This is a genomic window from Ligilactobacillus sp. MP3, from assembly GCF_024436335.1.
Classification (GTDB): Bacteria; Bacillota; Bacilli; order Lactobacillales; family Lactobacillaceae; genus Ligilactobacillus; species Ligilactobacillus salivarius.
Genome location: NZ_JANFQI010000010.1, coordinates 1 through 57,671, shown reverse-complemented (window position 1 = coordinate 57,671; position 57,671 = coordinate 1). Strand labels below are relative to the sequence as shown.

The following is a 57,671-nucleotide window of genomic DNA, read 5'->3' as shown; positions in this document are numbered from 1 at the left end:
TGCTTTGACGATTCTGTCCGAAACATCATTCCCAGCATTATTTCCATGATGAGTTCCACCTTGCCAAGCAGCAACGTTAGTAACATCATAAACAACACCATCAACTGCAATATATGCTTTGCGACCTTCCTTACCATCATAATTCTTTAACTCGTCTAAAGTGAAAATTTTTTCTGTCATGTTAAACGCTTCCTTCCTTTATATTTCTATGTTTATATTATCATAGATATGATTTTTAGTATTAAAAAAAGTCTAAGATTTTTCTCTTATATACTATATTTTTCCTAGTCCGATTAAATTTTTTACTATATAATAACGATATGTGTGTTTGGAGGAAAATATGGTCGAAAAAAAATATTTCTTTATTATTAATCCCATTGCTGGTAATGGTCGTGGACTAGCTGCATGGAAAAAAATAAGGAATACATTACAAGAACAAAATATTTCTTATATCCATAAATACACTTTTCCAGATCAAAAATCAAATCAAGAAATGATTTTAAACACTGTTGATGAAAATCATATAATTGTTGTACTTGGTGGAGATGGAACAATCAATGAAATTCTAAATATTTTAATTGATTGTCATTTAAAAAATCCTATAAGTTATATTGCTTGTGGATCAGGAAATGATTTTGCTAGAGCAATTTCACTTCCTTCCAATCCTCTCAAAGCTTGGGAATATATTCACCATCAAGCCACTATTAAAAATATTTGTGTTGGAAAAGTTAAAATAAACGATATAGAACGCTACTTTTTAAATAATGTTGGCATTGGCTTTGATGCTAGAATTGTTTATTCCGCTAATCATTCTAAATTAAAAATGTTGTTGAATAAAATCCATTTAGGAGCTTTAGTATATGCATCCTTTTTCTTAAAAGCACTTATTATTCAAAAATTTTTTCCTACATTGTTTAAAAATGATGGAACCTCTGTCCAGAAATATAAAAAAACTTTTTTATGCACGATAACTAATCACCCTTTCTTTGGCGGTGGAGTTAAATTAGTTCCTGAAGCTAGTGTTTTTAACCAAAGTATCGATGCAATTATTTTAGAGAAAAGTACTAAACTAGGATTTTTAATTAATTTTCTTCATACAATATTACCGTTTAAAAATCCTAGTAGTAAAAATTGGCATCATCAATATGGTAAAGAGTTTAAAATAACTATCAACTCTCATCAGCCTATTCATATTGACGGTGAAGCAAGTATTATCGACTTAGATACTGTTTCTTTTGATACAATTACTTTTCCATTCCTAGCTTAAAATCCCTTATATCATGGTAGTTTTTTCTCCATAATATAAGGGATTTTATTATTTAGCTAAATAAACTTGATCTTTAATAAAATCAAATGGCTTATGATGTTGATTCAAGTTAACAGGTCTTTCAAGATGAGCCTCTTTCCAAAAAGCTTTCGAGTTTGTAGCACCCTGTTTTTCTCCAAGTACTATCAAATTTCCCTTCCATTTTTTCTGACGTAGATAATGCAATACTTTGATATCTGTATCAGTACTATCTGGACACCATTCTATAATGATATTAGACACATTATTTAAATACTTTTTTACTGCTTCTAAGGCATCCAACTGCTCTACATCTGTCCAAGGATTAGGACGTTCGTTGTCTTGATGACGCCAATCTAAATTGTCAGTACAAATAATATTTTTCAAAAACTTCCCTAACACTGCATTTCCAGCCATAATCATTAACGTTTGTTCATCCGCCAAAAAAGATTTTAAATCTTGTAACCACTCTTGCGAATATATATGCCAGATTCCATATTCTTCAATTATATATTCTCTAAAATCTAGTAAATGACTCTCTAGTTCCATAATATTTGGGAATTCTGTTAAATGTTCTAAAATCTCTGTTTTCGTAAATTCTAAATTAGGCAACGATTTAGTTGGAATATTACCTTTCTTATAACAGTTATCCGCTTCAAGTAAAGTAGTTATTTTCTTTTTAGCTATTGGTAATTTATCGAATTCCACCAAATAGTTTTTTAAATTTTGAATATATTCTTCTTTCATATAGATCTAACCTCTTGAAATATATCGTCTATTTTTCTTTAACCACTATAACCCAACTTTTGCTATAATAAAATAGAAATACGCTAGAAATGGGGTTTACTCATGATAAGAGATATAAATCACGATGTTAAAATTCTTTCTAAAAAAAGTACACCTGCTTCAAAAAATGATATAGCAATCGTTCAAGATTTAGTTGATACTTTAACCTATCATCGTGATCATTGTGTTGGCATGGCCGCTAACATGATTGGTAAAAATAAATGTATTATTGCGTGTCAGTTCGGTCCTTTAATTGTTGCTATGATTAATCCAGTAATAACTAAAAAATCTCAAAAATATTCTACTTCTGAGGGTTGTCTTTCTTTAACTGGTGAGCGTGAAACCACCCGTTTTAATAAGATTGAAGTTAGCTACTTAAACCAATCTTTTCAAAAAGTTCATGCTACTTTTGAAGGCTTTAATGCACAGATTATCCAACACGAAATAGATCACTGTAATGGTATCTTAATTTAGGGGGAGACTTACTTTGGTAAACAAACAACATATTAAAATTTTTTCTCATAATGATTTAGATGGTTTTGGTGCTCCAGTTTTACTTAAAACACTTCAACCATACTTATTTAAAAATGCTACCTTTGACCTAACTACTTGTTCAGCTGGAAATTTAGATAGAGAGTTATCTTACTGGTTTCGTCAACCTTCATTACACCAATATACCGATGTTTTCATCGCTGACATAACACCTGATAGTGACTACTCATTCCAACAACTTGAACAACATTTTCCAAATCATTGGTTAATTTTTGATCACCATGAGAGTGAAGAAAAACTTCGCCAAAAATATCGTCAAAACTGTATTATACCTACTAATACAGATATTAATCCTAGTGCAACAAGTTTAGTCTGGGATTGGGTAAGTCAAAATGTTAATTTCAGTAATATTCCTAGTAAACGTCAAAATGACTTACATTACTTAGTAGAACTTATCCGCGCTTATGATACATGGGATTGGAAAAATGATCCTAACATGGACAGTGCTACACGTTTAGCTGCTGATGAATTAAACCAATTATTCTGGTTCTATCCATTAAGTCGTTCAGAAATGTTTGTCACTGAAGTCTTTGGGACTAGTTGGGAACAATACCGTCAAAACAACAGTCTTTTGATTAATACCTTAAATGGTAGAAGACAACGTTATTTAGATAAACACCTCAAAAGTGTGCTTACCTTTGAACTTGATGGCCACAGTTTTGGAATTGTTTATGCTAGTGATTATAAGTCTGAAATTGCTCATGCTTTATTAAAGAATCATCCAGTCGATGCCGCACTAGTAATAGACAATCGCAGTATTTCCTTACGTAGTAACGGTAAGTTAGATGTTGCTTCCTTCTCTGAAAAATATTTTAATGGTGGTGGCCACTCAGATTCAGCTGGTGGCACTTTAGAATTCAATCCTGTTGAAACGGGAGAACAAGCTGTAATTGATGCTCTAAAACACCAATTTGAAATCAATAAAAAACTAGAGAAGCAAGAAAAAGAAGAAAGTAGCAGTACTTTCGCTGATAATCTTGATCCTGAAATGGCTGCTAAATTGGCTAGTCTATTTAATAATAATTAAGTAAAGAATGTGATTATTTGATAACATTAGGTCTAACAACTTGGAATGAACATCCTGCTTTGATTCACAATGAAGATCGTCCGGTTACACTTTCCGAATATTCTGCTTACTTTCCAACAGTAGAATTAGATACATTTTTCTATGGCATTCCTAGAATTTCCACTGTTGAAAATTGGCAGGCTCAAGTTCCTGAATCTTTTCAATTTGTTATCAAAGCTAACAAAGTTCTAACCTTACATGAACAAAGTGATATTCAGCACATTAATTTAACTTTTCATAATTTTCTGGAAAGTTTACAACCTTTAATAGACAAAAATCAATTAAAAACTGTACTATTTCAATTTCCGCCGTACTTTACTTTAAACAAGAAAAGTACTAATTATTTACGTTATTTAAGGCAGAAATTGCCAAATATTTCTATTTCTCTGGAATTTAGACATAAAAGTTGGTATAACGATACTAAAAAATTAGTTAATTTTTGTCGAGAATTAGGTTTTACTTTAGTTATTGCTGATGAACCATCTCGTCTAGACTCTTCGGTTCCTTTTCTCCCAGTTATAACTAATCCTGATCTAACATTTTTCAGATTACATGGGCGTAACATTGAAGGTTGGGAAAATCCCGGAAAAAATTGGCGTGCCAAACGTACATTGTATCGCTATTCTGATGATGAGTTGTTGGAACTTAAACAAGTAATTCAAAAATTACAGAGCGATACTAAAGAAATTTGTGTAATCTTTAATAATAATTCTGGTAAAGATGCTGCTCCTAATGCCTTAAAATTACAAGAATTTCTAAATATTACTTTTGATAATTTAGGACCAAAACCACCTGAACAACTTAATTTCTTTTAAAACAAATAAGAGGATGATTAACCATAAAAGATTAATCATCCTCATTTTTTATGTATAGAGGCCAACCCCACACTGATTTTCAGTGCGTTATTGACTCTCTGCATTAATTTTTCATCTATATGTGTTACTTTATCTTTTAATCTTTGCTTATCAATCGTTCGTAACTGTTCTAGTAATACTACTGAATCTTTTTCCAAACCAACCTCTTTAGCAACTAATCCTATATGTGTAGGCATTTTTGGCTTTGAGATTTTTGAAGTTATTGCAGCAATTATTACTGTAGGACTAAATTTATTACCAATATTATTTTGAATAATTAATACTGGCCTAACTCCCCCTTGTTCCGAACCAACTACAGGTGATAAATCAGCAAAAAAGATATCCCCACGTTTCACCTCAAAATCACTCATATCATCGACTCCACTCTATTCTTTTAACTCATCTGCATGATCTGAAGAACACTCACAATTCCAAAATTCACCACAAATTTCTTGATTTAAAGCTCCCATTTCCATATAACCAGCTATCAGTTGTTCCAAGCTAGTCTGGTTTTCTTGGATGTGATTCATCAAACTATCATCATTTACAACTTCATTGCTGTCAACAGAATAAAAACTACAATATTCTACAAAATTCTTATCTTTAATAATAGCTTTTACACTTTTCTTAATCATAAAAATTACCTCGCCTTACATTATAATTAAGATATTCCTTTACCTACTACTTGTAAATTCTTGGAACTCTCTCCGTTATATTACACATAATTTCATAATGAATTGTATCGGCATAGTTAGCCACATCTTGAGCTGTAATAACTTTACCATTATTTTCTCCAATTAAAGTTACTTTTGTACCAAGATCATACTTTTTAGGTAGTCTAACCATAAATTGATCCATACAAACTCTACCGACAATTTCACAATATTGACCATCAATCAAAACTTTAAAACCTTGCATTCTTCTTAACCAACCATCAGCATAGCCAATTGGCACAGTTCCAATCCATTCTGATTGAGAACTAGTATAGGTAGCACCATAACCAATGGATGAACCAGCTTCTACTTCTTTAACTGCTACTAATTCACTTTCCAAACTTAATGCTGGCTCTAAATTCCAAGTTTCATCAATCACATCGCCAGAAGGATTTAATCCATACATTGAAATTCCCATTCTTACTAGATTTCCTTCAAAATTTGGATGCCATAGAGCTGTAGCTGAGTTAGCTTGATGAATATATTTTGGTTTCTTTTTCAATACTCCCACTAACTTATCAAACTTTTGAGATTGCTTTTCAAAATATGCTGGGTCCTTACTATCAGCAGTTGAAAAATGTGTAAATACTCCTTCACACTTTAATTGATCAGAATGTTTTTCAATAAAATCAACAGCTTCTTTCAAATCTTCAGTATTTCTAAAGCCAATTCTTCCCATACCTGTGTCTAATGCTAGGTGGATCTTTAAGCTTTGTTTTTCTTCTTGAAGTAGCTTTTGAGCTTCAGTCAAAAATTCTAAAGTCCCTACAGCCACAGACAAATCATGTTTAGCCATACAAACTGCTTCACTCGCTGGATTTACACCTAAGATCAAAATCGGATCTTTTATTCCACTTTCTCGTAAAGCTATTCCCTCATCAATAATAGCCACACAAAAGCCGTTAGCTCCTGCTTCTTTAGCAGCTTTGGCTACAGGAATCATTCCGTGCCCATAAGCATTTGCTTTAACTACTGCAAATAAAGATTGACCATCCTTTAATTTTGAAATTTGGGTTGCTACATTATGCTTAATTGCTTCTAGGCTAATTATAGCACGCGTATTACGATGTTTTCCAATTACCATTCCTTACACTTCTTCTCTCTTACTTTTGCTTAATTAAGAATTTTTTCATCTTAGTCTGCCATGTTAATTTTTCTAATATCACTTCTGTAACTACATATTCACCAGAGTGAGAAATCGAAATCTTGGCCTGCAATTTATTATCTCCAGGGAATTTTACAATTTCTGGTCTTCCAGTCTGACTATCATTTAAAATCTCAATATCTTGAAAGCCAACCTTTTTTCCAATTCCAGTACCATACGCCTTACTAAATGCTTCTTTAGCAGAAAAACGACCAGCTAAAAATTCATACTTTCGATTTCCTTTATATTTTTCAAATATAGCTAACTCATTTACAGTTAGTATACGTTTAGCAAAACTCTCACGCTTCTCTTGCGCTTTTTGAATTTTCCTTATTTCTTGTATATCTATCCCATTTCCATAAATCATAATTACTATTAACTCCCTTAGAATATCACAATCATTTTACCAAATCATCTAGGAAGTTTCATCAATTACTACAAATAAAAACTGACATATACTTTTTACTAGTATACATCAGTTTTCAAACTTAATTAAGCTTTCTTTGTTCTAATAGTAAATCTATTTTTTTTGCCACTTCTGCGCTTATTATCACGATTATTTCTATCGTGCTTATTAAATCTCTTACTACGCTTAAAGTTATCATTACCGCGACGATAATTTCCGTTACGACGACCTTTTTTACGGCGAGGTAGTGGTTTTTCTGGTGTAATCTTAACAGGAACGTCAGAAGCATCCTTCTTAGTCATATTATTCAAAAAGGCTGCTACTACTTCAACTGCATCATATTGTTCCAATAGTGCTTGTGCTTGTGCTTCATAGCGTTCTGTATCTGTATCAGCTATTAAATCTTTAATATCATCTAAAGCACTTGAAACTTGTCCAATAAATGCTTCATCTTGAGTTGGTGGCTTCAATGGATCCATGCGTTTCTTAGTTAATTTCTCGATAACACGTAGGTAATCCATTTCGTTAGGTGTAACAAATGTTACGGAAGTTCCATGGTGTCCTGCACGACCAGTTCTACCAATACGGTGAACATAACTTTCCGGATCTTGTGGAATATCATAGTTATAAACATGAGTAACTCCTGAGATGTCTAAACCACGGGCTGCGACATCAGTTGCTACTAAGATATCCAAATCTCCATTTTTAAACTTACGTAATACGTTCATACGACGTTGTTGAGTCAAATCACCATGAATGCCAGCTGCATTGTAACCACGTGCTTCTAAACCTCGAGAAAGTTCATCAACACGACGCTTAGTTCTACCAAAAACGATTGTTAATTCAGGAGCTTGAACATCAATCAATCTAGTCATAATATCGAATTTTTCAAATTCTTTTGTCTTCACAAAATATTGATCAACTAAATCTGTTGTTAACTCTTTAGCTTTGATTTTTACAATTTGTGGATTAACCATAAATTTTTCGCCAATCTTCAAGATTTCTTTAGGCATAGTTGCTGAGAATAATAAAGTTTGACGTTCAGCTGGTACTGCTTGGATAATCTTTTCAATATCATCCAAGAATCCCATGTCTAGCATTTCATCAGCTTCATCTAAAATCAAATGTTTAACATGAGCCAAGTTAATTGTTCCTCTTTGAATATGATCAAGTAATCGTCCTGGTGTTCCTACTAAAATATGTGGTGTGTGTTGTTCAAGTTGCTTAATTTGACGTCTAATGTCAGCTCCGCCATACACAACTTGGACCTTAGCTCTTTTTTCTTTTCCTAAATGAAAAAGTTCTTCTTGTGTTTGAATTGCTAATTCACGAGTTGGTGAGATTATTACTGCTTGAATTTGTCTCAAATCCAAATCTAACTGTTGTAATACTGGCAAACCAAAGGCTGCAGTTTTACCGGTACCTGTCTGTGCTTGTCCAATTACATCATTACCAGCTAAAACAAGTGGTATTGTTTCTGCTTGAATAGGAGTAGCTTCTTCAAAACCACTTCTCTTTACAGCCTTTAACAAACTTTTATCTAATCCTAATTCGCCAAATTTCAAAATTCTTCCTCCTAAAAACAATAGAAACCGAAATGGTCTTGTGCGTCATAACCATTCATTCGGCTTCTATTAACGTTCAGCCATTATTAAGGCTTCTTTCTCATCATAAATTTACTCTAGATTGGCATTCAATGCTTAAATTAATTCACTTACAACGTTTTCCAAATGAATTCCGTGACTAGCTTTTAATAAAACAATATCATCAGGCATTAATTCATTTTTTAAATCAGAAGTTAAAGTTAGTAAATCATCTTTTTGATAGTGATGAATTTGAGTTGCATCAAATTTCTCTCTTAATTTTTCAGCTAAATACCCCATAAGTTCTCCACATAGATAGACACTGTCTATTCTATCAGGATTAATAGCTTGGGCTAAATCACTGTGCATTTCAGCAGCTTTCTCACCTAATTCAAGCATGTCACCTAGAACAATAATTCTCTTTCCTTCAGTTGGAACTTGTTCAAAAGCGTATAAAACTTCTTTAACTGCTGTTGGATTTGAATTATATACATCGCTCAAAATCTTTGCACCATTTTTAGCTTCTAACCATTCTGTTCGATTGGCTGTTAAATCAAATGATGCTAAAGCTTTTTGCATCTTATCTACTGGTATATGATAAATATTACCCACACTTAAAGCTGCTAAAGCATTGAAAACATTATATGCACCAATCATATTGATCGTGAAATCTACTTCCGGCCAAGTTGCTACTTTAAAACTTGTCTTAGTAGCATCACTAACAATATCCATTGCACGCATATCATTATTATCAAGGCTACCAAAGGTTAGTACTTCTTGACTAACTTCTTTAGCTTTCGTAGTCAATAATGGTTCGTCACCATTAATTACCAATTCTCCATCTTCTTTTAAACCATGTGTAATTTCCATCTTAGCGTCAGCAATATGATCTCTTGTTCCAAAGAATTCTATATGTGCTTCACCAATCATAGTAATTACTGCAACATCAGGTTCAGCTAATTTACTCAAAAAATCCAATTGACCATAACGATCCATACCCATTTCTACTACTAGAACTTCTGTATTAGGTTCCATACTTAAGATTGTCATAGGTACTCCAATTTCATTATTGAAATTAGCAAAAGTCTTATGAACATTGAACTGTGTAGCCAACACTGCTGCTGTCATATCTTTTGTTGTAGTTTTTCCGTTACTTCCTGTAATAGCTACTACTTTAGGATTAATTTTCATTAAATAATGCTTACCTAATTGTTGTAGAGCAACTAAAGTATCAGAAACAGGTAATACTGCAATACTATCTGGGATATTTTCAGAATGATCTTCTTGCCATAGTGTAGCAACTGCCCCACCATTGATTGCAGCTTCTACATACTTATGACCATCATTTTCAGCCACCAAAGGAATAAACAAAGCACCAGACTCGATTTTACGGCTATCGAAGCAAACACTTGTAATTGAAATATCTTCCCATTCTTCTTTAGCTTCGATATTGAGTGCTCGTGCTACTTCGGCTAATTGCATTTTCATGCTCAAACCTCTCCCTTTCAATATTATCAATTTGCAGGTATATTTAACCTCTTAATCATTATAATTATAGTAATCTACCAATTTAGAGTTCTAAATCATTGTAACATATTAACCAGAGTAATGCTTTAGATTTATCATCAATCTTTCAAAGTATTTTCAAAAATTTTCAAAACTTGTGGATTTTTCATAATATCAAAATATATTTCTTCAAATACGCCCTTGAACTCTGATCTATCTAGGACTTGCTTAAATATTTTTGCTACCATCTGTGGATCGTTTCCAAATGCACCACAACCAAAAGCACCTAATATTAAAACTTTAGTTTCATGATTTTTGAAAACACGCAAAGTTGCTAAAACTTTATTATATATATCTTCAGCAATCTTTTCTGCCGGTAAAACTTTATTATTTTCTCGCATTGAAGTTACATCAGGTGCTGCCACAGATACAACATCAGCAAACTTTCCTTTCAAGATTTGGTCTTCTTTTTCATCGCGAATAAATTTAATATCACTAGCATAAATTAAATATGGACTAAATAAAAAATCATTGGGGTTTTGAATATTATGATAATAATATGTCCTGCGGTACTTCTTTAACTCTGGGTATAGAAAACTATTTCGGCAAATTGTTTGTTCTTGCGCATTTACACCGTATTGAAAATTTCCGCCAATTGAAATTGGACTTGCAAAACTCATTACTCCTAGTTTCTTATCTTCAGGAACCTTAAAAATTCTATAAAGTAAATTTTCATCCTTTACCACTATCTTAGTTTCATATTGATTTAATGTTTCCGTTTCTACAGGTAATTCTGTAATTAATTCCGAAGATTGTGGTAGTTGTCGCATTTCTACTTGATATAAATTCATAGTTTTATGAGCTAATAATTGTAATCTCTCTTTATTCATCATTTCACCCCTCTATTTTTTAATCTAATTTTAATTTTATCATATAAAAAATAAAACTCAAATTTCTTATCTTAGTATCAAAAAAACAGCATTAACAAGATTATTCATCAAGTTAATGCTGCTTTTTAATATTCATTTAAATTAATTATTCGCCTGTTTGCAAAATCCATAAGAAGATTAAAAATACGAAGAATAATACATACATCAAAGGTGGAACTTCTTTACCACGTTTTGCAGTAATCATTGTGATTGGGTAGAAGATAACACCTAATGCAATACCGTCAGCGATACTATATGTCAATGGCATAGTTGCAAGAATAACGAATGATGGAATAGCAATTTCCAACTTATCCCAGCTAATACGTGCCATGTTACCTGCCATTAAAACACCTACCATAATCAAAGCTGGTGCTGTAACGTATGATGTAACTACTGTTAACAATGGTGAGAAGAACATACCTAAGATGAACAATACACCAGTTGTAACAGCTGTTAAACCCGTACGTCCCCCTACCGCAATACCAGCAGATGATTCAACATAAGCACCAATTGGAGATGTACCTAAAACAGAACCCACTAACATAGCACTAGAATCAGATAGTAAAGCCTTACCTACACGAGGCATCTTGTTATCCTTCATGAAACCAGCTTGTTGTGCTAAACCAACTAATGTACCAGCCGTATCGAAGAATGTTACCAATAAGAAAGTAATTACAACTACGACTAATTGCATTGTATTAATATCTGTAACATGCTTGATTGCTTGACCAAATGTTGGTGCTAAACTTGGAGCAGATGAGATGAATTGATCTGGTGCTGGAATTAAACCTGTTACCATACCAATGATTGCAGCTACAAGCATAGCGATAAAGATTGCACCTGGAACGTTTAATAACATTAATACTGCCATTAAAACAAAACCAATAATTGATAACCATGTTTGACCTTGGAATGTTCCTAAACCAACTAATGTAGATTTGTTAGCAACGATAATGCCTGCACTCTTCATACCGATAAAAGCAATGAATAAACCAATACCAGCAGAGATAGCATATTTCAAGTCTTGCGGAATAGAGTCAATGATCATTTCACGCAATTTAAATACTGTAATTAATAAGAAAATAATGGCTGCAACGAATACGCCAGCTAATGCTGTTTGCCATGGAATACCCATACCAATAACAACTGAATAAGCGAAGAATGCATTAACACCCAATCCTGGAGCTGTTGCAATAGGATACTTAGCATAGAGCCCCATCATTAAACATCCAAAGGCACTAGCTAATGCCGTAGCTGTAAATACGGCCCCCTTATCCATATGAGCAGCACCTAAAACTGTTGGGTTAACAAATAAAATATAGGCCATTGAAATAAATGTAGTGAAGCCGGCTAAAATTTCACGTTTGATAGTAGAACCGTGCTTATCAATGCCAAAGTATGAAATAACTTTATCTTTCAAAATAATTCTCCTCTTTCGGTTTTAATAAGAAATAAGTACATTCAACTTAACTTACAATGTAAATATACACTAAAAACCGAATATTGTAAATAGTATTTAGCAAAACATTCTAAAAAAAATAATGGAAACTCTTTTTTCATTGAGTTTCCATTATTCTTCATGATTAATTCGATGCCATGATCGGCGTCTCAGGTGAGAGATTCCAATTAATATCCTCTGTAAAATTAGTTCTAGGGGTTAAAGGATTGTGATACCCCCTAAAACTTACTTTAGCATTTAATGGTAAATCCACTAGACCGTGCTTAGATATACTTGCAACTTCTATCGGTGTAGCTGATAAGTTCTTACCTAAAATATTCAATTGTCCATTTATTTTAGTAATACTATTATCATCATTTTCCTTAATGCTAGATGTAACTTTCCATGTACTTTTACTTGTATCTGGAATGGACAAAGAAAGCTTATCACTATCCTTTGTCAGTGATTCAAAACTTCCACCATTATATATATTCTTTACTGAGATAGTACCAAAATCTATTTTATCAGGTACTTTTAAAGTTGGAACTTGAATTTGAACTAAGATAGGATTGGTTAATGTACTTAGTTTCCCATCTACATATACTTTCATCATTAAATATATCTTCTTGCCTGTGAGCGCCTGCTTCTCTAAATATTGTGTAAAGTCATCTTTAGCAGATAATGTCATCCAATCTGTTCCTAAAGTTCCATCAGCTTTCCGATCTTTATTATTCGTAAATTCTGTAGAAACTTTCTTTAAGTCATTAATATTGTCACTCGTTGAATAGAACCAACTATAAGTCAATGTGTGGCCTGTTCCTAAATCACCGGTAACTTTATCAACAAATGATGACTCTAAATAATCTTTTGTATTAATTGAAGCATTATCCAAAGCTTCAGCTGATAATGATATTGCCTTTAATCCCCCATAAGACAATGGAATTTTCAAATTATCTGAAGGAATTTCATAAGTCAACACTGTATCTAAACCATATTTATTTGTATCAGAAGAAACTAATCCATCAACTATACCGCCTAACTTAGTGACATCGGTTGTTATTTCATAAGTTGTCCTAATTTCATTATTAACAACATTTTGCCCGAAAAAGTGACTTTCGCCAGCATTATTTAAGATTGAATTGTCAAACTTTCCAACATTACTATCTTGAAGTTTAGGTGCATTCATGGTTAATGTAGTATTTCTTCCAACATAAAATATTCCGTCTTTTAAAGATTGATTAAAGTTAGTAACATTATTCCAGCCTAAAACAGGTGTACTCATAACAAATGGATATGTGCCATCATCTGCCACACCATTAGTTTTCCAAAAACCATATGATCCATCATCATAAATACAAATCTGAATTTTATCAGCTGTAATATTACCTACTGTAACATCCAACATCCATAATGATGTCCTACTATAATCTTCGATTTTAGTCCTTGTCACATTAGAAATCGTTTGTCCTGAAATATTATTTCCATTTTGCATCACTAAATAATATTTAGTATTATCACTTTTATTCCAATCTTTATAAGCTATTAAAGGTATCTTAATATGGATATTACCAGAATCCTTATATTCTTCCATATAGTAGCCTTCATCTTTATTAATTATAAAACCATATATATTTCTCGTTAAAATTCCATCTGACCTTCTACCTTGTGTCCAAGTTGCAAATGAAGTTGTCGGCCAAGTTACCGCTGCTTTAACAGTATTGGTATTCATTATAGTAAATAGCAATATTAATGCCATACCTGAAATAAATAATAGTAATTTTCTCTTAGTATTCATTTGTACCACACTAACTTTTTAATTTTTTTCTCTGCCACATAATAACTGCAACTAGGCTTGCAATAATCAAAATTAAAATTATTACTACTATCCACAGCATCATTGATATACCTAACCATCCTGTTTTCTTAGTCAATGGTGCTCCTTGTTTTGATGTAATTACAAAATCTTTTACCAGATGCCATTTTCTTTTACCTGATTGTAGGTGCATATCTATTGTATACTTACCTGCTCCAAGTTGGTTACTACTATCGGAGGCTAAAAAGTTAAAACTAGAATTAGGAGCTACTTGATAATTATTTACACTCTTGTGAACCAATGTTTTAGTATGATTCTTCTTAGTTATCTTTGAATCTATTGATAACTTACCAAACATTACTGGTTTCACATTATGTAATTTAGCAGTAATTTCAGGTCCATTCTTCACCGTTACTTTATCTAGTTCCATTTTAGCAATTCGTTTGACTTTAGCTTGTTCAGTTAAAATAATTGGTAATGTCATAGAAAAATGATTTCTTGTATTCATACCACTTTTTTCATCAACATAAGCATTCGTCAATCGTTCTACATAAATTCCCCCAGCAATCGTCCCTGGAAATTTTTGCTTTGGCACTTTTAAATTTACTGTAACTTCAGAACTTGAACCAGCTTTTACTGTGACTTTTTGTTTCAACTCTGTTTTAGAAATGAAGTCTGTAAGTTGATACTTTGCTGTCGTATCTTTTTTATTTTTGAAATTAGTATAATTGATTGTACCATTGTCATTTGTAGTTGCATTTCCAACTTTAATCAGATATTCTATATCTTGATTTTTATTCAAATTAGAAATCTTTACTTTTACAGGCACCGTTGTTGATTTTTTTACATTTAAATCAAAATATCCTGCATCATCCTCTTTTTGTTCATGAGGATATACAGGACTTATTGTAAATTCAGCTGCATTATTAGATATATTATCAGCATTTACATGCGGTAACTGTAAAAAACAAATACATAGTACAATGCTTAGACATAGCTTTACTATCGAATCTGTTTTCAACTTTATCATACCTAACTTAATTAATATTATTCACTTTCTGTTGATGAATCTGTTGTTGCAGCAGCTAAATTCCATGTTAGGTTAGCTGTGTAACTACCTGGAACAATTGCATCATGTCCGTTGAATTTCAAACTTGCATGTTTAATTTCAGAAGTTGCTGTACCTTTTTTAGCACCTGTTGAAGTTGCTACTTGATTAGAAGTACTATTTGGTAAATCTAAACTTGTTGTTGAATTAGTCCATGCCCAACCTTCAGCAGCTCCATCAGAAAATTGGAATGCAAGTGGTTTAAAGGTAATAGTACCATTAATTTTACTATTGCCATTTGTAAAAGCCGTTGTATTTGTAACTGCTAAGTTCCAACCTACACTGCTTAAACGTGTATCATTAACTACAACAGTATTGTTACCGGATAGGTCTGATTCAGTTGTACCACCACTAAAAATAGTATTTGTCTTAACAGTTCCAAATGGGAAACTAGGTACAGCATCTAAAGATAATTTAGCTGTTGTATCTGAACTCTCATCTTGAATATTAAGGGTTGCAGTACTTTGTTGATTGTTAGTATCTGCAGTAGTATCTGCCTTCACTGCTGGTACACTCAAAACTAAAACTCCACCGAGAGCTAATGTTAATAAATTTAACTTTGAAAATAACTTCATTATATTAGCTACCTCCTAAAAAAATTATATTTTTCACAACCATATTATAACACTTTTAACCCAAATAAGACCAAACATTTTTGTAAAAATGTTTTTTATTATCTATACATATCGATTTTAAAATATCATGTTATCATTGATATAATAGTCTTTGTTGAAAATTTATTTACTTTGATAGGAATTGTTTTTATTTATTAACAAGTTTATTTTAATCGATTATAAGTTTATTTTTTATAATAACATTACTTAGCCTTATATTTATAGAAAGGAGGATTTTTCATGTCAACCTCTATTGGGGTTAGAAAATTAGTCGAATTTATCCTAAAAAAAGGAAATTTAACATCTGATACTAATTCACAAAATACTGCTTTAGATGGAATCAGCATTCATCAACGATTACAGAAAAAATTCTCTAATGATACAAAATCGGAAATTGCTTTGAAAAAAGAATTAGACATTGATGGTGAAACTTGGATTATTCATGGAAGAGCTGATGGGATTAAATATATCGATGACCGACCACAACAAGTTATTGAAATAAAAACTTCTAGTCCTGAATTTTCAGAATTGGCTCCTAATACTCTCGAACTTTATTGGGCTCAAGCTAAAATTTACGCTCATATAATTATGGAACAAGAGCAACTATCAGAATTATCTCTTAAATTGATTTATGTACAAACTACTGATAATACAATTTCTGAAGAAACTCAGGTTATTAGTCAAACTGATGCTCAAAATTTCTTTGATAACATTATTGCGGAATTTACAAATTGGATAAAACTTCAGCATCAACTCCAAAAAGAACGTGATCATTCTATTAATGAGTTGGATTTTCCATTTTCATCTTATAGGAAAAACCAACATGAATTTGCTGCTGCAGTTTATAAAACAATAGCTTTAAATAAGAAATTATTAGTTGAAGCCCCTACTGGAACCGGAAAAACTATTTCAACTATTTTTCCTGCAGTCAAGGCTTTAGGTACTAAAAAATGTCAAAAAATATTCTACTTAACTGCTAAACAAAGTACTCGCAAAGTAGCTGAAGAAACTTTACAGTTATTGGTAAAACATGGACTTTCTATTACTGCAATTACCCTAACTTCTAAAGAGCAAATTACATTTCCTGAAGAATTAGATTTAGCAGACGATGAAAATCCTTATTACTTAGGTTATTATGATCGCTTACGACCAGCTTTGATAGATATTTTAACTAATGAAAAAGTGATTACACGGAAAATAGTGGAAACTTATGCTAAGAAACATATGCTTGATCCTTTTGAATTTTCCCTAGATATTAGTAATTCTTGTGATATAGTAATATGCGATTATAACTACCTTTTTGATCCTTTAGTTAAGTTACAACGATTCTTTACCGAAAGAAACTATGGTTATACTTTTTTGTTAGATGAAGCCCATAATCTAGTTAGTCGTTCTCGAGATATGTATACTAAAGAAATTTCTTCTCAACAAATCAAAGATTTATTGAACAAACTCCAAACACTGCCACATCCACCCAAAAAGATTGTGGATAAGCTAAATACTCTTTTAAATGATTTTGATTTGATTAAGGAACCCTTAGTGAATTATCAGCAAGCTGATGTAATAATTGAGGAAAAACTTGCCTCACTGACAAAAAAATTAATGTATTTTTGTGATTTTACTACTGACTGGCTGGCAGAAAACCCACATTTTTCTCTTAAAGATGACTTACTGGAATTTTTCTTCGCCGCTTATGCCTTTGTTAAAATTAGCGATTATTATAATGATAGATTTAGAACACATTTATTTATTACTGAAAATTCTGAGCTACTAATTAGGGTATTTTGTTTAGATTCTAGTGAATTGATTGCTAATAGTCTTAACTTGGGAGGTAGTACTGTTCTTTTTTCAGCGACTTTGTCACCATTGAATTACTACCAAGAAATGTTTGGATTAATTGATAACAGTTTGTTATACCAATTATCCTCACCTTTCGATGAAAGTAACCTTAACTTGTTGATAACATCTTATATTCCTGTCACTTATCAACAAAGTCTTGGAAAAATTATTGATGCTATTCACACTATGATTGCTACTAAGCAAGGAAATTATCTGATTTTCTTACCATCTTATACTTTTTTGAAACAGGTAGTTGTAGCATTTAATCAAGCTTATCCACATATTGACACTGTAATTCAAGAAAACGATATGACTCGTGAACAACAAGAAGATTTTTTGAATTATTTCGTTGAAAATCCAACTAAAATTTTAGTCGGTTTTGCTGTATTAGGTGGTAGTTTTTCAGAAGGAATTGATTTAAAAGGTAATCGTCTAAGCGGTGTGGTAATAGTTAGTGTGGGACTTCCAAAATTAAGCAAAGAAACTAATGAACTCCAAAGTTACTTCAATAATAAACAAAAGGATGGATTTCAATATGCTTATCAACTTCCTGGACTTAACAATATTTTCCAGGCTGCTGGTCGTGTTATTCGAAGTTCTACTGATGTAGGTGTAGTCCTTTTAATAGATAATCGTTTTGCTACTTCTAGATATGCGAAATTTTTCCCACCACATTGGAAATATGCACAGATTATTCACAATCAATATGAACTTGAACAAAACTTATCTACATTTTGGAATAATAAAAATAAAGACAGCTAAAACTCAAAATTTTAGCTGTCTTTATTAGAATCTAAATGATTTATGGAAGTAGAATCCTTGCAACCAACGTGATGAACGTCTGATATTGAAATAAGCATAAATACATAACAATCCTGCACCAATTGTATCAGCAATCAAATCTCCCATAGTATCCATTAACGCTGCACGACCTACAAAAGCTTTACCCGCACTAGTAGCGTAACGTTGTAAATTCATTCCGAATAAACCATCGCAAGTAAACTCATAAAATTCCCAACACACTCCACAAAAAATTGCAAATGATAATGCATAAAGTACTAAGAATCCAGCTGGCATATGTTCTCTTAAGTGCTTAGGAACAATCATGCCATATAGTGAAAATCCAAAACTAGCCAATAAGGCTCCACTTATTAAATGAAGTCCCTTATCCCAATAAGGCACGCTATAAAAATGTAATAATGTGCCTAGATAAACTGAACCATATATAAATAATAAATAAAACGCATTTAGGAATTTAGGCAAGTTAAATCTAAAAAGGCTTGAGGCAATCACAGGAGCTAAAGCTAGTAAAATCCCTGCAATTGTTTCTGCTATGTATAACATACTTTTATGTTCAATAAAACTTGAAACTAATGATACCAGCATTGAAATTTCAATAAATATTAGCATAATTATGTCAAATGACCAATTAAATTTTTTCATATTATAATTCACCTCACAACAAAAAAATCTGTTACCCACCTCAATTATGAGGCAAGTAACAGATTTTGACAAGTTATCCACAATCTTAGTTTGTGAAACCGTATTTCTTGTTGAAACGATCCACACGTCCGTCTGCTTGTGTAAACTTTTGACGACCTGTATAGAATGGATGTGAATCACTAGAGATTTCAACACGGATCAATGGATATGCGTTGCCATCTTCCCATTCGATTGTTTCTTCAGATGTCTTTGTAGAACCTGATAAGAATTTGTAACCTGTTGCAGAGTCCATGAAAACAACTTCATGGTAATCTGGATGAATTCCTTGTTTCATTTCATTTCGCTCCTTTGCCCTGAGTCATTTGCTGAGTCAGAGTTATTCTGTGTATTACAACAAGAAACATAATAACATGTTTCAAAACATTCTGCAATAAATTTTTTATTTCATCATTTTTTCAATTTTACCACAAAATTCAGCATTATCTTGCGAATTACGTAAAAGTTGTAGCACCTGTTCAGTGTCAGAAACTAAATCATTACTCAAGTTTTTACGCAATTTCCATAATGCATCCAATTTCTCTTGTGATAACAACAATTCTTCTTTTCTTGTACCTGAACGTTTTATATCAACAGCTGGGAATACTCTTCTTTCTGCTAATTCACGTGAGAGATGCAACTCTTGATTACCAGTACCTTTAAATTCTTCATAGATAACATCATCCATACGAGAACCAGTATCTACTAATGTAGTCGCTAAAATCGTCAAACTTCCGCCTTCTTCAATATTACGTGCTGCTCCAAAGAATTTCTTTGGCTTGTATAAAGCTGCTGGATCAATCCCACCAGAAAGTGTACGTCCACTTGGCGGAACTACTAAATTATATGCTCTGGCTAAACGAGTCAAAGAATCCAATAAGATAATAACATCTTGTTTATCTTCAACTAATCGCATCGCTCTTTCCAGCAATAATTCTGCTACACGTACATGATTTTCAGGACGTTGGTCAAAAGTTGAGTAAACAACTTCACCGTTAACTGTTCTTTCTAAATCTGTAACTTCTTCTGGACGTTCATCAATTAGTAGTAATAGCAATTTTGCATCTGGATAATTTGCAGAAATTCCTTTGGCAATTGCTTTTAACAAACTAGTCTTTCCAGCTTTAGGTGGAGCAACAATTAAACCACGTTGACCAAATCCAATTGGTGCAAATAAATCTATTACACGTGTAGATAATTGTCCCTTAATTGTTTCCAATTCTATCTGTTTATCTGGATAGATTGGCGTTAAAGCTGGAAAATGATCGCGTTGTTTTGCTTCCTCAGGATCTTTATTATTTACAGAATCGACATGTAAAATCCCATAAAATTTTTCTCCTTGTCGTGGTGGACGAGCTGTACCTGCAACTTCATCACCATTTCTCAAACCAAATCGTCTAATCTGTGATGCTGAAATATAGATATCCTCTTGTGATGGTCCATAATTGATAGGTCTTAAAAATCCATAACCATCTTGATTAGGAACTATTTCTAAAATTCCTTTCATATAGAAACCATTTTTATTTGCTTGTGCTCGAATTACCGCTAAAGATAATTCTTTTTTATTCATTTTGCTATAGTAAGGAATTTTATAAATTCTTGCGTAATTATAAATTTCCTTTAGCGTCATGTTTTCCAATTCAGCAATTGTTAATTCTTTGATATCTTTATTTTCAGATGTCGCCATTACATTTCCCCTATTCTCGGTTATCTGTAATAATTTCTACTTTTACAGACAGACCTTTTAATTTATCTACTATTCTGTCATAACCACGTAAAATATTATCAGCCTTTGTGATCACAGTTGTTCCTTCTGCCATTAATGCTAAACCTAGTAATGATACTCCAGCTCTAATTTCGCTAGCTTCAACTGTTGTTCCTAGTAAGTCTTTAGATCTCTTAACAGTAATAATTCCATCTTTACTAGAAATCTTTGCACCCATTTTACGCATTTCAGGAATATGTTTAACTCGTTCAGGATATAATGTATCAATAATTCTAGAACTACCTTGTGCTTTTAATAATAGTGGAGTTAGTGGTTGTTGCAAATCTGTCGCAAAACCTGGGAAAGGAGCTGTTTTAACTGTGACAGGGACTAATAAATCACCACCAGGAACATAGATGCTGTCTTCATGAATTTCTAAACGTACACCCATTTCTTGTAACTTGGCGATGAATGGATCTAAATGTTCTGTAATAACATTTTTTACTAATACACCGTTACCGTTTGCTGCTGCAAATGCTAAGTATGTACCTGCTTCAATTCTATCAGGAATAATTGTATGAGTATTTGTAGCTCTTAATTCATCTACACCCTCAATTCTAATAACATCTGTACCAGCTCCACGAATTCGAGCTCCCATATTATTTAAAAATGTAGCTAAGTCGACAATTTCAGGTTCTTTAGCTGCATTTTCAATAATTGTAGTTCCTTTAGCTTTAACTGCTGCTAATAAGACGTTAACTGTAGCCCCTACTGAAACTAAGTCAAAGAAGATTCTTGCACCCTTCAAGCCTTCAGGACCAGTCTTGATATATACTTTATCTTTTTCTTCTACAACTTTTGCACCTAAAGCTTCGAAGCCTTTAATATGTTGATCAATAGGACGTGGACCAATATTATCGCCACCAGGAAAATCAACAATTGCTTCACCAAATCTACCTAACAAAGCTCCCATGAAATAATAAGAAGCTCGCAAACTTCTAATAGCTTTACCAGGAAGTGGAGCTTTCTTGATTTCAGTAGGATCTATCATCAATTCCCCATGTCCAAAATGGGAAGAAACATTCATAGACTTTAAAATAATCATCAAATTATGTACATCTAAAATATCCGGTACACTATCAAATCTTACAACTGTGTCCGCCAAAATAGCTGCTGGAATCAGTGCCACTGTACTGTTTTTAGCACCTCCAACAGTTACTTCTCCAGATAAGGTCTGCTTACCTTTAACAATCATTTTTTTCATTTATTTATCTATCCTCTATCTAAATTAATATCATTAAATGGTGCATCCTTAATCACTATAAAGCTTCATGATGCACAGAGCGTACTCTTCTCTTTATCTTACAAGATTAACGCTCTGTTTTCAACGATAATACGGCGTTTTCATTAATATTTAACAATAACTAATATTACTGGAATAATTATTACATATATAACAATATATTAAAAAAACTACTTCCAAATCATCAACAGATTCGAAAGTAGTCTCTATCTATTTTTAATCCAGCTTTTGTCCATTAATGACTGCCATAATTTCGCGATACTCATCGTTAGTAGGTTCAGCTTCCATTGTCTTCAAGGCATGGATTCTTTCAACTGAGCGATGACTTTCCAAAGAAAAATCAGCATCTGTTAAATGATTTTTTTCTTGATATTCAATGATTGATTTTGCAAATGGACTTAACTCTCTAGCTACCATTTTCCCTACCTCCAATTCTATACAATTTAATCATAGCACAATTTACAGAATTGGATAATAAAAAACAATATATCCATAATCAAATACAGACATATTGCCTTTAAATCAATATTACTTACCAGCACTAGCATTAATAAATGCTTGGAATAGACCTTCTGGACGTTGTGGACGTGATAAAAATTCTGGATGGTATTGTGCAGCAACAAAGAATTTGTTTTCTGGAATTTCAACAACTTCAACTAAACGGTTGTCTGGAGAAGTACCAGAGAATACTAAACCTTTAGCTGCCAATTCATCGCGATACTTGTTGTTAAATTCATAACGGTGACGGTGACGTTCTTGAATTACATCTTGGTTACCGTATGCAGCAGAAGCAACAGAACCAGCCTTCAACTTGCATGGGTATAGACCTAAACGTTGTGTTCCACCCATATTTTCAACATCTTCTTGATCAGCCATCAAGTCGATAATCTTATTAGCAGCCTTTGGATTTACTTCACCAGTTGTTGCATCTTCAATACCAGCAACATCACGAGCAAATTCAATACATGCCATTTGCATACCTAAGCAAATACCTAAGTAAGGTACATCATTTTCACGAGCATAGCGAATTGCTTGAATCATACCTTCAAGACCTCTATCGCCAAAGCCACCAGGAACAATGACACCATCATAACCTTTCAATTCATCAGCAACATTTTCAGCAGTTAACTTTTCAGAATCGAAGTAATCAATCTTAACGTTAGCACCAATTGTGTATCCAGCATGTTTCAACGCTTCGTTAACAGAAATGTAAGCATCTGGTAATTGAACATACTTACCAACCAAAGCAATCTTAACTTCACCTGAAAGATTCTTAACTTTATCACGTAAAGCAGCCCATTCAGTCATGTCTGCAGCAGGTGTATCTAAGTGTAATTTCTTACATACAATTTCATCCATGTTTTGAGCTTGTAGATTCAATGGAATTGAGTAGAGTGTGTCTACGTCCATAGATTCAATTACTGCTTCTGGTTCAACGTCACAGAAGTTAGCAATCTTATTACGCATGCTTTGAGAAATTGGCTTTTCAGTACGTACGACTAAAATATTTGGTTGAATTCCTAAACCACGTAATTCCTTAACACTATGTTGTGTTGGCTTAGTTTTCATTTCTCCAGCAGCATGTAAGTAAGGTACAAGTGTTGTGTGGATGTAAACTACATTTTCACTACCTACTTCAGACTTCATTTGACGTAAAGCTTCCAAGAATGGTAATGATTCAATATCACCAACAGTACCACCAACTTCTGTAATTACTACATCAGCATCTGTGATTGTACCTGCACGCATGATTTTTTCTTTAATCATGTTAGTGATATGTGGAATAACTTGAACAGTTGCACCTAAGTAATCGCCACGACGTTCTTTCTTCAACACTTCAGAATAAATCTTACCTGTTGTTACGTTAGAATACTTGTTTAAGTTAATATCAATAAAACGTTCATAGTGACCAAGGTCTAAATCCGTTTCTGTACCGTCATCTGTCACGAAAACTTCTCCATGTTGATATGGACTCATTGTCCCTGGATCTACGTTGATATAAGGGTCAAACTTTTGAATTGTAACTTTTAAGCCACGATTCTTCAACAAACGTCCGAGTGATGCAGCTACGATTCCTTTACCTAATGAGGAAACAACACCACCAGTAACAAAAATATACTTGGTCATTATAACTCTCCTTGTGTTAAATTAATTATTTAAGGACTATCACAAAAACAAGAAACTCCCTATTCGCTTATCTTTGAATAGGGAGCCTTATTATCCGTTCTTTACTTCATAACTCATATGAAGTGCCCGTATTGTATTCTACATACTCTTTAGGCACACGTCAAGAATTAAATCTTAATCTTGATTTTCTTCATCAAGATCTGCGTCAGAAAATTCTGTTAATTGACCTTCAATTCCGTCAGCTAATTCATCTTCTGGATCATCGCCATCATCAATATCATCTAAATCTTTAGTATATTGTTTTAATTCATGACTACCTTCATCGTCGTCATCATCTTCATCATCATAATCATTGTCAAGATCTTCATCTTCTGGATCATCGTCATCATAGTCGATAACATCATCATCATCAGAAACATCGGCCAAGAAGGCGTTAACTTTCTTACGTTTCTTACGTGGACGTTCCTCGTCTTCTTCGTCTTCGCCATGAACGAGTGCTTCGTCAATGGAATCATATGGATACCATGAACGTAACCCCCAAACATTGTCCCCTAATGAAATGAAGCTACCATCAATATTCAAATCTGTATAGAATTGTGCTAGACGGTCACGAATCTCTTCATCAGACTTACCAAGATAGACTTGGATTTCGTTAGTTAAATCAGCAAATGCCATTGTTTCGCCACGTTGATGTAAAATCTCATGGGCTACTTCAATCATAGACAATTCATCTTTATTTGCATCTTTGAATTTTTCAAGCTCCAAACTGGTACACGTCCTTTCAAACAGTTTACTCTTCATACTACAATATTAAGCAGTAAATTGCAATCTAATTTTGTATTCCCCAACAATTTTTTCTTGGGAATATAGTAAATAATCTACTTCTACTTTAGCAGAAATTGGCATATCTTTCTTGGAAATATTGACTTTATTAGTCAAAGTTTCAATTGGGATTACCCCATATGGTGTTTTATATGTGGTTGATACTCTCTTTTGACTAGCGAAATATAATCGCATCTTCATCTCGCCTTGTTGACGATTTAATTGAACTTCACCATCATCAGTGATCTTAAAGGTTACTGTTGCATCCTCATGTTGATCATGCTTTTCTTGATAGCGCAAATAAATATTTGATCCCATTTTTACATATTGTCCATTAAAAGTCTCAGTATACTTGGATACTTCACCATCTTGTTTACGAATTGTTTCCACTTTTACAACAATAGGTGTTCCATTCTTTAATTCCATATGATCCTTCCTTCAAAGTTAATTTATATATTTTGTGATTACATTCAAAAAAGACAACTAACACTTCCAAAATAGAAGTTAAATTGCCCTTTATTCTCTATCTTAAACTAATAAATAGTCCAATAATTTAAACAAAATTTCTTTATTTTCCTTAGGTACTCCATGTTTTATTATATCTTCTGGAGTTTGATGTAATGCATTATTTTGTAGTGCATAATTACCGTCATTCAAAGCTACTTCTCGCACAGAATCTTCATCTTGTTCAAAATGAAATTGCAGACCGACTACATTATCTCCCAATATAAAGCCTTGATTTTTAACTGAATCGCTACTAAATAACAATTTAGCTTCTTGTGGTACCTCAAACATTTCCTCATGCCAATGAAATGCAGTAAAGCTGTCAGGTAGTTCTAATTTAATATCACATTGGCGATAAACTCTTGCCCAACCAACTTCCTTGTATGGTGATTTAGTTACTTTATATCCTAAAGTTTTAGCAATTTGTTGTGCTCCATAACAGAACCCAATAATTGGCTTCTTTCTAGCTAACAGTTCTGCAATTATTTTTCTTTCTTGCACAATCCAATCTAAATCATCATTAGGACTCATAGGTCCACCTAAAATTATTAAAAAGTCAATCTCGTTTGCTTGTGGCAAAATCCCAAATTGATAAGGATGATAAACATATAACTCATGCTTATGCAAATGAGCATAATCTCTAATCATGCCTAAACCTTCATTGGGTGTATGCTGCAAAACAGTAATTTTCATGTTTTTCCTTTCTATCGACGGCAAAGTTGGGAGTAGGTTTCGCCTGCAAATACCTATATTTACAAATATATTATAGCTTAGATATTATTTTTTTCAATTTAAATCGCATTAATCTGATTTTAATTAGTATTTTATGCTAGTATTAATATTGAAATCCATTACATTATATTTGGAACCTAGGAGGCAAATTTTTGATTTCCGATTACAAACATCAAATGTTACCTATGGAGAAAGTTCTTCGTGACCCAATCCATAATTATATCTATATTCAACATCAAGTTATTTTAGATTTAATTAACACTAGAGAATTTCAACGTTTACGTCGTATTCGACAATTAGGAGTCGCAAACTATGTATTTCATGGTGCTGAACATTCTCGTTTTACCCATTCTGTCGGTGTTTACGAAATTACTCGCAAAATTTGTGATTTATTTCAACGTAACTACCCTTCAAAAGAAAAAGGTGATGGACTTTGGGATGATGATGAAAGATTAGTCGCCTTATGTGCAGCACTTTTACATGATGTTGGTCATGGCGCTTATTCACATACTTTTGAACATATTTTTCATACCAATCATGAAAAAATGACGACTGAAATTATTACTTCATCTCACTCTGAAGTTAATGCTGTTTTACGCAAAGTAGCTCCTGATTTTCCAGAAAAAGTTGCGAGCGTTATTGAAAAAAGCTACCCTAATCCTCAAGTCGTTCAAATGATTTCTAGTCAAATTGATGCTGATCGAATGGACTATCTTTTAAGAGATTCTTATTTCACTGGCACAAATTATGGAACTTTTGATCTAACTAGAATTTTAAGAGTTATGAAACCATACTCTGATGGAATTAGCTTTGATATGAGTGGTATGCACGCTGTTGAAGATTACATCGTTAGTCGTTTCCAAATGTATCAACAAGTGTATTTCCACCCTGTATCACGCTCAATTGAAGTTATTCTGAGTCACTTATTAAAACGTGCCAAATATCTTTATAAAAATGATAAAACAAATTGTCTCGGTCCAACTAATCTACTCTTTCCATTTTTTGAAGGTGATTTTAGTTTATCAGACTACTTGAAACTTGATGATGGGGTTTTGAACTCATACTTTTCACTTTGGCAAGATAGTGATGATAAAATTTTGAGTGATCTGGCAGATCGATTCTTAAATCGCAAACCTTTCAAATCTGTAAGAGTAAGCGAAGATACTCGTTACTTACTCCCTACTCTTCGAAAATTAGTGGCCGATGCCGGATTTAATAGTGAATATTATACAGCTACCAATGATAGTTTTGACTTGCCTTACGACACTTATTCACCATCGCAAAATAAGCATCGCACTCAAATAGAACTTATGCAAAAAGATGGCTTATTAATTGAACTATCTCAGGTAAGTAACTTAGTGGCTGCTATTTCTGGTAAAGTCTCTGGCGATGAACGTTTCTTCTTTCCAAAAGAAATGAAATCATCTGAACAGCAATTGGAATTATTCGGTCCAATATATTCTGAGTTTCAGAGTTATCTAAAAAATGACACATTAATCAAAAAGTAAAGGACGAAATTAATTATGAGTAAAATCAAACTGATCGCAACTGATATCGATGGAACACTAGTTGATGATGCCAAAAATCTTTCACCTAAGACAATCGACGTTTTAAAAAAAGCAAGAGCTAATGGTATTTATGTTATCTTATGTACTGGACGTCCGCTAAGTGGCGTCGCTAATCTCCTATCTCAATTAGGTTTAGATAATGATGATAATTTTGTGATTACACACAATGGTGCTCAAGCTGTCAGTGCTAAATCTGGCAAGGCTATTTTTAAACATTTATTAGACTTTTCTGATTTCAAACACCTTGAGGCTATTAGTAAGGAACTAAAAGTTAATATGCAAACTATTACTACTGATTCTCAAATGTTTGTTACTTCTCCTGATATTAATTATTATTCTGTTTTAGATACTTTCTATACACATATGCAGCTGAAGTATCGTCCTGTAACAGAAATACCTGAAGATATTGAAATTGCTAAAATTATGTGGGCAGATTATCCAGAAAATATCGATTCAGCTCTCCCAAACTTGCCAAAAGACTTACGTGACAAATTTGATTGTATTCGTAGTGAAAAATGGTTCTTTGAATTTATGAATCCATTAGCAACTAAGGGAAATGCTGTTATTGAATTAGGTAAACATTTAGGTATAAGTGCTGATGAAATCTTAACAGCTGGTGATCAAAATAATGATCTTTCCATGATAGAAAAAGGTGGATTTAGTATTGCGATGGGCAATGCAATCGATACAATTAAAGAAAAAGCTGATTATATCACTGATACAAATAATAACGATGGTCTAGCAAAGGCTATTGAACAATTTGTTTTTGATAATTAGCTATTGACTTGTAGCTAACTTCAACTTGTATAGTAAGAGTAATAATTATTAGGATGTGATTACATGTTACTACTAGCTTTAATTCCTGTTTTTATGGGAAGTGGACTAGCTATTCAAACTGCAATTAATTCCAGACTAGGTAGTGTATCTGGCTCTTCCTTTCTTGCTTCAATGGTTTCATTTGTAGTTGGAGCTATCTTTTTAAATGTCCTGCTCATACTTACAGGTACTTCTCCTTTAGTAAATATGACCACAATTACTAGCAACCCTTGGTGGATTTGGCTAGGTGGTGTTTTAGGAGTAGTTGGACTAACTACTAATATCTTACTTTTTCCTAAATTAGGTAGTGTACAGACTGCTGTATTACCTATCTTTGGTCAAATTGTCATGGGACAAATTATTGATCAATTTGGTTTATTTGAATCTCCAATTTCTAAATTCACTTTTATTAAAATGGTAGGTTTATTATTAGTAGCAGGTGGCATGCTACTAGCAACTGGTGCTTTTATGCCTAAAGATAAAATGGCTAAAAAACAACACTATTTACTACCTTATCAATTATTAGGAATTTTTGCCGGTGTGCTAATGGCTACTCAAACTGCTATAAATGGTCATTTAGGAGTTATTTTAAAATCATCGTTGCATGCTGCGATGATTTCATTTACAGTTGGTGCTGTATTGCTAATAGTTATTGTACTAATCCTTCCTGTACAGATTTCAAATTTAAAGTTAGCTTATCAAGGTTTTAGCAAACAATGGTGGATTTGGATTGGAGGATTTTTAGGTGCCATATACGTTCTAGGCTGTGCTTGGCTAGTTCCACAAATTGGCACCGGTCAAGTAATTGTATTAGTATTATTCGGACAACTTTTCTTCAGTGCAATTATTGATCAATGGGGCCTACTTCATTCCAAAGTTAATCCTATTAATCTAATGCGTATTTTGGGACTTATTACTATGTTTATTGGTGTAGTTGTACTTCATTTTATATAAAGAATATTAAAAGACTGATAATCTATTCTAGTTTTGTAGATTATCAGTCTTTTGTTATTAGCTATGATTTAAAATTTATAATTTATATCATCGTATTTAGCATCACTTTGTTGGTTGGCTAAATCTTCGCTTGGATAATAAACATAATCTGTAAGATCATTTGCCCCAAAACCGTAGAGAACAAGTGGTACTTTTTGTCCGTTAATTTCTTCTTCATGTGTAAAGAAATGTTCACCACCGCCTTGAAGTTGATACCAGCCTCTCATGCTGATACCATTAGCGCCTATATTACCAGCACTTCTCCATTCTTCCTTACTTTGACGTTCAGATTCACTGACATCAGAAGGCGTATCTTTAGTTCTTTTATATAAAACAGCATGGTTTGTTTCGCCATCTGCACTAATAAGTGTAATTTCATGTTCAGAAATCACTAATTTTTTCATTCCATCTTCGCCTTTAGAATACCATGTTCCTCTCATCGCTTCTGGCGTAGTTACGTATCCTCCACGATCTTCCCCTAGATCTTCAGAACTTTGAGTACTGCTACTTGACGATACTTCAGATGACAAACCAGTTGATGAACTTTCTTTTTCACTTGATGATTCTTTCTTCTTTTCAGAATGTTTCTTCTTACTTGAAGAATTTTTTACTAATTCTGCTTTAGAACTAGCACTTGATTTGTGTTCACTAGAATTTGAACTACAACCGGTTAAAATTAATAAAGTACTTAAAGCTGCTAAAATAACCCATATAGTCTTTTTCATTATCTTTCTCATCCTTTTTATTGATAATATAGATCTTCGTATTTAGTATCACCTTGCTGATTTGCCAAGTCCTCACTTGGATAATAAACAGCATATGTCCAAGCTTCTGCTCCGCCACCTTCAACAATTATTGGAACTCTACTACCGTCTATTTCTTCTGTATGTGCTGCATAATATGCACCCGCACCGGCACTTTGGTACCATCCTAAAATATTAATATATTGCAATCCACGTATATTTGCATAGCGCGCATCCCCCCACTCTCTTTTAGCATCAATTTCTTTCTCGCTTACTTGAGTTGGGGTTGGGATTGTTTTCTTGTATAGAATTGTCCGTCCACTTTGTCCATTTGAATCAGTATAAGCAATTTCACGTTCAGAAATAACTAATTTAGTCGTTCCACTTTCACCTTTAGAGTACCATGTTCCTCTCATTGCCTCTGGCGTAGTCACATATCCCCCACGTCCTTCGCCTAAATCTTCTGTTGCTTTAGTCAAACTCGAACTTTTTGCACTACTACTTGATGATACTTTTGGCTTTTCAACATGAGTAGCTTTACCATCAAAGATGTTCACGAAATTTTCTTTAAGTGATTTATTCTTAGTTTCACTCCAATTATTACCACTATCTTCATTTACTAAAACGATAGGTTCCCCATCAGCTAAAGTAAATGCGTAAGTTATACTAGAACTTGAAGAGTTATTGTAGTTATAGATAGCTACAACATTATAGTCATTTTTACCTGTTCCTTTTTTGTTCCATGCCATTGAAACATCATGTCCATCTACCGTAGCACTATCAAAATCTTGAGGATAGCTCATTCCTGAAGCAGTTTGGATATTATTAGTTCCATCATACTTCGTATAGGTTTGATCCATAGCCTCTCCCCACTGTTTCATAAAATCTTCTAATCGACTATCTTTATCATTATTCCATAAAACACCTGATTTCTTCTTAGTTACACTTTTTTGTTTTTCTTTACTTGATGATTGTTTAACTACTTTAACCTTAGAAGTTACATTTGACTTCTTACTAGAATTAGAGCCACAACCGGTCAATATGAGTAACGAACTTAATATGACTGAACTAATGATAGTGAGTTTTTTCATAAGCAATCTATCCTTTTCTATAGTATCTACCTATATTATATCAAAGCTAACTATCACTCAGTCTCTAATTTTTTAATATCAACAATCTGCCACAATAGTTTATTTTTCTTTTGCTTAATCTTTTGGGTTATTCTTACTTTGTCATCTTGATTCAAATCATATTCTTCAACCATCCATGCAGGAATACGTTTATTTTCATAATCTGTCACAATGAGATCTCTATTATCCCAAGGATCCAAACCTTTTTTATAAACACCCTCATAATTTTGGATAAACTTCGCTTTAAATGTATAATCTGTGGTTTCTTCTATATCGCCCACCAATTCAAAGCGTGGCTTCATTCCAGCTTTTTTCACTTTTTTAGGTACCAACCTAGCAAAATAACATTCATATAAGTTTATTTTTTTCAACAATTCTTCGTCAATAATAATTCCTTCAACTTTTTCGCCATTTTTGTCTAAAACAACAATATCAATGAATTTCTTTCCATCAGAGCCAATGACATAAAAGTTACGTTTTTCTATTTTTTCATTAAATTTCTGCTCAATCATCTTAGTAAATTTACGATAAAATTTTTTGTTACTTTCAGGCAATTGAGTTTCTACATACCAAGGAAGATTTTCAAACTTAGCCTTATATTCTTTGTCCTTAATCTTAGATAATTCAAACTTAATTGGACCATAGTATTCTGAATTTTTAGCTGCGATTAAATATTCTATGACTTCTTTTCTAACTTCGTCGCTATCGCCTTTAGTTCTTAAAAATTCAAATAAAGCTGCTATTCTAAGCTCACTATCATCTTTTACAAAATCTGCATAAGCTTTCCAGAGCCAACTATTACCTCTATCAGTTACCAAGAATTTATCGAATGCTTTATCAGCTTCTTCATCAAAGTCATGATCCAATAAAATCTTGCAATAATAGTATCCAATCCATTTATTTTCCTTATAATTTTTAAAAATTATATCTTCTAACTTATCAACAATCTCCTGCACTTGTTGGTGAGTCAAGAAACTATTTTTTTCTTTAGCTAATTTCAAGAATATCCTTAAAAACTCTCCAACAGCTTTATTACTAATAATAACTTTCTTCACCTCAGAAAGTTTCTCTAGCCACAAATCCAAGCTCGCTAAAATATCCGAATTTGTTCTTGATACTGCTGCATAATAACTACTCAATAATTTTGAAAAGTCACTTGGATAAGGGTGAGAGGGATTATCAGGATTCTCTACTTCTTTAAAGTTCTCAACTACAAATGACTCATCATTCGATAGTACCCAAGTCATTAATCTAAGGTATTCTTTAGGGTTGCTGATATTAAACTTAGTAATTACTAAAGCCTTGTTAAATTCTGTGACTTTATTTTCAAAGATTGTTACTGGCAATTCAGCTATCAATGTATCTGTTAAATTCTCTAATTCCTTAGGAGTAGTTTTATACACGAGATAGATTATATTCTCACCAATACTTTCACGTACCAAGTCATCGTTATATGATAACTGTTCCTTTTTCTTCAAAAATCTACCATATTCTTGAATTAAATGTTTTTTATCTTGCACATATTCCACATATCCATAAACTCGAATAAAATCATTAATCAAGTTCTTGCCATAATGTCCTCTATATTCGCGTAATCTTTTCGTCTTTTCCAAAGCAAAGATTTCAAGCACTACCTTTAAGTATCTTTCTACACTATCTGCTCTATTACATAGCGATTTTGCATAGCCTTGCATAATCTGGATAAATTTACTAGCATATTCTTTGTCTTTCATCACATTTTTAGTAGGAGCCAAATAATCATCAGGTATTTTGCTAAAATCTAATACTTTTTCTACTAGATAAATATATCCATTTTCTCTTTTAGTAATCTCAGCTTTATTATTACCCAATTGATAGTATTTAATCTGTGATAAGACTAGAATCAACTCAAATGGTGTTCCAGAAAAATGTTCTCTATCTATTTCTCTAACAACCAACTTGCAGCATCTATCAATTGCTGCATAATCTTTTGATTTATATTTTTCCCAAATAATAGCTGTTATCATTATGCCTAATACTTTACTCATATAAACATAACTATCTTTATATTTTGAATAGAAATTTAAAATTTCATTCACAATAATTTGAATGTCAGAATGTAGGAAGCTCTTGTTTTTTATATAACAATTTATTAAATCGCCTAAAAAGCCACTTATCCCTACCATTTGATTTTTTCCAGAATAATAGTTATCGGTACTTGTTAATTCGCTATCCCAATCAGCTAGATTAAATTCTTGATTTACAAAAAATGTAAATGAGGTTGTTACTAGCTCATGTAATTCATCCCATTTTTCTTGCTTACTAAGTTCCCAAGCTTTTCTCATTATTTGTGCTTGCGTGAGTTTTATATACAATGAGAAATATCCAATTTCATAATCATTAGAGAATATAGTCTTTTGAATCTCGTAGTTTTCTTGAACAATTCTCATGTATTTCGTAAATTCACTATCAGTTTTTAGAAAATCATACAATACCCATACTGCAGATACAGTTACATCTATGTTATTTTGCTGTGCTAATTTACATACATGATAAGCTTCTGCTAGTCTACCATCTTTTCTTAAAAAACTAATCTCATTATTTAATCCATCAACATCGCGAACTGCTATCATTTTTTCAACATCATTCATTGTCCGCACTTCCTCTAAAATTTGGATTTATCTTCTTAAATTCTGCTCCAATCAACTCTAATTTATCAGCTATTTCTAGCTTGCTACGAAGTGTTGCTTTAGTCCAAAATTTTCGACTATTATAATATGCTTGCATGACATAGTTGTTATTTTCAATATCACTTAGATAAATCAAAACAAAATATTGTTTTTCAAAATTTCTATCATCGACATTAGTAACAACTAAACCATTATTTTCAGAAATTTCTTCCACCTTATCTACTAAGCGAGCAATCTTTTCATCATTAAATTGATACTCTTCAATCCTAGTTGCCGTTTCTCTTTCTTTTTCAAGATTCTTCTTTTTGCCAATAAATTCATTTGAGATATCAAAGTTACCAAATAAACTGGTTGCGTTAAATACTAATACATTTTTTATCGCTCTTGATAAAGCTGTATAAGTCCAACGTAAACTAGATTCATCTAATCCATTTCTGTCAGTAAAATCTACATATACATCGTTCCATTCATTTCCTTGAACTTTGTGACCAGTCATCGCATAAGCATATTTCACTTGAATACTATTATAAAATTTATCCTGATAAATCTTGTCTAATAGTTGATATCTTTCACATTCATTTTTAGGATCACAAATCGGATGTTTTTTCAAAAGTTCTCTTATCCTATCCTTATCTGATACAGATAATCCACTTTCTCCAACATTTGCTAATTTCTTTATGGCTGTTTCCCAGTATTCATTATTACTTTTAATATGACGACGATGTTCTTCTGGAGTTTCTGTAATTCCTATACGTTCTTCAGCATCGTAAAATAGTGCTGTCCTCTCATCTGATGAAAGTTGAGAGTCATCTGAATTTAGAACATTTTCTAATAAGTAGCTCACATACTCTTTTCCTGTTCGTTCTAAACGATACTTAACCTTTACATAAGACAAAGTTACATCTTGGTTATTAACTCTTACATTACTTGACTTTCGATCATAGGTTGCGATTATTTCAGCAATATCTCCAGTGAAAAAGTCCTCATTGAACTCATTACTTGCAGCATCCATTACAAGTAAATCATATTGATTTTTAGAAAATACTACTAAATCACCACTACTAATTAGCGCATCTTCCATATTTTGAAGTTTTCTACGAATCAATTTATTATATTCTTGAGCTGCTCTAGTTGAATAAGTTACTACTACCTTATTTCTCTTATTGTCACGATTAAATTGCCCGGCAATCTTTTGTTTCTTTTCTTCCTTGCTCCAATCAGCCTCATCAATATTTCTAACATTACCAGTATTTTTAAATTCATAAGGTATTATTTTTTGATGATTTTCTACACTAGTAATCAATTCGGCATATTTATCTATACCTCTAGCTAGTTCCCCATGCATACGATATTGGGTTTTCAATTCGTATTTCATAGTATTTAAGCCTAATTCTTCAAAATAAGTTTGCTTTAAAGCTTTAGCACTAGTATCTCTAATTGGTAATAATCGATATTCATCGCCAATAAATATTATTTTGACATTACCTTTTTCAAAAATCTGAGTAGAAGTCAACAAGTCCGTTAATAATTTTCCAGAACCAAAATGCAAATTTCCCCTATTGTTTTCTTCATCAGAAATGTAAGAAGCATCGTCTATAATAAAAACATTCTTATCTTCTTGTTTATTCAATTTGAAATCAAATATCAAATTATCCCCATCATCAATATTTTTTGTTGCTCTTCGATAGATTTTACGATAGATCGTTTGACAATCTTGTTCTGGAATTTGAGGAAAGTTTTGTTTGATTAGACCTACAGATTGACCTGTAGGAGATAAGATCTGTGCTTGATAATATTCAGATTCATTATTCTTATTTACTAATTCATAAATTTTTCCAGCTAAAGTCGACTTTCCACTACCAGCTCGCCCAGATACTATTAATACCTGCGTATTACTCTTTAAAAAATTCTCTACTACTTGCAACGCTTCTTTTTCAAATTTCTCGTTATCCATAGTTTCACTCATTTCTCTTTACGATTTCCTCAGCACTTTTTATTTGCTGATTTATCCATTCTTTAAATGATATCTCATCTTTTGAATCTTCATCATCTTGCTTTTCTTCTCTATTAACAACTTTTTCAGCTAAACTTATTTGCTTTTCTATCCACTCGTCAAATGTTAATTCAGGCTCATCTGAAATTCTAGGCTTCTTTAAGTTGTGAACTGTTCTTTCTTCACTCGTAACTTTTAACTCTATATCTCGTACATTTTTTCCTTTTTGTACCCAAGATACTTTACCATTACTTGCAATAGTTAAAACATCAATGATTCCACCCACTGTTTGATTATTGTCAAAAAAGTTACGCCTAATCATAGTAGCTAAAACTAATTGTTTAGCAAAATTAGCCACCTTACCTAAGGTTAAACCATTAATGTATGCTCGATAAAATTTGTTATAGTAATCATCAACTGTTCTTTGAAATGCTTTTGTTATTTCAATAGCATCCGCACCTTGATATTTCATATACAACTTATCATAAAAGGCATCGCTAACTTTTCTATCTACCCCTAACAATAAAGCATCGGCACCATCACTTTGGGCAAATTTATATAAATTACTATAATTAGGAGAACTTGATATTTCCTTTATTGAGAAAATTTTACTATCTAAAACACCATATAATTCACTATTCCATAATGAACAATAATTTTCTTTCTTGCCTTTTCCTGCTAATACAATTCCTGTCGTATAAAAATTGGATACAGTTTGACTAACTAGCATATAATACGCATACTCTAGTTCTTCAGTCGTATACTTATTATCTTCACTAATCAAAAACTGACTCATTCGATCTTGATTCATGAATTTCTGAAACTCTTGAAAAGTATAGGGTATTTTTTCTTCTTGAATTTCTTTTTTTACTTCAATCAGATTTCCTAACAAGTCTTGAGTTTTGTAAGTGCTATGTAAATTGTTCAATATATCTTCTAGTTCCTGCTTAATATATTGCTTATATTCTCTGTTTGCTGATTTAATCAAATATTCTTTAAATAGCTGGACATATTCTGTAAATTTATCTAATGTCTCTTCACCTAAGTATTGGTTAAACCCTTCAACAATTGATTGTATTTTTTGACCATTGATTGTAGCATTTCCATAAAACATAATAGCTACACTATGCTTCGATGATAGCTTAAAGATTTTTTGACCAGTTATATAATATTTTCGGGAGCTATAGTCTTGCATTGTTAGACTACTATCAGCAGCCAGAACTACTCCATAACCATTTGTTATTCCTAATTCCGCAGTCATAGTCTAACCCCCTATTTGCCAATTAACGCTATCCCTTAGAACTTCATTAAACAATCTATTTCTAGGAAATTGTGGATGCTTAGCACAATAACTCAATTGCTTTTCTATCAATTTTTGAGCATAATTTCTTGCCCAACGTGCATTAGATTTTTTATCATCTGGAATTTGATCATACAGATTAATCGCTACTGCTTTTACATATTTTTCATTAAACTCTATTTTGTTCTTCTTTAAAATGTTAACCACTATTTGAGCTACAACCTGGGGCTTATATGATTCAAAAATTATTTTATGTTGGAATCTGGAAGCCAATCCTGGATCAAATTTCAAAAATTCTTCCATTTCTTTAGTATATCCTGCAATAATTGCTATAAACTTTTCTCCGTCATTTTCTAGTCGAGGTACAAAAGCCTGAATAACTTGTTTTCCTTTGTCATAAGGATCCTCTTTATTATAAAGTTGATGAGCTTCATCAATGAAAAGTACTCCACCTAAAGCAGAATCTACTTTTTCATTGATTTTTCCACTTAAATCACCAACCCATTTACCTTCTAATTCATTACGTTTAGTTTCAATTACAGTTGTATTTTCTAAAATACCTAGTGCATAGAATAAACGTGCAACTATTCTAGCAACCGTCGTTTTACCAGTTCCAGGTGGTCCTTCAAAAATCATATGATGTCTTCTGGATAATTCCATATTTCCAATATTTGCCTGTGAAACTTCCACTGCCTCACAAATCTCATGAATTTGTTGCTTCACATTATCCAATCCTTGTAGACTATCTAATTCATCCAAGATTTGCTTAACTAGCTTAGGATTATATACACTTGTGGCATCCAAAATCGATTTTTTGTCAATTACATTCGACATTCTACTGTTTTTAGCAAAACTATTTAATATCTTTTTATTAAAACGTTCAACAACAAGCTTGGTCAAATGCTTGCTTTTTTGTACATATGACTTTAATACATTTCCATATAAAATATCATCTTCTAAACTTAGGCCTTGATTATATAGGAGACTCTTGCCATAATTGATAGCTTCTTCAATTGTCAAATCTCTAATTACGAAATAATTAGTAAGATTGTTTTTCACTTCTTCTAAAGAATTTATATAGCTAATATTTTCTTCCGTATCTTCTAACAAGATTATTTTTTGACTATCAGATTTTTCAAGTATTCCCATTACATAGTTTTTATAATCGATCTTATATCCACGTCTATCTTCAGGTAAATCTCCACCAAAGGCAGACTTAGCATCTTGAATTATTATAAATGCATTATTTTCTACACTTTCCAGATATTCATACTGATCAGGAATAATATAAGTTTTATCACCAAAACTAGGGTTGAGTACCTTAATGAGTTTATATAAGATGTCTAAAAAGACTTCTGATTGTTCTTTTCCATTAGAAACTAAACAAATATTTATATCTATACTTTGAGAAACACTACTATTGCTAAACTTATGAATTACCTTATTTAAATAATCAATAACTTCATCTCTCAAATTATTATCGGAATATTCATTATTAAAAGCCTCTATATATTTTGTCGTATATGGGTATATACTGCAGAATATTCTTTGTTTTTCCGTCATTTTTTCCATTAATTGTTCACCCCTAACTCTTTTTCTATTACTATCGGTTCATCTAATAAAGAAAATTTTACTAGCTTTACTTTATTTGCTTGTAAATCTTCCCCTACCTGTGCTATTTCTAGCTGGCGATGTATCCCATATACATTGAATAAAAAATCACTGATATCATCTAAACTCTTATTTCTTAAAATTTCTTGTGAGATATTATATTCATTTTGAGCAATTTCAGATAATGAACTTGTGGCTTGTAATAGATTAGGATTATTTCTATTATTCAAATTCCAGTAAAAATCATCCATAAAAGTTTGAGAAATGCCACCAATCATAATTTCAGTTGCTTCAGATTTTTCAAGATTGATAATACCCTTACCTATCTGTTGAACACTAACTAATAATTTATTATTTTCTGTTACTCCATATAATCTATAACTTGTTGCACTAATACTGGTTTCGTCATTGCCCACACCTACAAGACAAATTCCCATATAATCCTGCAAATTCTTTCTAGGATATAAATAGGCGTCCTTAACAATTTCTACTAATTTATTAAAACTTTCCTGATTAATGGAGATTTGATTTTGATTTAAAAAGTTAATTAGTTCATTAATCAAAATTGGAGTAGTTTCTTCATTTACTTGTTTATCAATTGATAACGTGCCATATACTCGGTTAATATTTTCTACCAAACTTTGTATTCCGCCATTTAAGGTTAGGTTATTTAAAGCTGTCCAGATTATTCTTTGAATATAGATATCTTTTCTATAGTTATCTTTTAAACTTCTTAGATATTCTTCAAATCTAAGTGTACATTCTTTAAACGTGGCTATTGGTTGGTTAACTCTCATCTGAAATCCTTTTATCAGACTGTCCCAAACTAATCCATCTAATTCATATTTTCCAAAAGAAACTAAGTATATTTTGGCTTCTTTGTTTAATTGAATTATTTTATGTTCAGCTTTATTTCGTTTAGTATCAATATTATCAACTATAATAACTGCCCCTTCATCTTTAGTAACAATTGTTGAATACGCCATAATTATCACATCCTGTCCATATAAAAAAGCATAAAACTAGATAAGAAAACCCCATCTAATTTTATGCTTTACTTATTATTCGATTTTCTTATCAGATAACTTAGAGTAAACTCTTCATTTTTATATAATTTCAGCATCTTATTAATGCTGATTAACTGTACTAACCTAGTTCAAATTCTACTCTTGATAAGAAAATTTTGTCAATATTTCCAGAGAATTTTATGTCCGTTTGACTTTCTTCCCCATCATATAAGTTGTTATCCAAATGACTAAGATTATTGAAATCGATGAGAATAAAACTTCCATTGATTCTGCTACAAATATTTTGGAATTTAAGTAATATCCAAATGTCGCATCTAATTTATATAGCAAGATGAACAATGCTAAATCTCCACCAAACATTCCAAAAAATAAAGTATTAAATGTCATACCCATAATTTGTAATCCTATATTTCGTCCACTTGTGTATAAAGCCGGCAACGTTATGTCTGGTTGTTGTTCAATTATTTCATCTAAACCACTTGCAATAGCAATCGCAGCTTCTGCAATTGCTCCTAAAGTACTCAAGATCATAGTTGAAATTACGATACTTTCAAAATTTACTCCGATTAATAAATTAAAAGCTTCTATTTCTTCAGATTGTTCCGGACTAAAGCCTTGAATTCCAACTAGTTTAATGAAAGGAACCATAACTACAACAACTATCGCTAATGAAATCAAAGTAGCTTCAAAAGCAATATTAGTGGTTTTTTCATCGCTATTTCCCATATAAATAGTAACAGCTAAAATCGCTATTCCCGCAAAAATAGTTGTCCATAAAGCTGGTACCCCAATTGAAATAAAAATTACCGTCAAAAACAAAAGTATGAAGTTTAGCGCTACACTTGAAAAAGAAGACAAACCTCTTTTTCCACCAACTATCCACATTAGTATAAATAAAATTATTGTTAGTAGTGTGATTGTACTCATTTGTTATCACCACCCAATACTAATGAACTCAGTAAACTAGCTGAAGGAATAACTAACGTAATCCCTATTCCACTAATTAAACTTTGAATAATTCCCAATGACATTGTCCATTCAAATGTATATGCAATTGAATTTCCAGTCCTGAAGAATAAGACTGCCATTGTTACTGTTTCAGCAAAAAAGATTAATAACAAAACATTTACCAAAGGTCCCATTATTGATTTTCCAACATTTTGTCCTGAAATAAATAATTGTTTTCTAGAAATTTCAGGTTGAGTACGTTTCATTTCAAACAATGTTGATACAATATCCGTTGCTGCATCCATAACAGCTCCTAGTAATCCAATTACAGTCGCTGCTAAAAATAATTGTTTTGGTGACTGAGTAGCAAAGTCTAGAGCCTCATAATGAACTCCTTTATCGTTAGTCACTTGCATCGCCACAACTCCAATTATCATCGCTAAAGTTGTTCCGATAAATATTGAACTAAATGTTACTAGACATTGCCAATTAAAACCAATTACTAACACCAAAGATAAAGCCAGAAAAATTACCGCAACTGTTGCGAATATCCAGAAGAAATTATTAATATTCCATTTAACATCTAGTTGTACACATAGCAAGAAAATTATGAAATTCAAAATGACACTAATTAACGAAGTAAATCCTCTAATTTGTGTGACTAAGAATAGTAACACTACTACCGCCCAACACAGCATTATTAAATAAACATCTCGTTTATAATTATTTATCATTGCCATTACTTTGCCATTTGAATTCTCAAACTTCACAAAAACTTTTTGCCCTCGATAAAATCTTTGATCATACCCTCCTGATTTAGAAAAAGTATTTTTAGCAGTTAATACTTCTCCTTTTCTATGACCGTTGAGAACTTTTACTTTTAAAGTTTGTTCCGTCGTCATATCCTTATTTTTATATGTATCTTCTGTTTTAGTTGCCTTTGAATTTGTTACACTCACAATTTGAGCGACTGGATCTTTATATAAAAAAGCATCATTATCAACTAAAAAATAGATAAGAATACCACTTAAAATTATTAATAGCCATTCTATTAAATATTTTTTCTTTACTCTCATCAACTCTACACCTCTCAATCTTTACTAACGTACCACTTTTTATTTCTCAGAAAAAGAATCTGAATTAAACTTTACTAAGTCTTTGAATTTGCTACAATTAGTATATCATTGATATCGAGGTGTATTACATGAACACTGAAAAAGCTGTTTTAAATTATTTTATCCAAAATCTAAGAAATTATACATCTGGAGAAGAATTATCCAATCAACTAAATATTTCTCGAACAGCAGTCTGGAAAGCTGTTAAACAATTAAAAGAACAAGGCTATGAAATTTCCAGTAAAACAAGAAAAGGATATTGTCTAGTTGATAATGGAGTATTGAATACTGCGTTTATTAACAAATATTTACATACTGATAATCTTGATCTGCATGTTTATGAAACTATCGGTTCAACTAACTCTGAAGCTAAAAATATCAGTAGTCAACGTCATTCTACTGAGCCACTGGTAATTATTAGTGACCAACAAACGGCAGGTTACGGACGCTATGGCAGAAAATTCGAATCACCTAAGAATACCGGTATTTATATGAGCATCTTGCTTGAAAATCAACATCAAAATGATTTAAATCCTGGTTTGTTGACTACTGCTGTCGCTATTGCGGTTAGTCGTACTATCAAAAAGTTATTCCACAAAGATACAGAAATTAAATGGGTTAATGATGTATTACTTGACGGTAAGAAAATTTGTGGCATTTTAACTGAGGGTGTTGCTAACCTTGAAACGCAAAGTATCTCACAAGTTATTATCGGAATTGGTATAAACTATACCACTCCCCTAGAAGTATTCCCTGCTGAACTTAGGGAAAGAGTTGGTTCACTTAAAGAATTAGCTGAAAAGTACCATGTATCCAGAAATATGTTTATTGCATGTTGTCTGGATGAATTTTTCGCTATTTATCGTAACTATACTTCTGCTGATTTTATGGATGAATATCGTAAATTATCTGTTGTTATCGGTAAAGAAGTTCGCATTAAACAAGGAAATAAAATAATAACTGGTGTAGTTTCTACCATTGATGATTTAGGAAGAATTGTCCTTACTGATGGACAAATTTTCAGTTCCGGTGAAGTCACCAAAATTAGATATTAAGAAAAAAACCTGGAATTTTCATTCCAGGCTTTTTTGTCAATTTAGTATTTTATAATTCAAATGGTTTGTCAATTTCAGCTGTAAATTTCATATTTTCAGGAACGTCTTTCCAAAAATCATTTACATCTTGCTTAATTGGTGGAAACGTATTGAAGTGATATGGAATAACTTTTTTAGCATCAATTAATGAAGTAGCATAAGCAGCATCGTCAGGTCCCATTGTATAATAATCGCCAATTGGTAAGAATGCCAAGTCAATTTGTTGCTTACGTCCAACTAGCTTCATATCACTGAATAAACCAGTATCTCCAGCGATATAAATTAATTTTCCTTCAATTGTTAAAGCTAAACCAGTTGCCATACCCAATGGCACATTAGCAGTTGTATGCCAAGCTGGAATGATCTTAACATCGCCCCAATCAAAATGCACTGTTCCACCATAATTAGGACCTTCAACTTTGAAACCTTTTTGTGCGTAATCATTAGCCAGATCCATCTCTGTTACAATTGTCGCACCTGATTTTTTAGCTAATTCTTCCGTATCTCCCACATGATCATGATGTCAACTGCCCCAGTCTAAAGACATGGGGCTTGTAGCTCACGACCTTACGGTCAGTGGTAATAACGCAACTTCGTTGCTCCCACACTATACGTGGCTACATCATTGGGTGGTTGGCGACACCCACTTAACTAACACGTTTACGCATTAGTTGTTAGTTCAAATTTAGGTTGTTCTTGTCCACTAATATACTGAGTTCCAAGTAATTGGATATTCATAGCGCCAATACGGTCATCATTAGAACAATAACCACAATTAGTACAGTGATACTCATGTTTTTCATGATGGCGATTATCTTTTTTGATAATTCCGCATTTAGGACAACGTTGAGATGTATATTTAGCAGAAACTTCAACCACTTCACTATTGTGTAAGTGTGCTTTATAAGTTAGAAATTGTTCTAATTGATAAAAAGCCCATAATTTATTTTGATTACGCAAAGCTTTAGATAAATCAGTACGTTCAAAAGAAACACCGTTAAGGTTTTCTAATACAAACAAAGTATTGGCACCATATTTTTGGACAAGTGTCTTAGATAAGCAATGATTAACATCACTTATCCAACGGTTCTCTCGTCCAGATAATTTCTTTAAACGTCTTTTAGCTGACTTAGTTCCTTTAGCTTGCAAGGTAGCACGAAGTTTTTGATATTTAGCACGTTTACGCATAATTGCTTGACCGTCAAAAAAAGCAGTCTTGCCTTGTTCATCATAACTAGTAGCTAAAAAGCGTAATCCACGGTCAAGACCGACAACGTGTTTTACGGTTTGTTTATCAAAATCAGCGACTTCTTTAGTGGCTGAAATATGTAAATACCATTTGCCACTGGATTTAAGTAATTTAGCTAAGCCAAATTTCCAAGTACCGTCAAGGTACTGATTGAATCCACGACAAATAGGCTCGACTTTAACACGACCATCAAGGGTGTTAATGGATAATTGACCGCTACTTAAATAAGACCAATCACGATTACGTTGAAGATCTACTTGTGGACGATTAAAAGAAATTGGTTTATGTAACCAATTTAGATCACGTACTTCACGGTACCACTCACCAGTATTTTGGTCTTGATATTTATAAGGTCTACGTGCCATTTGAGTTTTGACAGTTTTATAGCGTGCAATAACACTTCTAATACAAGAAATAGTCATTTGTGACTTAAGATTAAATTTTTCTCTAATAGTGTTATAGATTACTTTTTGAACTTCATTTTTATTCAATAGGAAATTATTATTAAATAAATATTCAGAAACGTAATTGCAAGCTAAGCGATACTGTTCCATTGTTTTAGAAAATTTCATACCAACATTTGGTTCTAAAATGTTCAATTTAACTTTAATATTAACTGTTTGTTCCATATTTTTCTCACCACCTTTCACAGTTATATTATAACATGCAAAAGCTGAGAAAAATATAATAAAAATTAAGAAAGGAGGCGGCGAGAGTCGACTTTAACAAGTCGAGGGCTATTCCTCCAGTGATTAAAACCACTGGCTTCTCGCCCAAACATCAGTGAATGAGTTAATAAAATATAGTCTGGATTGAAATCTTCTGGTCTAGTCTTAGTAAATGGATTTCCTGTGATAAAAGGATCAATTAAGATTTGCTTTCCATCAACTTGAATTTCGATAAAAGCATGTCCATGCCAAGTAATTTTCATATTATCACCTCAAAACTATTATAAGAAAAAAAGTCATGCCCTTCCAACAGAAAAGCACGACTCTGTATTTTCTTAATATAATTTTTCCACTTGTTCTTGAACTGAATCTAATGCCAAGAATTCATCGTAAGTAGTGTCAAAACGATCAACAATTCCTTTAGGACCTACTTCAATGATATGATTTGCGATTGTTTGAATGTACTCATGGTCATGAGATGTAAAGATAATCGAACCTTTGAAATCAATCATGGAATCATTAAGTGAAGTGATTGATTCTAAGTCTAAATGGTTAGTTGGATCATCCATCAATAGCACATTAGCACGCTCTAACATCATTTTAGCTAGAATACAACGAACCTTTTCGCCACCAGATAACACTTTGATTTGCTTATCAATATCATCGCCTGAGAATAACATTTTACCTAAGAATCCACGTAAGAAAGTATTATCATTTTGCTCTTTAGTAGCGAATTGACGCAACCAATCTAAAATACTTAATTCATCATTATCGAAACTAGCATTCAAGTCTTTTGACATGTAACTTTGACTTGTTGTTTGTCCCCAAGTTACAGTACCTTCATCAGGTTTAATTTCACCTGCTAAGATTTGCATTAAAGTTGTGGTTGCTAAGTCATTACGTGATAATAAAGCTACTTTTTCGCCAGGACGAATAATAAAACTTACATTATCAAGAATTTTTTCGCCATCAATAGTATGGCTAATATTTTCAACCTTAACTAAATCATTTCCTAGTTCACGTTCCATTTCAAATTTAATAAATGGATACTTTCTTGACGATGGTTTAATATCATCCAACGTAATTTTTTCTAATTGTTTCTTACGTGATGTAGCTTGCTTAGATTTAGAAGCATTTGCAGAGAAACGAGCAATAAACTCTTGCAATTCTTTAATTTTTTCTTCCTTTTTAGCATTGGCATTTGCTTGAAGTTTAGCAGCTAACTGACTAGATTCTAACCAGAAGTCATAGTTACCAACATATAACTTAATCTTGCCATAGTCCACATCACACATATGTGTACATACTTGGTTCAAGAAATGACGGTCGTGGGATACCACAATTACGATATTTTGATAATCTGCTAAAAAGTCTTCTAGCCATGAAATTGTATGTACATCTAAACCGTTTGTTGGTTCGTCTAATAATAAAATATCAGGTTCACCAAATAAAGCCTGTGCTAATAAAACTTTAACCTTATCACTTTCAGGTAATTCGCTCATCTTAGCATCATGCAAGGATTCTGGTATGCCTAAAGATTGTAGAAGTTGTGATGCTTCTGCTTCTGCATTCCAACCATCCATCTCTGCAAATTCAGCTTCAAGTTCTGCAGCCTTAATCCCATCTTCTTCAGAGAAGTCAGGCTTAGCATAAATCGCATCTTTCTCTTTCATAATTTGATAGAGCTTTTTATGACCTTGAATGACAGTTTCCATTACTGTGAATTCTTCAAAACCAAAGTGGTCTTGGTTCAAGCTTGAAATACGTTCATTACTACCAATTGAAATATTTCCAGTTGTTGGTTCTAACTTTCCTTCAAGTAACTTTAAGAAAGTAGACTTTCCAGCACCATTAGCACCAATAATACCGTAACAGTTTCCTGGAGTAAATTTCAAATTAACATCATCATAGAGTAAACGTCCAGAAAAGTTTAAACTTAAATCACTTACAGTAATCAAATAAATTTCCTCGTTTCATTAAAAGTAATAAGTTCAATTTAGCATAATTCTATTGTTAAAAACAAGCTAAATTATTAATTTTTTAAATTTGCCATAACTTTTGTCGCTATTTTCAATACTTTTAGATGTGAATCAATTCCAAAATCTCGTTCATCATAATTATCAACATCTTTCAGTGAATCAGCTGTGAATAAAATCTGGGCAAAATCCACATTTCTAAACTGTGAACATGCGGCTAAAGCAGCACATTCCATCTCGACTGTAGCGACTCCTTGTTTACGATAATGATTGACCAACTCTATAGTTTCCCTGTAAAATCCATCGGTTGTCCATGTTGTAACTTCATGAATTCGATAATTAAAATCTTGTAGTATTTGTTCTACTTGCTGTACAAACTTTGAATCTAATTCAATACTTTCACTAGCTGGTAGATAATGCAACGATGTCCCTTCATCTCTAATTGCTTTTGTTGGAATAACAAACTCATTTTCTTCAAAATCTTCTAGTGAACCACAAGAACCAACAGCTAATATCTGTTTTACTCCATAACCAATTAGCCAATCTAATAGTTGCGTAGCTGCTGGTGCCCCAAGTGGAGCTTGGCATAATCCTATTTTTTGTCCTTCATAATTAATTTCATAGACATTAGGATTAAAGGAAATTGTCTCCATGCTCCCTACAATTCGATAAGAATATCTTGCTAAAAATTTATCAATATTTTCTTTAGTTACAAAAGCATAAATTAATTTTTTTGGCAGCTTATAATTCAAACTCTCATGGTTTGGATTGATTACTGCGTCCTGTGGATAATCATGTATAAATAATGGCAATTTTTGATAGTCCATTCTATCATCTCATTTCAAAATTAATTTACACAATATTAGCATATCAGTATCACCCTCACAAGTTTAGAATATAGAAATTTTTGACAATAATGGTACAATTATAGTGTGAAATCATTTACATAATCTGTAAGGAAGTGATCTTATGAGTGAAAATGTATTTTTCAATCCTGGACAATCAATCTCTAGTTCTTATGATTTCGACAAGGCTTATACTGCTGCTAAAATCTATCATAAAAAAGCTGACAACCCTGCTCTGATTGTTCAAGAAAAAGATGGTCAACCTTATGTTATCTTTGATGAAACTAAGGCTCTACAACAAGAAGCAGCTGAAAGTAAAAAGTATTCTGTAATTAAACGTGTTTCCCATGATAAGGAGTGATTATTTTGGCAAAAATTCCTAACTATACTTTAAATGATGGTAATCAAATTCCTGTACTTGGATTTGGTACTTATAAATTGAATGGTGCTACAGGAGTTAACGCTATTAACAGTGCTTTAAATAATGGGTATTCATTATTAGACTCTGCTTTTAATTATGAAAATGAAGGTACAGTCGGTGAAGCAATCAAACGTTCATCTTTTAAGCGTGAAGATATCTTTGTAACCTCTAAACTTCCGGGAAGACATCAAGTATACGAAGAAGCTATCCCTACTATTCAAGAATCACTTTATCGTGCAGGCTTAGATTATTATGATCTATATCTCATCCATTGGCCTAATCCTAAAGAAGATCATTATGTTGAAGCATGGCAAGCTTTAATTGATGCACAAAAATTCGGTCTTGTTCGTTCAATTGGGGTCTGCAACTTCTTACCTGAACATCTTGATCGTTTAGCTAATGAAACAGGTGTGATGCCAGCTGTAAACCAAATTGAATTACATCCATATTGGTCTCAAGCTGTTCAAAGAGAATATGATAAAGAACATGGTATTTTCACACAAGCTTGGAGCCCACTAGGTAGAGCTAATTCAGTATTACAAGATCCTGTAATCGTTGAAATTGCCAAGAAGCATCATAAATCTGTTGCTCAAGTAATTTTACGTTGGGAATTCCAATTAGGTGTAGGTATTATTCCTAAAGCTAACTCTACAAAACACCAATTATCCAATTTGGATATTTTTGATTTTGAATTATCAGCTGATGAAGTCGCAGCTATTACTAATTTGGATAAACCTAATGGCAGAACTAAGAATCAAGATCCTGCTGTTTACCAAGAATTTTAAAATTAGGATCCGAATAAAAAGGCATCTAAAAAATAATAGATGCTTTTTTATTATACGAATTTGTCTAATTTACGTTTTAGACACAGGACCAATTTTTTAATTTCTGCAATTTCTATAGTTTTTGCGTCAATTTTCAAATTGGTCCTATGTCCAGATTTAACATTTTGACTTTTTTAGAATTTTTTAGCACATACTATCCATTTAACTTCTCCATTTTTCCAAGATGTTAATTTTTCAATCTCTTGATATCCTAATTTATGTGCCATTTTCAAACTATTAACATTATTAGCTTTAATTAACATTTTTAAGGTATTTATCTTTGTTTTTGATTTAGAGTACTTTTCAATCTTACTTATAACTGCACCTGCAACTCCTTTTCCCTGATACTCTTCACTTAGCCAAAGTCCAACCTCACCCATTTTGCCATCTGGTGATATATCGCTAATATCTGCCATTCCAATAACTTTTTCATTCAGTAAAATTACAAAAGTTATTGTTGCTTCTTTACGTTTAGTGTGGATAATTTTTTGAATATATGTATGCATCTCATCTTCATTGTGAATATCTCTTATCCACTCAATCCATTTTTCCAAATTATTACGATTATCCACAATCAATTGATATAATTCTCCACTATCAGCTTCAGTTATCAACCTAATTCTTACGTTATCCACCTAAATTCCCCCTTTTTGTGTAAAAAATAAGCCAGCTACATAAAGTAACTGACTTATCAACATGTTTATTATTAATCTTCCTTGTGGAAACGATTCTTGAACAATGGACTAACTGGCTTATGTTCATGAATACGTTTAATAGCGTCACCAATAAGTGGACCTACAGAAACTTGAACAACTTTGTCAATCTTCTTGTCTTCAGGAAGGTTGATAGAGTCTGTAATAACCATTTCCTTAATTGGAGATTTTTCAATACGTTCAATGGCTGGACCTGAGAATACAGGGTGTGTAGCACAAACATATACTTCTACTGCACCAGCATCTTTCAATGCTTGAGCTGCTAAAGTAATTGTTCCAGCTGTATCAATCATATCATCAATTAAGATACAACGTTTACCATCAACAGAACCAATAATGTTCATAACTTCAGCTACATTAGCCTTAGGACGACGCTTATCAATAATAGCGATTGGTGCTTTCAAGAATTCTGCTAATTTTCTAGCACGTGTAACACCACCATGGTCAGGAGAAACAACAACTGCGTCTTTTTCCAAACCATTAGTTAAGAAGTAATCAGCCAATAATGGTGCACCCATTAAGTGGTCAACAGGGATGTCAAAGAATCCTTGAATTTGAGCAGCATGTAAATCAAGAGCTACCACACGAGTTGCACCAGCTTTTTCTAACATATCTGCAACTAATTTAGCTGTAATTGGTTCACGTGAACGAACCTTACGATCTTGACGTGCATATCCATAGTAAGGAATTACAACGTTGATAGTTGCTGCACTAGCACGACGAAGAGCATCAATCATAATTAATAGTTCCATTAAATTATCATTAACAGGAGCAGATGTTGATTGAACGATAAATACTTCATCGCCACGAATACTTTCTTCAATGTTGATACGGATTTCACCATCACTGAAACGATCAACAGAGATTTTTCCCAAAGGTACCCCAACAGCTTCAGCAATTTTTTCTGCTAAAGGCTTATTTGAATTTAAAGCAAAAATTTTAAGCTTTGGATCAGAATATTGTCCAGACATAACGGCCTCCAATTATTTATACCTATTATTTTACCTACTACAATAGTACGTCAAAATATAGTCTAAAATCAAGCAAATTTAGTTTTTTCTTACTCTTCTTTAGCTTTTTCTTCAGCAATACGTGCAGCTTCAGCTACTGGATAACGGTCAAAATAACCTTTTTTGTTAACTTGACGTCCACGAGCAATTCCCATATCATGTGCATCAATATCATCTGTAATTGTTGAACCTGCTGCTACATAAGCATGATCAGCAATATTTACAGGTGCGATAATATTTGAAGCACTACCAATGAAGGAGTAATCTCCAACTGTTGTATGGTGCTTGTTAATTCCATCGTAGTTAACAAATACTGTGCCACAACCAACATTAATATCTCTACCTAATGTTGCATCGCCAACATATGTTAAATGACCAACTTTAGTATTCTTTCCAATTGTAGCTTTCTTAACTTCTACAAAGTTTCCGATATGAGCATTTTCGCCAATTTCAGCTTTAGGACGTAAATGACTGTATGGACCAATGTTAGAATTCTTATGCATTACAGCATCTTCAATATAAGAACTTGTAACCTTTACGCCATCTTCAATTACACTGTCTATAATTTCAGAATGAGCACCAATATAGCAATCAGCACCAATTTCTGTCTTACCTTTTAATTGTACTCCAGGCTCGATAACTGTATCTGACCCTACTTTTACATCGATATCAATATAAGTTGTATCAGGATCAATTAAAGTTACACCTTGACGCATTAGGTTTTCATTAATACGACGACGCATTACTTTGGTTGCATTAGATAAAGCAATACGATCGTTAACACCCATTGATTCTTCAAAGTTCTTCATTTGGTAAGCAGCAACAACTTTACCTTGTTTTTGGAAAATTTCCATTACATCTGGAAGGTAATATTCACCTTGTGCATTATCATTTTTAATTTGATGTAATGCCGCAAATAATTCTTTATTATCAAAACAATACACACCAGTATTGATTTCTTTTACTGCAGCTTCCTCAGCTGTTGCATCTTTTTGTTCAACAATTTTTTCCACAATTCCAATTTCATTACGGATGATACGACCATAGCCAAATGGATTTTCAGCATGAGCTGTTAAAACTGTAGCTACCGCACCTTTAGATTTGTGATATTCAAATAATTCTTCAAATGTCTTTGCTGTGAAAAGAGGTGTATCTCCACAAGCAATTAAAGTCATACCATCTTTATCACCGAGTAATTTTTCAGCTTGTAAAACAGCATGTCCTGTTCCTAATTGTTCTGCTTGTAAAGCGTATTTTGTACGATCACCTAAAGTCTTTTCAACCATTTCAGCACCGTGACCTACAACTGTCACAATTTCATCCATGTTATTCTTTTCAATTTCAGTTAATACATGATCTACCATTGGCTTTCCACATACTGGATGTAGTACTTTATATAGCTTTGATTTCATGCGTGTTCCTTGACCAGCAGCCAAGATGATAGCATATTTAGAAGTCATAATATTTCTCCTTGTCAAATTAATATTTACTACTGTATCATACTCTATTTTTACCACTGATAACAAGGTTTGAAACTGAAGTCAAAATAAATCTTAATCAAGATTAGATTTCGTTCTTAGTATTCTCTTTAATTTCTAACAATTATGCTAAATTCTTAGATTTTTTCCCTAAGAAAAGTAGTACAACGATAACGATGATGTTAACTACAATTCCACTAATTAGAAAGACTGTTGGATAATCAATTTTAGCGAATAAAGTACTGTAAATCAGCACTCCAACTGGTGTGAGAAGTTGTGCTAATGTATACAAGAATGTCATAACTTTTCCTAAATTTTCTTTAGGAATTACTTCTTGAACATAGGTAAATAATGGAGGATCGGATAATGCAGTTGAAATTCCTAAAATTAGTTCAAATACGATGAAGATTATCAAAGTCTCATGTTTAAAGAATGATAATGAGATCCCTAAGATCAATAACGCTACCGCAAAAGAAGAATATAGTCTTATAATAAATCTAGTAATATTCTTTATATTAATTGCAGCTATTACTGCTCCTCCTAGAACTACTCCAATAGAATACAAACTTTGAATATCTCCACTGACTACTGAACTATATTTCAAAACATGAATAACAACATATGGAACACCAATCGTTAATGAAGTTACTGCTAAATTCAAAAGCATAGCTATCATTGTTAATCTAGTTAATTCCATATTACCTTGTAAAATTTCAATTAACTTTCTACCCGTTTCATGTGCTTTTTCTTCATTTCTATGAGCTTTAAATTTAGTTATTACTGTCAAAAAGATAGTCAAAATTTCAGTTATAATTTCAATTAAAATTATGTATTCAAATGCGATTTTCCCGTAAATATACCCTGCTAATGGTAGTGCAGCAATACCTGCAATCGCAACCCCTGTCGTTTGAATCGCATTTAGCTTCTGCAAGTAATCTTTAGAAACTATGTCTGGAGTTGATGAAAGATATGAAATTGAGAAAAATCTAGCACAAATATTACTAATACTTACAAATACTACTGATACAACCAATAGATTAGTTTTCACTGTTAGTGGGTAAATAATTAGGAAAATTGCCAAGCAAATTACCAAAGCTATCTCTGCTACAATCGCGACATTTTTGCGTGGATATTTATCTACAACTTTACTAATAATTGGCGATAAAATTAGGCCAATAATTGGTCCGATAAATATATTCACTCCATAACCTAAAGCTGAACCTGTTATTTCTAATAGCTTTAATGACAAAGCATAAGTAAATATCGCTGCACCTAACGCATTAATGATTGTTGTCGTTCCAGCTTTTAGTAACTGAAATAAATTAGATCTTTTATCCCCCATACAATCCGCCCTCCACATATTATAATTAATTTATAATTATTTTATCATTTTTTTCGGAAAGTTTCATTAAAAAAATAAATTATTTACTAAGTACACATGTACCGTAAATAATTCATTCCTATCTTTTATATTTTAATCTTCTTTTTTGCCAAAGACTTTTTCTAAATAATTTCCTGGACTTACGTGAATAGTTTTATCAATTGTATTAACACTATCAACTTTTAATAATGATGTGTAATCTTCAACCATTCGACGACCATCAAATGCACCTTCTGCAAAAACAGTAATTCCCACAAGTTCAGATTCAAATTCTTCAATCATGGACTTCATACCGTTAACAGTACCGCCGCCCTTCATGAAATCATCTACTACTAATACATGAGAACCACGTTTCAAACTACGCTTGGATAATTCCATTTTTTCAATGCGTTCACTAGACCCAGATACATAATTTACTGATACTGTAGAACCTTCAGTAATCTTAGAATCACGACGCACAATTACGAATGGAACATTTAAATATGAAGCTACACTTTGTGCAATTGGAACACCTTTAGTAGCTACTGTCATTACTGCATCAATTTGCTTATTTATATATTGACGTGCAATCACACGACCAACGTGTCTCAAAACGTCTGGTCTGCCAAGTAAGTCAGATAAATATACGTATCCCCCAGGTAATAATCTATCTTGGTGTGAAAGTTGTTCAGTCATATCTTCGATAAATGCACGTGCTTCATCTTCATCAATAGATGGGATAAAAATAGCTCCCCCTGTAGCACCTGGTATTGTTTCTAAAATTCCTATACCTCTTAACTTAACAGTACGTTTTATAATAGCCAAGTCTTCACTGATTGATGATTTAGCAGATTCATAACGTTCGGCAAAAAAAGTTAATGACACTAATGTATGTGGTCGTTCCATAAAATAACGCGTCATATCAATTAATCTGTCGCTTCGTCTTGTTTTCAAACTAATACCTCCTAAAATATCCATCATATTTCTATTTTATAATACTTAGATATTATACGTCATTTTACGGTATTTTCCTAGTTTTTTTATTATTTTTTATAATAAAGTTCGTTTTTTAATAAAATATAAATTTAGAGGTACTAATCTAAGAAAAAGATTAAGGCAATTTTATTTTATATCTTCAGCAATTAATTTAGAAATAAATTTTCCAATTTCAAAATATTTTTTAAACTATTGGCGATGCTTTCCTAATCTATCGTCAGTCATCCGTTCTTTTTTTAATGACGATTTGGATAAAGACTATACATATCTCTAACTTCAATGTCATTGTCCAAAGATTGAGCTAATGTTTTATTAACGGTTGAATTGTTCAAATTTGGATGAAATAAAAATACTGTAGTTTTCATTAAAAATCTCCTTACTCATCTTCCATAATCTTATATTCTGTAAAATAGCTTTTATGCTGCTTAATCTCTCCAGATTCATATAAACTTTATGTTCTAAACGTGCAATTGAACGATTAAGATTGTGTTGTTTTTCTTTTAGATTTGCCAGTTGCTCTTTCAATAAATCTTCACGTGCTTGTAACGTCGAATCGCCTTTCTGAATCATTTCAGCATAGTCAACTAATTTTTCAACAGGTACACCTGAATGACGCAAACAAGCTATCATTTCAATCCATTCTTGCACACTATCATCGTAATAACGATTTCCATTACTTTGACGTGGAACATTAGGTAGCAGTTCTATACATTCGTAATATCTTAGTGTATCTGGCGTAATATTATACTTTTCTGACACTTGGGTAATTGTTAAGTTCATATTCATCCCCCCTCCATTTTAATTATCAGAATATCACTTAGAGTTAGCTCAAAGTCAAATCACTTATTTTCAAGAAATATAAATAATTTCTTAAAAAGATTTCCCACCATTTAACAAAATAATTAGTTGTATTTATTCTTTATAGAATCGCATTCTCTTTACTTGTAATTTGTATAAAATTAACTTATGATAGGTTTAATATCAATAATTATGAGAAATGAGGTTTTAAAATGAGTCAAAAATTAAAAGTAGCAGTTATTGGTGCTACTGGTATGGTTGGACAAAGATTTATTGCGATTTTGGATAACCATCCCTGGTTTGAAGTTACAGAATTAGCAGCTAGCCCTCGTAGTGCTGGTAAAACTTACGAAGAAGCTCTTAACGGTCGCTGGCGTATGGAAACACCTATTCCTGAACGTGTTAAGGATATGGTTGTTTTAGATGCTAATGATGTAGAAAAAGTTACTTCTAATGTAGACTTTGTATTTTCAGCTGTCAGCATGTCTAAAGATGAAATTAAAGCACTTGAAGAAAGATATGCTAAAACTGAAACTCCTGTTGTTTCTAATAATAGTGCTCACCGTTGGACTCCAGATGTTCCTATGATTATCCCTGAAATTAATCCTGAACATACTGAAGTTATCAAATACCAACGTGAACGTTTAGGTACAAAACATGGCTTTATCGCAGTTAAACCAAATTGCTCTATCCAAAGCTACACACCAGCATTATCTGCTTGGAAGAAATTTGAACCTTATGAAGTAGTTGCTACTACATATCAAGCTATCTCTGGTGCCGGAAAGACTTTCAAAGAATGGCCAGAAATGGAAGGTAACATCATTCCATTTATTAGTGGAGAAGAAGAAAAATCAGAAAAAGAACCTCTTCGTATTTGGGGTCATGTAGATGCTGAAAGTAAGTCTATTGTCCCAGCTGATGATACAGTTATTACTACTCAATGTGTTCGTGTACCAGTGCTTTACGGACATACTGCAGCTGCTTTTGTTAAATTCAGAAAACCTGCTACTAAGGAAGAATTAATTAAAGCACTTGAAGATTATCGTGGTGTTCCACAAGAATTAGAACTTCCTAGTGCTCCTAAACAATTCATTCGTTATATGACTGAAGATGACCGTCCTCAAGTTGCATTAGATGTAAACTACGAAAATGGTATGGGTGTTTCTATCGGTCGTTTACGTGAAGATAAAGTATATGACTGGAAATTCATTGGTCTATCACACAACACTGCTCGTGGTGCTGCTGGTGGCGCTGTTGAATGTGCTGAATTATTAAAGGCTCAAGGTTATATCACTAAAAAATAAGCAAAATAAAGAAGCTTTGATTTTACGAATTTTTTCTCGTAAATCAAAGCTTCTTTTTTATTTATTAATGATTATCTTTTTCTTCTTTACGTTTAATACCTAAACCTAAAAGACCTGCTAATCCTAGAGAGACTAAGCCCATAACCGAACTGTTATTTTCTTTCTTATCTCCAGTTTGTGGTAAAACTGTAGCTTTATTCACAGTTACTTTTTCAGCATTCACTTTTGAAGTTGAAGTCTTAACAGGAGTATCTGTTGTAGTCTTTTCTTCTTGTGGAACTGCTGGAGTTTCAGGTGTTGTTGGTACTTCTGGTTTGTTAGGTTCTGGTTGTGGAGTATTATTCTTTGTATATACATAAACAACTTGTTGGTCTCCTTCAACAACCTTACCTGTTGGATCTGAAGAACCTTCAGCCATATGACTAAATGTATAACCATCAAAGTCTTTTTCTGTAGTGAAGTAGTAACTACCTACATTACCATCTTTAACAACAGTTGTCTTTTCGCCACCTGGTAGTTCATTTCCATTTTCATCCACATATTTAACATATACGGAACCTTTCTTTTCTACCGGTGTTGTTGGTACTTCTGGGTCTTTTTCATATACGTAAACGATATGTTTGTCACCTTCGGTTACCTTACCATTTGCAGAATCGGATGTCTTATCCATTCCTACGAAGTGGTAGCCATCAAAGCTCTTTTCTTCTGTTGTG

55 protein-coding genes and 1 pseudogene (1 of these 56 running past the window's edge) are annotated in these 57,671 nt (G+C 32.5%); 12 read left to right on the top strand and 44 right to left on the bottom strand.

Annotated features, from left to right (window positions below; genetic code table 11):
* Positions 1–180, bottom strand: partial view of a cytochrome b5 domain-containing protein gene (locus tag NOU10_RS07945; RefSeq protein WP_003705741.1) — the 5' portion only. Its footprint begins 54 nt before the window's first position; only the first 180 of its 234 coding nucleotides appear in the window; it begins with the start codon at positions 178–180; the stop codon falls past the left edge of the window.
* 160 nt (positions 181–340) lie between these two features.
* On the opposite strand from NOU10_RS07945, the gene NOU10_RS07940 reads away from it, so the two are divergent.
* Positions 341–1,267 carry a diacylglycerol kinase family protein gene (locus tag NOU10_RS07940; RefSeq protein ID WP_255906520.1) on the top strand — a complete coding sequence of 309 codons (927 nt, stop codon included), beginning with the start codon at positions 341–343 and terminating at the stop codon, positions 1,265–1,267.
* Between the two features lie 48 nt (positions 1,268–1,315).
* Here the strand turns inward: NOU10_RS07940 and NOU10_RS07935 are convergent, their stop codons facing one another.
* The gene (locus NOU10_RS07935) at positions 1,316–2,032 is read right to left on the bottom strand and encodes an SAM-dependent methyltransferase (protein ID WP_255906519.1); all 717 of its coding nucleotides are present in this window, start codon (positions 2,030–2,032) and stop codon (positions 1,316–1,318) included.
* Between the two features lie 102 nt (positions 2,033–2,134).
* On the opposite strand from NOU10_RS07935, the gene NOU10_RS07930 reads away from it, so the two are divergent.
* Genes NOU10_RS07930 through NOU10_RS07920 form a run of 3 tightly spaced genes read left to right on the top strand, consistent with a single transcriptional unit; the run spans position 2,135 to position 4,504 of the window.
* The gene (locus tag NOU10_RS07930) at positions 2,135–2,545 is read left to right on the top strand and encodes a peptide deformylase (RefSeq protein WP_003705736.1); all 411 of its coding nucleotides are present in this window, start codon (positions 2,135–2,137) and stop codon (positions 2,543–2,545) included.
* Positions 2,546–2,558: 13 nt separating this feature from the next.
* Entirely contained in the window at positions 2,559–3,650 is a 1,092-nt protein-coding gene (locus tag NOU10_RS07925) for a phosphoesterase (RefSeq protein ID WP_255906518.1), read from the top strand.
* 17 nt (positions 3,651–3,667) lie between these two features.
* Complete coding sequence (locus NOU10_RS07920) at positions 3,668–4,504, top strand: DUF72 domain-containing protein (RefSeq protein ID WP_255906517.1); 837 nt, start codon at positions 3,668–3,670, stop codon at positions 4,502–4,504.
* 41 nt (positions 4,505–4,545) lie between these two features.
* Here NOU10_RS07920 and NOU10_RS07915 read toward each other — a convergent pair whose 3' ends face one another.
* From NOU10_RS07915 to NOU10_RS07865, 11 genes are all read right to left on the bottom strand, one after another.
* On the bottom strand, positions 4,546–4,914 hold the full coding sequence (locus NOU10_RS07915; RefSeq protein ID WP_003699581.1) for a type II toxin-antitoxin system PemK/MazF family toxin: 369 nt from the start codon (positions 4,912–4,914) through the stop codon (positions 4,546–4,548).
* A gap of 15 nt (positions 4,915–4,929) precedes the next feature.
* Complete coding sequence (locus NOU10_RS07910) at positions 4,930–5,178, bottom strand: hypothetical protein (protein WP_003699582.1); 249 nt, start codon at positions 5,176–5,178, stop codon at positions 4,930–4,932.
* Positions 5,179–5,224: 46 nt separating this feature from the next.
* Positions 5,225–6,340, bottom strand: a complete 1,116-nt coding sequence (gene alr, locus NOU10_RS07905; RefSeq protein ID WP_255906516.1) for an alanine racemase — start codon at positions 6,338–6,340, stop codon at positions 5,225–5,227.
* A 19-nt stretch (positions 6,341–6,359) separates the two neighbouring features.
* Positions 6,360–6,767: a holo-ACP synthase gene (gene acpS, locus NOU10_RS07900; RefSeq protein ID WP_003705727.1), complete on the bottom strand. Its 408-nt coding sequence runs from the start codon at positions 6,765–6,767 to the stop codon at positions 6,360–6,362.
* A gap of 125 nt (positions 6,768–6,892) precedes the next feature.
* Positions 6,893–8,371 (bottom strand): DEAD/DEAH box helicase, encoded by a 1,479-nt coding sequence (locus NOU10_RS07895; protein WP_003710747.1) that lies wholly within the window; start codon positions 8,369–8,371, stop codon positions 6,893–6,895.
* Between the two features lie 135 nt (positions 8,372–8,506).
* Positions 8,507–9,877 (bottom strand): UDP-N-acetylmuramoyl-tripeptide--D-alanyl-D-alanine ligase, encoded by a 1,371-nt coding sequence (murF, locus tag NOU10_RS07890; RefSeq protein ID WP_098034169.1) that lies wholly within the window; start codon positions 9,875–9,877, stop codon positions 8,507–8,509.
* A 137-nt stretch (positions 9,878–10,014) separates the two neighbouring features.
* A complete protein-coding gene (locus NOU10_RS07885) occupies positions 10,015–10,788 on the bottom strand; it encodes a TIGR02452 family protein (protein ID WP_255906515.1) in 774 nt (257 codons plus the stop codon).
* Between the two features lie 142 nt (positions 10,789–10,930).
* A complete protein-coding gene (locus NOU10_RS07880; RefSeq protein ID WP_087309928.1) occupies positions 10,931–12,244 on the bottom strand; it encodes an NCS2 family permease in 1,314 nt (437 codons plus the stop codon).
* 163 nt (positions 12,245–12,407) lie between these two features.
* Complete coding sequence (locus tag NOU10_RS07875) at positions 12,408–14,057, bottom strand: hypothetical protein (RefSeq protein ID WP_255906514.1); 1,650 nt, start codon at positions 14,055–14,057, stop codon at positions 12,408–12,410.
* A gap of 10 nt (positions 14,058–14,067) precedes the next feature.
* Positions 14,068–15,105, bottom strand: a complete 1,038-nt coding sequence (locus tag NOU10_RS07870; RefSeq protein ID WP_255906513.1) for a DUF916 and DUF3324 domain-containing protein — start codon at positions 15,103–15,105, stop codon at positions 14,068–14,070.
* 17 nt (positions 15,106–15,122) lie between these two features.
* Positions 15,123–15,758 carry a WxL domain-containing protein gene (locus NOU10_RS07865; RefSeq protein WP_255906512.1) on the bottom strand — a complete coding sequence of 212 codons (636 nt, stop codon included), beginning with the start codon at positions 15,756–15,758 and terminating at the stop codon, positions 15,123–15,125.
* A 279-nt stretch (positions 15,759–16,037) separates the two neighbouring features.
* Between NOU10_RS07865 and NOU10_RS07860 the strand changes: the two genes are divergently transcribed.
* Positions 16,038–18,398, top strand: a complete 2,361-nt coding sequence (locus tag NOU10_RS07860; RefSeq protein WP_255906511.1) for a helicase C-terminal domain-containing protein — start codon at positions 16,038–16,040, stop codon at positions 18,396–18,398.
* Between the two features lie 24 nt (positions 18,399–18,422).
* Here NOU10_RS07860 and NOU10_RS07855 read toward each other — a convergent pair whose 3' ends face one another.
* From NOU10_RS07855 to NOU10_RS07815, 9 genes are all read right to left on the bottom strand, one after another.
* Complete coding sequence (locus tag NOU10_RS07855) at positions 18,423–19,079, bottom strand: hypothetical protein (protein ID WP_255906510.1); 657 nt, start codon at positions 19,077–19,079, stop codon at positions 18,423–18,425.
* Positions 19,080–19,164: 85 nt separating this feature from the next.
* Positions 19,165–19,413, bottom strand: a complete 249-nt coding sequence (locus NOU10_RS07850) for a type B 50S ribosomal protein L31 (RefSeq protein WP_255906509.1) — start codon at positions 19,411–19,413, stop codon at positions 19,165–19,167.
* Between the two features lie 105 nt (positions 19,414–19,518).
* A complete protein-coding gene (rho, locus tag NOU10_RS07845; protein ID WP_255906508.1) occupies positions 19,519–20,802 on the bottom strand; it encodes a transcription termination factor Rho in 1,284 nt (427 codons plus the stop codon).
* A 10-nt stretch (positions 20,803–20,812) separates the two neighbouring features.
* Positions 20,813–22,084 carry a UDP-N-acetylglucosamine 1-carboxyvinyltransferase gene (locus NOU10_RS07840; RefSeq protein WP_003699603.1) on the bottom strand — a complete coding sequence of 424 codons (1,272 nt, stop codon included), beginning with the start codon at positions 22,082–22,084 and terminating at the stop codon, positions 20,813–20,815.
* 255 nt (positions 22,085–22,339) lie between these two features.
* Positions 22,340–22,540, bottom strand: coding sequence for an LBP_cg2779 family protein (locus tag NOU10_RS07835; protein ID WP_081537767.1), 201 nt, complete (start codon positions 22,538–22,540; stop codon positions 22,340–22,342).
* Between the two features lie 111 nt (positions 22,541–22,651).
* Positions 22,652–24,250, bottom strand: a complete 1,599-nt coding sequence (locus NOU10_RS07830; protein WP_003708373.1) for a CTP synthase — start codon at positions 24,248–24,250, stop codon at positions 22,652–22,654.
* Positions 24,251–24,424: 174 nt separating this feature from the next.
* Positions 24,425–25,015 carry a DNA-directed RNA polymerase subunit delta gene (gene rpoE, locus NOU10_RS07825; protein WP_011475701.1) on the bottom strand — a complete coding sequence of 197 codons (591 nt, stop codon included), beginning with the start codon at positions 25,013–25,015 and terminating at the stop codon, positions 24,425–24,427.
* 45 nt (positions 25,016–25,060) lie between these two features.
* Complete coding sequence (locus NOU10_RS07820) at positions 25,061–25,498, bottom strand: DUF1934 domain-containing protein (protein WP_003708376.1); 438 nt, start codon at positions 25,496–25,498, stop codon at positions 25,061–25,063.
* A 102-nt stretch (positions 25,499–25,600) separates the two neighbouring features.
* Positions 25,601–26,269, bottom strand: a complete 669-nt coding sequence (locus NOU10_RS07815; protein WP_255906507.1) for a type 1 glutamine amidotransferase — start codon at positions 26,267–26,269, stop codon at positions 25,601–25,603.
* 215 nt (positions 26,270–26,484) lie between these two features.
* On the opposite strand from NOU10_RS07815, the gene NOU10_RS07810 reads away from it, so the two are divergent.
* The 3 genes from NOU10_RS07810 (at position 26,485) to NOU10_RS07800 (ending at position 29,646) form a co-directional block, all read left to right on the top strand.
* The gene (locus NOU10_RS07810; protein WP_305119825.1) at positions 26,485–27,816 is read left to right on the top strand and encodes an HD domain-containing protein; all 1,332 of its coding nucleotides are present in this window, start codon (positions 26,485–26,487) and stop codon (positions 27,814–27,816) included.
* 15 nt (positions 27,817–27,831) lie between these two features.
* Entirely contained in the window at positions 27,832–28,653 is an 822-nt protein-coding gene (locus NOU10_RS07805; RefSeq protein ID WP_255906505.1) for a Cof-type HAD-IIB family hydrolase, read from the top strand.
* Between the two features lie 63 nt (positions 28,654–28,716).
* Positions 28,717–29,646 (top strand): DMT family transporter, encoded by a 930-nt coding sequence (locus NOU10_RS07800; protein WP_255906504.1) that lies wholly within the window; start codon positions 28,717–28,719, stop codon positions 29,644–29,646.
* Positions 29,647–29,714: 68 nt separating this feature from the next.
* Here the strand turns inward: NOU10_RS07800 and NOU10_RS07795 are convergent, their stop codons facing one another.
* The 9 genes from NOU10_RS07795 to NOU10_RS07755 form a co-directional block, all read right to left on the bottom strand.
* Positions 29,715–30,410 (bottom strand): hypothetical protein, encoded by a 696-nt coding sequence (locus NOU10_RS07795; RefSeq protein ID WP_255906503.1) that lies wholly within the window; start codon positions 30,408–30,410, stop codon positions 29,715–29,717.
* Positions 30,411–30,427: 17 nt separating this feature from the next.
* Complete coding sequence (locus tag NOU10_RS07790; RefSeq protein WP_255906502.1) at positions 30,428–31,519, bottom strand: DUF4767 domain-containing protein; 1,092 nt, start codon at positions 31,517–31,519, stop codon at positions 30,428–30,430.
* A 53-nt stretch (positions 31,520–31,572) separates the two neighbouring features.
* Positions 31,573–34,188, bottom strand: coding sequence for a hypothetical protein (locus NOU10_RS07785; RefSeq protein ID WP_255906501.1), 2,616 nt, complete (start codon positions 34,186–34,188; stop codon positions 31,573–31,575).
* Positions 34,181–36,181, bottom strand: coding sequence for an ATP-dependent helicase (locus NOU10_RS07780; protein WP_255906500.1), 2,001 nt, complete (start codon positions 36,179–36,181; stop codon positions 34,181–34,183). Before NOU10_RS07780 ends, NOU10_RS07785 begins: the two co-directional genes overlap by 8 nt.
* A gap of 4 nt (positions 36,182–36,185) precedes the next feature.
* Complete coding sequence (locus NOU10_RS07775; protein ID WP_255906499.1) at positions 36,186–37,481, bottom strand: hypothetical protein; 1,296 nt, start codon at positions 37,479–37,481, stop codon at positions 36,186–36,188.
* 3 nt (positions 37,482–37,484) lie between these two features.
* Positions 37,485–39,092 carry an AAA family ATPase gene (locus NOU10_RS07770; protein ID WP_069468661.1) on the bottom strand — a complete coding sequence of 536 codons (1,608 nt, stop codon included), beginning with the start codon at positions 39,090–39,092 and terminating at the stop codon, positions 37,485–37,487.
* Complete coding sequence (locus tag NOU10_RS07765; protein WP_255906498.1) at positions 39,092–40,117, bottom strand: hypothetical protein; 1,026 nt, start codon at positions 40,115–40,117, stop codon at positions 39,092–39,094. The genes NOU10_RS07770 and NOU10_RS07765 overlap by 1 nt, the downstream gene beginning before the upstream one ends.
* 219 nt (positions 40,118–40,336) lie before the next feature.
* A complete protein-coding gene (locus NOU10_RS07760; RefSeq protein WP_223688920.1) occupies positions 40,337–41,086 on the bottom strand; it encodes a YibE/F family protein in 750 nt (249 codons plus the stop codon).
* Positions 41,083–42,183 (bottom strand): YibE/F family protein, encoded by a 1,101-nt coding sequence (locus NOU10_RS07755; protein WP_255906497.1) that lies wholly within the window; start codon positions 42,181–42,183, stop codon positions 41,083–41,085. The genes NOU10_RS07760 and NOU10_RS07755 overlap by 4 nt, the downstream gene beginning before the upstream one ends.
* 128 nt (positions 42,184–42,311) lie before the next feature.
* Between NOU10_RS07755 and NOU10_RS07750 the strand changes: the two genes are divergently transcribed.
* Complete coding sequence (locus tag NOU10_RS07750; protein ID WP_255906496.1) at positions 42,312–43,277, top strand: biotin--[acetyl-CoA-carboxylase] ligase; 966 nt, start codon at positions 42,312–42,314, stop codon at positions 43,275–43,277.
* A 49-nt stretch (positions 43,278–43,326) separates the two neighbouring features.
* Here the strand turns inward: NOU10_RS07750 and NOU10_RS07745 are convergent, their stop codons facing one another.
* The 5 genes from NOU10_RS07745 to NOU10_RS07725 form a co-directional block, all read right to left on the bottom strand.
* Positions 43,327–43,827 (bottom strand): metal-dependent hydrolase, encoded by a 501-nt coding sequence (locus NOU10_RS07745; protein ID WP_255906495.1) that lies wholly within the window; start codon positions 43,825–43,827, stop codon positions 43,327–43,329.
* A 149-nt stretch (positions 43,828–43,976) separates the two neighbouring features.
* Positions 43,977–45,194, bottom strand: coding sequence for an RNA-guided endonuclease TnpB family protein (locus NOU10_RS07740; RefSeq protein WP_255906494.1), 1,218 nt, complete (start codon positions 45,192–45,194; stop codon positions 43,977–43,979).
* A 65-nt stretch (positions 45,195–45,259) separates the two neighbouring features.
* Positions 45,260–45,496 (bottom strand): MBL fold metallo-hydrolase, encoded by a 237-nt coding sequence (locus NOU10_RS07735; RefSeq protein ID WP_255906493.1) that lies wholly within the window; start codon positions 45,494–45,496, stop codon positions 45,260–45,262.
* A gap of 72 nt (positions 45,497–45,568) precedes the next feature.
* The gene (locus tag NOU10_RS07730) at positions 45,569–47,191 is read right to left on the bottom strand and encodes an ABC-F family ATP-binding cassette domain-containing protein (RefSeq protein ID WP_255906492.1); all 1,623 of its coding nucleotides are present in this window, start codon (positions 47,189–47,191) and stop codon (positions 45,569–45,571) included.
* Between the two features lie 74 nt (positions 47,192–47,265).
* Positions 47,266–48,036: a nucleoside phosphorylase gene (locus NOU10_RS07725; RefSeq protein WP_255906491.1), complete on the bottom strand. Its 771-nt coding sequence runs from the start codon at positions 48,034–48,036 to the stop codon at positions 47,266–47,268.
* 142 nt (positions 48,037–48,178) lie between these two features.
* On the opposite strand from NOU10_RS07725, the gene NOU10_RS07720 reads away from it, so the two are divergent.
* Entirely contained in the window at positions 48,179–48,415 is a 237-nt protein-coding gene (locus NOU10_RS07720; RefSeq protein WP_160944843.1) for a hypothetical protein, read from the top strand.
* A 5-nt stretch (positions 48,416–48,420) separates the two neighbouring features.
* A complete protein-coding gene (locus tag NOU10_RS07715) occupies positions 48,421–49,260 on the top strand; it encodes an aldo/keto reductase (protein ID WP_255906490.1) in 840 nt (279 codons plus the stop codon).
* 173 nt (positions 49,261–49,433) lie between these two features.
* Here NOU10_RS07715 and NOU10_RS07710 read toward each other — a convergent pair whose 3' ends face one another.
* The 7 genes and pseudogenes from NOU10_RS07710 to NOU10_RS07680 all read right to left on the bottom strand — a co-directional run bounded on the left by NOU10_RS07710 (position 49,434) and on the right by NOU10_RS07680 (position 55,636).
* The gene (locus tag NOU10_RS07710; RefSeq protein ID WP_255906489.1) at positions 49,434–49,934 is read right to left on the bottom strand and encodes a GNAT family N-acetyltransferase; all 501 of its coding nucleotides are present in this window, start codon (positions 49,932–49,934) and stop codon (positions 49,434–49,436) included.
* Positions 49,935–50,005: 71 nt separating this feature from the next.
* On the bottom strand, positions 50,006–50,983 hold the full coding sequence (locus NOU10_RS07705; protein WP_003699646.1) for a ribose-phosphate diphosphokinase: 978 nt from the start codon (positions 50,981–50,983) through the stop codon (positions 50,006–50,008).
* 89 nt (positions 50,984–51,072) lie between these two features.
* The gene (gene glmU, locus NOU10_RS07700; RefSeq protein ID WP_003702576.1) at positions 51,073–52,482 is read right to left on the bottom strand and encodes a bifunctional UDP-N-acetylglucosamine diphosphorylase/glucosamine-1-phosphate N-acetyltransferase GlmU; all 1,410 of its coding nucleotides are present in this window, start codon (positions 52,480–52,482) and stop codon (positions 51,073–51,075) included.
* Between the two features lie 142 nt (positions 52,483–52,624).
* A complete protein-coding gene (locus tag NOU10_RS07695) occupies positions 52,625–53,842 on the bottom strand; it encodes an MFS transporter (RefSeq protein ID WP_255906488.1) in 1,218 nt (405 codons plus the stop codon).
* Positions 53,843–53,974: 132 nt separating this feature from the next.
* Complete coding sequence (gene purR, locus NOU10_RS07690) at positions 53,975–54,814, bottom strand: pur operon repressor (RefSeq protein WP_250200859.1); 840 nt, start codon at positions 54,812–54,814, stop codon at positions 53,975–53,977.
* Positions 54,815–55,092: 278 nt separating this feature from the next.
* Positions 55,093–55,221 carry a hypothetical protein gene (locus tag NOU10_RS07685; protein WP_255906487.1) on the bottom strand — a complete coding sequence of 43 codons (129 nt, stop codon included), beginning with the start codon at positions 55,219–55,221 and terminating at the stop codon, positions 55,093–55,095.
* 11 nt (positions 55,222–55,232) lie between these two features.
* Positions 55,233–55,636, bottom strand: a pseudogene (locus NOU10_RS07680) (MerR family transcriptional regulator).
* Between the two features lie 230 nt (positions 55,637–55,866).
* Here NOU10_RS07680 and asd point away from each other — a divergent pair.
* Positions 55,867–56,958, top strand: a complete 1,092-nt coding sequence (asd, locus tag NOU10_RS07675; protein ID WP_255906486.1) for an aspartate-semialdehyde dehydrogenase — start codon at positions 55,867–55,869, stop codon at positions 56,956–56,958.
* Positions 56,959–57,022: 64 nt separating this feature from the next.
* Here asd and NOU10_RS07670 read toward each other — a convergent pair.
* On the bottom strand, positions 57,023–57,671 hold a 649-nt coding region (locus NOU10_RS07670; RefSeq protein ID WP_255906485.1), incomplete at its 5' end, for a MucBP domain-containing protein.

Excerpts from the sequence above, each read along its gene's own strand:
- NOU10_RS07940 (WP_255906520.1), top strand. The coding sequence starts at position 341 with ATGGTCGAAAAAAAATATTTCTTTATTATTAATCCCATTGCTGGTAAT.
- NOU10_RS07935 (WP_255906519.1), bottom strand. The coding sequence starts at position 2,032 with ATGAAAGAAGAATATATTCAAAATTTAAAAAACTATTTGGTGGAATTC.
- NOU10_RS07930 (WP_003705736.1), top strand. The coding sequence starts at position 2,135 with ATGATAAGAGATATAAATCACGATGTTAAAATTCTTTCTAAAAAAAGT.
- NOU10_RS07915 (WP_003699581.1), bottom strand. The coding sequence starts at position 4,914 with ATGAGTGATTTTGAGGTGAAACGTGGGGATATCTTTTTTGCTGATTTA.
- NOU10_RS07910 (WP_003699582.1), bottom strand. The coding sequence starts at position 5,178 with ATGATTAAGAAAAGTGTAAAAGCTATTATTAAAGATAAGAATTTTGTA.
- alr (WP_255906516.1), bottom strand. The coding sequence starts at position 6,340 with ATGGTAATTGGAAAACATCGTAATACGCGTGCTATAATTAGCCTAGAA.
- acpS (WP_003705727.1), bottom strand. The coding sequence starts at position 6,767 with ATGATTTATGGAAATGGGATAGATATACAAGAAATAAGGAAAATTCAA.
- murF (WP_098034169.1), bottom strand. The coding sequence starts at position 9,877 with ATGAAAATGCAATTAGCCGAAGTAGCACGAGCACTCAATATCGAAGCT.
- NOU10_RS07885 (WP_255906515.1), bottom strand. The coding sequence starts at position 10,788 with ATGATGAATAAAGAGAGATTACAATTATTAGCTCATAAAACTATGAAT.
- NOU10_RS07875 (WP_255906514.1), bottom strand. The coding sequence starts at position 14,057 with ATGAATACTAAGAGAAAATTACTATTATTTATTTCAGGTATGGCATTA.
- NOU10_RS07870 (WP_255906513.1), bottom strand. The coding sequence starts at position 15,105 with ATGATAAAGTTGAAAACAGATTCGATAGTAAAGCTATGTCTAAGCATT.
- NOU10_RS07865 (WP_255906512.1), bottom strand. The coding sequence starts at position 15,758 with ATGAAGTTATTTTCAAAGTTAAATTTATTAACATTAGCTCTCGGTGGA.
- NOU10_RS07860 (WP_255906511.1), top strand. The coding sequence starts at position 16,038 with ATGTCAACCTCTATTGGGGTTAGAAAATTAGTCGAATTTATCCTAAAA.
- NOU10_RS07855 (WP_255906510.1), bottom strand. The coding sequence starts at position 19,079 with ATGAAAAAATTTAATTGGTCATTTGACATAATTATGCTAATATTTATT.
- NOU10_RS07850 (WP_255906509.1), bottom strand. The coding sequence starts at position 19,413 with ATGAAACAAGGAATTCATCCAGATTACCATGAAGTTGTTTTCATGGAC.
- rho (WP_255906508.1), bottom strand. The coding sequence starts at position 20,802 with ATGGCGACATCTGAAAATAAAGATATCAAAGAATTAACAATTGCTGAA.
- NOU10_RS07840 (WP_003699603.1), bottom strand. The coding sequence starts at position 22,084 with ATGAAAAAAATGATTGTTAAAGGTAAGCAGACCTTATCTGGAGAAGTA.
- NOU10_RS07835 (WP_081537767.1), bottom strand. The coding sequence starts at position 22,540 with ATGGTAGCTAGAGAGTTAAGTCCATTTGCAAAATCAATCATTGAATAT.
- NOU10_RS07830 (WP_003708373.1), bottom strand. The coding sequence starts at position 24,250 with ATGACCAAGTATATTTTTGTTACTGGTGGTGTTGTTTCCTCATTAGGT.
- NOU10_RS07820 (WP_003708376.1), bottom strand. The coding sequence starts at position 25,498 with ATGGAATTAAAGAATGGAACACCTATTGTTGTAAAAGTGGAAACAATT.
- NOU10_RS07815 (WP_255906507.1), bottom strand. The coding sequence starts at position 26,269 with ATGAAAATTACTGTTTTGCAGCATACACCCAATGAAGGTTTAGGCATG.
- NOU10_RS07810 (WP_305119825.1), top strand. The coding sequence starts at position 26,485 with ATGTTACCTATGGAGAAAGTTCTTCGTGACCCAATCCATAATTATATC.
- NOU10_RS07805 (WP_255906505.1), top strand. The coding sequence starts at position 27,832 with ATGAGTAAAATCAAACTGATCGCAACTGATATCGATGGAACACTAGTT.
- NOU10_RS07800 (WP_255906504.1), top strand. The coding sequence starts at position 28,717 with ATGTTACTACTAGCTTTAATTCCTGTTTTTATGGGAAGTGGACTAGCT.
- NOU10_RS07795 (WP_255906503.1), bottom strand. The coding sequence starts at position 30,410 with ATGAAAAAGACTATATGGGTTATTTTAGCAGCTTTAAGTACTTTATTA.
- NOU10_RS07790 (WP_255906502.1), bottom strand. The coding sequence starts at position 31,519 with ATGAAAAAACTCACTATCATTAGTTCAGTCATATTAAGTTCGTTACTC.
- NOU10_RS07785 (WP_255906501.1), bottom strand. The coding sequence starts at position 34,188 with ATGAATGATGTTGAAAAAATGATAGCAGTTCGCGATGTTGATGGATTA.
- NOU10_RS07780 (WP_255906500.1), bottom strand. The coding sequence starts at position 36,181 with ATGGATAACGAGAAATTTGAAAAAGAAGCGTTGCAAGTAGTAGAGAAT.
- NOU10_RS07775 (WP_255906499.1), bottom strand. The coding sequence starts at position 37,481 with ATGACTGCGGAATTAGGAATAACAAATGGTTATGGAGTAGTTCTGGCT.
- NOU10_RS07770 (WP_069468661.1), bottom strand. The coding sequence starts at position 39,092 with ATGGAAAAAATGACGGAAAAACAAAGAATATTCTGCAGTATATACCCA.
- NOU10_RS07765 (WP_255906498.1), bottom strand. The coding sequence starts at position 40,117 with ATGGCGTATTCAACAATTGTTACTAAAGATGAAGGGGCAGTTATTATA.
- NOU10_RS07760 (WP_223688920.1), bottom strand. The coding sequence starts at position 41,086 with ATGAGTACAATCACACTACTAACAATAATTTTATTTATACTAATGTGG.
- NOU10_RS07755 (WP_255906497.1), bottom strand. The coding sequence starts at position 42,183 with ATGAGAGTAAAGAAAAAATATTTAATAGAATGGCTATTAATAATTTTA.
- NOU10_RS07750 (WP_255906496.1), top strand. The coding sequence starts at position 42,312 with ATGAACACTGAAAAAGCTGTTTTAAATTATTTTATCCAAAATCTAAGA.
- NOU10_RS07740 (WP_255906494.1), bottom strand. The coding sequence starts at position 45,194 with ATGGAACAAACAGTTAATATTAAAGTTAAATTGAACATTTTAGAACCA.
- NOU10_RS07735 (WP_255906493.1), bottom strand. The coding sequence starts at position 45,496 with ATGAAAATTACTTGGCATGGACATGCTTTTATCGAAATTCAAGTTGAT.
- NOU10_RS07725 (WP_255906491.1), bottom strand. The coding sequence starts at position 48,036 with ATGGACTATCAAAAATTGCCATTATTTATACATGATTATCCACAGGAC.
- NOU10_RS07720 (WP_160944843.1), top strand. The coding sequence starts at position 48,179 with ATGAGTGAAAATGTATTTTTCAATCCTGGACAATCAATCTCTAGTTCT.
- NOU10_RS07705 (WP_003699646.1), bottom strand. The coding sequence starts at position 50,983 with ATGTCTGGACAATATTCTGATCCAAAGCTTAAAATTTTTGCTTTAAAT.
- glmU (WP_003702576.1), bottom strand. The coding sequence starts at position 52,482 with ATGACTTCTAAATATGCTATCATCTTGGCTGCTGGTCAAGGAACACGC.
- NOU10_RS07695 (WP_255906488.1), bottom strand. The coding sequence starts at position 53,842 with ATGGGGGATAAAAGATCTAATTTATTTCAGTTACTAAAAGCTGGAACG.
- NOU10_RS07685 (WP_255906487.1), bottom strand. The coding sequence starts at position 55,221 with ATGAAAACTACAGTATTTTTATTTCATCCAAATTTGAACAATTCAACC.
- asd (WP_255906486.1), top strand. The coding sequence starts at position 55,867 with ATGAGTCAAAAATTAAAAGTAGCAGTTATTGGTGCTACTGGTATGGTT.